Here is a 50,737-nt window from a genome sequence, read left to right as displayed (position 1 = left end):
CTCCGGGGGTGATCGGGACGGTGGCGGTGGCGGTGGCCGGCGCGAGAGTGCCGCGGACGGGGGTTCCGGTGACGGTGACGGCGTTCGAAACGGCCCCGGCGTCGACGTCGGACTGCAGGAGCGTGTAGGCGGCGGTGGCGGTCGCCGCCGCGCCGGGCGCGAGGACGCCGGGCCGAGCGGGGTCGGGCCACGAGACGGTCAGCGGGCTGAGACCCGAGAGCGCGTCGTCGAACGCGATCTCGCTCACGGTGACGTCGCCGGTGTTGACGACCGAGAAGCGGAACTCCACGGTGTCGCCCGCCCGGCCCGTCGCGCCGGGGGCCAGCGAGCCGCGCTTCGTCGCCGCGAGCGTCGGCGTCGCATCGGCGAGCGGCGTCGTCGCCGCGGCGTCGGCGGAGGCCACGTCGACCGCTCCGGGAGCGGTCCCGAACGCGCGGGCGATGTTGACGACCTCGCCCGCGTCGACATCTCTCTGCGTCACGGTGTACCGCGCCGACGCCGTGACCTCGTCGCCCGGCGCGAGCACGCCGGTCTCGCCGCTCGGCCACGCGCCGAACACGATGCCCGACAATCCCTCGAGCTCGTCGGTGATGCCTGCGCCGGTGATCGTCGTGTTCCCGGTGTTGCGCACCGCGAACGTGTACGCGATCGAGTCTCCCAGCGCACCCGAGCCCGAGAGCGCGTCGTCCTTGGTCAGCGCGAGCGCGGGTGCACCCTCCTCGGTGGCGAGAGCGACGGAATCGGATGCCGTGACCGGCGTGCCGGCGGGGCTGAGGCCCGAGACCGTGGCGGTGTTCGCGACACCACCGGCGTCGACGTCGGCCTGCGTGACCGTGTACGTGGCAGCGGCGGTGACCGTCTCCGAGGGCCGGAGCACGCCGGTCGCTCCCGGCCACGCGCCGACGGTGATCTGCGAGAGACCGGGCAGCGGGTCGCTGAGGGCGATCGCGTCGATCGTGGTCGTGCCGCCGTTCGTCACCGTGAACGTAAACGTGACGACATCTCCCACCGCGAGGTCGGAGTCGCGCGATGCGGTCTTGTCGAGAGTGAGGCCTGCCGTCGACGAGATCGGCACGGTGGCGGGCGCCGTCGCGGTCACCACGGCGCCGGAGGGCGCGGTGCCGCGGCCCGTCACGACGCTGACGATGGACCCCGCGTCGACGTCGGCCTGGGTGAGCACGGTCGTGGCGGTGGCCGTCACAGAGCCGCCCGGTGCGAGCACCCCGACCGGCCCTGTCCACTGGTACGCAGGCGCGCTCGTCCCTGCCAGGGCGTCGCTCAGAGCGGCGCCGGTCAGGGTGACGTTGCCGGTGTTCTGCAGAGTGTACGTCCACGTGACGGTCGATCCCGCCGCGGAGCCTGGCGGCAGCGATCCGCTGTCTGTGACCGCGACCGACGGCGCGGCGGCCTCGACGGGCACGACGCTCTGCGGAGATGTGGTGGTCACCGGCCCGCTCGGCGCGGTGCCGGAGGCCGTCGCGGTGTTGACCACGCGTCCCGCGTCGATGTGCTGCTGCGTGATCGGGAGCGTCGCGGTGGCCGTCGCGCTCTGGCCGGGGTCGAGCACTCCGGCGGTACCCGGCCAGGTGACGGCGATCGTCGACAGACCTGCCAGAGGATCCGTGATCGCGACTCCGGTCACCGTGACGTTGCCCGTGTTGCTGACCGTGAACGCGTAGGTGATCTCGTCGCCGAGGCCGGCCTCGCCGGGGAGGGTGCTCCCCGCCTTCGTCAGGCGCAACTCGGCGCGCTGAGCGCCGGTGGCGACGTCGACCGAATCGGCGGCCGAGACCTCGTCGCCCGAGGGTGGCGCGCCGGAGGCGGTCACGGTGTTCGACACCGAACCGGCGTTCACGTCGGCCTGTGTGATCTCGTACGTCGCGACCGCAGTCGCCTGGGCGCCGGGTGCCAGGACGCCGGGGTTCGCGGTATCCGGCCAGCTGATCGTGGGGTCCAGCCCCGGGATGCTCTCGGCGAGCTCGACGTCGGTGAGCGTGACGTTGCCCGTGTTGACGACGACGAAGTCGAAGCGGATGTCGTCACCGGCCTCGCCGTCATCGACGCCGTCTCCGAGCACCGTGCCGGTCTTCTCCACGGAGATCGACGGTGCGGCGGCGAGCGGGATCGTGACGTCGTCGGACTCCGAGACGGTGGCTCCGCCGGGCGCCGAGGCGGTGCCGGTGACCACGTTGGCCACGTTTCCGGCATCCACGTCCCCCTGCGTCAGCGCGTAGGTCGCCGTCGCGGTGACGACCTGGTTGGGGGCGAGAGTACCCGGCTCACCGGGCCAGGCGTAGACGAGCGGGGACACGGCGGGCTCGAGGTCGGTCAGATCGACCCCCGTGAGCGTGACGTTGCCGGTGTTGCGCAGCGAGAACGAGTACGCCACGGCGTCGCCGGCCCGCGGGGTGGCTCCGCCTCGCAGCGTTCCGGTCTTGACGACCTCGATGTCAGGGGTCTGCGCAGCGGTCGGCGTCACGACGACGTCCGACGGATCGCTCACGGCTGGTCCGGTCGGCGGTGTGCCGGTCGACGTCGCCGTGTTCGTCACAGATCCCGTATCGAGATCGGTCTGCGTGATGCGGTGGGTGGTCGTGGCCGTAACGGACTCGCCGGGCTGGAGCGTTCCGCTGGCGCCCGGCCACGGGCCGTAGGCGAGCGGGCTCAGCCCGGGAGCGGGGTCGGAGATCGTCACCCCGGTCAGCGTGACGTTCCCGGAGTTCGTGGCACGGATCGTGTACGTGATGAGGTCGCCGAGTTGGCCGGCGCCGCTCACGCCGGCGGTCTTCGTCGTGAGGATGCCGGGTGCGGACGCCGTGGTCGGCAGCACCACCGTCTGCGAGGTCGCCGACACGGCCGCCCCGGTCGGCGGGCGCCCCGAGACGGTCGCGGTGTCCGAGATCGATCCGGCGTTCACGTCGCTCTGGCGCACCTGGTAGGTCGCGGTGGCCGTGACCGTCTGATTCGGCGCGAGCGTGCCTGGAGTGCCCGACGCCCAGGCACCGTACGAGATCGTCGACAGTCCGCTGTGCGGATCCGCGACCGCGACACCCGTGAGCGTCACGTTTCCCGCGTTGCGCACGGTGTAGGTGTAGGTGATCGTATCGCCGACGGCTCCCGAGCCGGAGGTGTACGCGCCGTCCTTCTGCAGGGTGAGAGCGGGGGCCGAGGTGAGCGGCACGGTGCCCGATCCGGTCGCGCTGGTCGCAGATCCCCTGGTCGGCGTCCCGGTCGCGGTGGCTGCGTTCGACACCGCCCCCGCGTCGACGTCGGTCTGGCGCACCGTCGAGGTCGCGGTCGCCGTGACCGCGTCGCCGGGGGCGAGCACTCCGGACGTGCCGGACGGCCATGCACCGTAGATAAGGTCGCTGATGCCCGGGAGCGAGTCCGTCGCGCTCACATCGGAGAGCGTGACGTTGCCGACGTTGCGGATCGACACCGTCCAGGTGATCGTCTCGCCCGCCACCCCTGTCGCGCCGGCCGGAAGCGCGCCCGACTTCACGACCTGGAGGCGCGGGTCGCCCGCCGCGGTCGGCGTCGTCACGGTCGCGGATGCCGCCGACACCGCGACGCCGCTCGGCGACTGGGCGCTTCCGGTCGCGACGTTGACGACGGATCCGGCGTCGACGTCGGCCTGGGTGATCGTGTGGCTTGCGCGGGCGATCACCTGTGCCCCGGGCGCGAGGGTGCCGGCATCGCCGGGCCAGGTGTACGTGAAGGGAGTGAGCCCGACCAGCGGATCGCTGACCACCACGCTGCGCAGCGTGACATTGCCCGAGTTCGTGACGCGGACGGTGTAGTCGATGACATCGCCCACGGCGCCGGTGCCGGACACGGTCGCCGACTTGGTCGTGGTGAGCGCGGGTCCCGCGGCCACGGTGGCGATCGTGACGGTCGGCGAGTCCGCGCCGACGGCCGCGCCGCTCGGCGGAGCGCCTGTGACGCGAGCGGTGTTGCGCACGGTGCCCGCGTCCACGTCGCTCTGGGTGACGACGTAGGTCGCCGTCCCCACGACCTGCTCGCCCGGTGCGAGAGTCCCTGCGGTGCCCGGCCAACTCAGAGCGATCGGGCTGAGACCCGCGTGCGGATCGGTGACGGCCACGCCTGTGAGCGTGACGTTGCCGGCGTTCCGCGCGGTGAAGGTGTAGGTGATGACGCTGCCGACCGCACCGGTGCCCTGTGTGTAGGCGCCGGTCTTGCCGAGGGTGAGGAGCGGACCTGCGGTGATCGGCAGCGTGGCCGCTGCGGTGGCCTGCACCGCGGCTCCGGTCGGCGGCGTGGCGCTCCCCGTCGCCGTGTTCGCGACGGACCCCGCGTCGACGTCCGACTGCGTGAGCGCCCTGGTCGCGCTCGCCGTCACACTCTGGCCGGGCTGCAGGGTGCCGACCGCTCCCGGCCACCCCGAGTACGTGATGGTCGACAGGTCCGGCAGGGGGTCGGACACGCCGACGCCGGTGAGCGTGACGTTCCCGGCGTTCCGCACCGTGAAGCTGTACGTGACGACGTCGCCCGCGCGTCCGGTGGCACCCGGCGCGAGACTGGCCGTCTTGTCGAGCGTGAGCCGCGGCGCCGCGGTCGCGGTGGGAGTCACGAGCTCGTTCGACGCGCTGTCGACGGCGACGCCGCCCGGAGCCGTCCCGGATGCGGCAGCGCGGTTGCGCACCGATCCCGCGTTCACGTCGCTCTGGGTGATGACGTAGGTGGCTCGAGCGGTGGCGGCCTGGCCGGGAGCGAGCACGCCGGTCGCACCGGGCCAGGTGATCGCGAGCGCCGACAGACCGGGCAGCGGGTCGCTGACCGTCACGCCCGTGAGCGTCTGGTTTCCGGTGTTCTCGGCACGGATCGTGTAGGTCACGACGTCGCCGACGCGGTTGCCTCCGGCGGTCGTGGCGCTCTTGCTGACGGTCAGTCCCGGTGCGGCGGCGGTCGTGGGCACGACGGCCTCCGTCGAGGTCGCGCCGACGACGGCGCCCGTGGGCGGGCGGCCGCTGACGGTCGCCGTGTTGCGCACCGATCCCGCGTCGACGTCGGTCTGGCGGATCGTGTAGGTCGCGGTCCCCGTCGCGGTCTGCCCGGGCGCGAGGGTGCTCACAGTCCCCGGCCACGTGATGACGGGAGTGCTCAGGCCGGCGAGGGAGTCGGTGAGGGTGATGCCGCTGAGCGTGACGTTGCCCGAGTTGCGGATCGTGAACGAGAAGGTCGCGGTGCTGCCGACGCCGCCGTCACCGGCCGTGATCGAGCCCGTCTTCAGCACGGAGATCGACGGCACCGCGGCGAGCCGCACCGTCGAGGGAGCGGTGCCGCTGACTGCCGCGCCGCGCGGAGGGACACCCGTGGCTGTGGCCGTGTTCGCGACGGCGCCCGCATCGACGTCGGTCTGCGTGACGGTGTAGGTCGCGGTGCCCGACACGCTCTGCCCCGGCTGCAGCGTTCCGGAGACACCGGTCCACCCCGTGAGTGCGATGGGCGTCGCACCGATCAGCGGGTCGACGAGCGAGACCCCGGTCAGCGTCACGTTCCCGGCGTTGCGCACGGTGAACGCGTAGCTGATCGTGTCGCCCGCCGCACCTGTGCCGCCCAGAGTGCCGACCTTGGTCACCGCGAGCGCCGGCGCTATCGCCGCCGTCGGCGTCGTGACCGTGCCCGATCCGGCGCTCACCGTCGTCCCGCCGCCCGAACCGGTCGCGGTGGCTGTGTTGACGATCGACCCCGCGTTCACGTCGGTCTGGGTCACGGTGTAGGGCGCTGTGGCGACGACAGTCTGCCCGGGGGCGAGAGTGCCAGCGGCTCCCGGCCACTGGTACTCCAGCGCACCGAGGCCCGCGAGCGGGTCCGCGATGACGACGCCCGTGAGCGTGACGTTTCCCGTGTTCGTCGCTCGGAAGGTGTAGGTGACGACGTTGCCTACGCCGCCGCCGCCTCCCGCGGCGGTCTTCGCGATGGAAATCGCGGGTGCAGCGGCGATCGTTGCGACCGAGACCTCGCCCGAGGATGCCGTGATCGCGGGGCCCGTCGGCGGAGTTCCGGCGACCGTCGCCGTGTTACGGGCTGCGCCGGCGTCGACGTCGGACTGACGGACCGCGTACGTCGCGGTCGCGGTGACGGTCTGGTTCGGCTGCAGAGTGCCCGCGGCGCCCGGCCACGTGTACGAGATGCTCGAGAGCCCGGGGTGCGGATCGGTGATCGCGACACCCGTGAGAGTCACATTGCCCGTGTTGCGGGCTGTGAACGTGTAGGTGATCGTGCTGCCGACCGAGCCGTTGCCCGCCGTCACGGCCCCTGACTTCGAGATGACGATGCCGGGGGCCGACGCGAGAGAGACCGTCGCCGGTGCCGTGCTCGTGACCGCGGTGCCGCTCGGCGGCGTGCCGGAGCCGGTCGCCGTGTTGCTCACGGCGCCGGAGTTCACGTCCGTCTGCGAGATCGTCGACGTGGCGGTCGCGGTGACCGTCTGACCCGGCTGGAGCACGCCGGCGGTGCCGCTCGGCCAGGTGCCGTATGACGGCGCGGAGATTCCCGGAAGGGAGTCGGCGACCGAGACGCCCGTCAGCGTGACGTTGCCGGAGTTGCGGAGCGTGATCGACCAGACGATCGTGTCGCCTGCGCGACCGGAGGATCCGCTCTGCAGGGCCCCGGACTTCGTCGTCACGATCGCCGCGGACGCCGCCACGGTGTTCGTCGTGACCGTCCCCGAGGTGCTCGTCACCGGCGTCGTGCCGTAGGCGGCGGTCGACGAGGCGACGTTGCGCACCGAGCCCGCGTTCACGTCCGTCTGTCGGATCGTGTAGGTCGCGACGGCGGTGACGGTCTGGCCGGGAGCGAGGGTGCCCGCCGTGGCCGGCCACGTGTAGGTGAAGGCTGACAGGCCGGGCAGGGTGTCCGAGACGGTCACACCGGTGAGTGTGACGTTGCCGGTGTTGGTCGTGCGCACCGTGTAGGTGACGACGTCGCCGACGGCGGCGGTGCCCGAGACGGTCGCCGACTTCGTGGTCGTGCTCGCCGGTGCCGCCGCCGCAGTCGTCACGCGGGTCGTCGGAGACGAACTGGTGACCGCCGCGCCCCCTGGCGTCCTGGCTGACGCGGTCGCGGTGTTGGTCACCGCGCCGGCGTCGACGTCGGCCTGCCTCAGCGTGTACGTCGCGCGCCCCTGCACCGTCTGACCGGGGGCGAGCGTGCCCGCCGTGCCCGGCCAGGTGTAGGTGATGGCCGAGAGACCCGGCAGCGGGTCCGCTATGGCCACCTGCGTCAGTGTGACGTTGCCGTTGTTCGTGGCGGAGAACGAGTAGGTGACGGTACTGCCGACCCCGCCTGTCCCCGAGGTGACGGTCCCCGACTTGAGCACGGTCAAGGCTCCGGTCGGCGTCACCGGCAGGGTGAACGCCCTGGTCTGCGTGAGGCGGGCGCCGCTGGGCGGCAGCGCGGTCGCGGTCGCGGTGTTGGCGACCGATCCCGCGTCGACATCCGACTGCTTGAGCGTGTAGGTGGCCGTCGCCGTGACCGCCTGCCCCGGTGCGAGCGTGCCCGCCGTGCCCGGCCACGTGTAGGCGAGTGCCGACAGCCCGGCCAGCGGGTCGGAGATCGCGGCCTCGGTGAGCGTCACGTTCCCGCTGTTCGCGAGACGGAAGGTGTAGGTGACGACGTCGCCGGCGCGGCCGGTGCTGCCCGGCGCGAGAGCGCCGGTCTTCGTGAAGGTGACGGCGGGAGCGGATGCCGCGGTCGACACGACCGACTGACTGCTCGGCACCGTCAGCGTGGCTCCGGCAGGGGTGCGGGCGGTGCCTGTGGCAGTGTTTCGCACGGCGCCCGCGTCGACGTCGGCCTGCGTGATCGTGTACGTCGCGGTGGCGGTGACCGCCTGACCGGGGGCGAGGGTGCCGGCGGTTCCCGGCCAGCTGTACGCGAGAGCGGAGAGACCGGCGAGCGGGTCGGTGATGGCGACGGACGTCAGCGTCGTGTTGCCGGTGTTGCGGGCGGTGAAGCTGTAGGTGATCGTGCTGCCGACGCCGCCGGTGCCCTGGGTGACGGAGCCCGACTTCGTCGTCGCGAGTCCCGGTGCCGAGGCGACGGTGGGGACGGTGGTCTGGGGAGACGATCCGGACACCGTGGTGCCGTTCGGCGTCCGCGCGGAGGCGGTGGCGGTGTTGCGGACGCTTCCGGCGTCCACATCCGCCTGGGTGATGGTGTAGAAGGCGGTGGCGGTGGCGGTCTGACCGACGGGGAGGCTACCGGCGGTCGCGGTGGGCCAGGTGATGACCGGTGGCGAGAGCCCGGGCAGCGGATCGACCAGAGAGGCGTTCGCGAGGGTGACGTTGCCGGTGTTGCGGATCGTGAACGAGTAGTTGATGCGGTCGCCCACACGCCCCGTCGATCCGCTGGCGAGCGCACCCGTCTTCGTCACGGTCACGGCGCCCGCGGCAGCGATGGGGGTCACCCGGTTCGCCGAGCCGGAGGGTCGCACTCCCCCGTCGTCATCTGCGGCGCTCACCGTCGCGGTGTTCGCCACCGATCCGGCATCCACGTCCGTCTGCTTCAGCGTGTACGTCGCCGTCGCCGTGACGGACTGTCCCGGGGTGAGTACTCCCGTCGTACCGGGCCACGCCCCGAACGTGATCGCGGAGAGCCCGACGAGCGGATCGGTGATGACGATGTCCCGCAGTGTCGACTGACCGGTGTTCGTGACGGTGAAGGTGTAGACGACGACGTCACCCGCGCGGCCCGTGCCGCCCGCCGCGAGAGCGCTCGTCTTGGTCAGGCTGATCGCGCTCAGCAGCACCGTCGTGCTGTCGCTGTCCTGGGCGAGGAAGTCGCCGACCACCGTTCTCGCGGTGGCCTCCGCCGTCGACACGTATCCCGTCGACGACGGCGCGGTCGCGGTGCACGTGTACGTCGTCGACTGCAGCGGAGCGAGCGTCAGGGTGCCGAGGTTCCTGGCGCAGCCCGCCTGATCGTCGGTCACGACGATGTTCCGCAGGGTTCCCGCACCGGTGTTCGTGATGCGGATCGTGAACGTCGCGAGCTCGCCGGCCGTGCGCGACTGCGTGTCGAGGGTGCCGTCGTAGGTCTTCACCAGCTGCAGACCGGCGGTCGGCACCGAGAGCATCGCGTTGCGCAGCAGGTACGAGTCGCCGGACGTGCCGAGCCGCAGGTTCACGGTCGAGTCGCCCGCCACGACATTGGTGAGGGGTGCGGTCGCGACGTCGACGCTCTGGTTGGTGAACGCGGTTCCGGCGGTTCCCGTGTATCTCACCGAGCCGATCGCCCGCGAGATGCCGATGTTGCCGGTGGCCCCCGCCGCGTTGGGGATCTCCGTGTAGGTCGTCGATCCGCCGCGCGAGTATGAGGCCGCATCCCCGGTGATGTTCCGGTCGCCCTCGAAGAGGGTGAACCCGGCTCGCGTGCCGGCGGCGACCGCGGTGAAGCCGTTGAACGCGACGGTCAGGTCGGCGTCGTTGGCGCCCTGACGCACGTGGCCCTCGTAGTAGATGATGTTGTGCGGCACCGAGGCGGGGTTGTCGGGGATGAAGGTCCCGTAGTCGTAGACGACGTTGATCGACCAGCCCGCGTAGCACCCGGCACCGGTCGGGGTCCAGATGTTGCCCGCCGAGACGGTGATCTCCGAACCGGTGGTGACCGAGGCGAAGGCCGAGGTCACATCGGCGCTGGCCGAGTAGTAGAGCGCGGTCGCCTGCGATGCGGGGTCCTGCAGCATGCTCTGCGGTGCCACCTCGATGATGCCGGCACTGCCGACCTTGAGCTGCACCGCCCTGGTCGTGTACCCCGTCGCGCTTCCCGCGGGCATGGTCGCAACGCCGCGCGCCGCGGAGTACTGCGAGCAGAGGCGGCGGGTGTCGCCGGTGTACACACCGGTGTTGGCGCTCCACGTGAGGAAGGCCTTCACGACGGTCGCACCGGCGGGGACAGTGATCGTCGCACTGCTGGAGTTCGACGTGAAGCCGGTGACCGAGTTGTTCTGGGTCATGACGAAGTTGTCGTTGACGTTCTGCGCGTTGGTGCTCGACGCCGCGTGCAGATCGGCGCAGGTCCCGTTCGTCGTGGCCGTCGTCGCCGAGCAGGCGAGCACTCCGTTGCCCGCCATGATGAAGTCGCCGTTGACGTTGGCCTGGTAGTTGGGGGCGGTGCCCGAGTTGGTCCCCCACTGGACGACGGCGGCTTCCGCGGTCTGGGCGGTGCCGAGGGTGAGTCCTGCCGCGATGACCGCGATCGCGGTGGTCATCGCGACGATCGAGCGTCGCAGACGACGCCGACCACTCCCCCTGACCACGACGACGACCCCCCTCAGAGTCCGCCGACCACCCTCCCGTGGACCGACGTGGGAGACACGTTAGGCGAATTCTCAGATGGTGACAATGGGGCACCTGTGACCCATGTGACGTGTGAACGCTCCCATACGCCGCGCGAACGGGAGTTTTCTCCTTTTGTCGATTCCCTCCGGACTGAATGTCGAAGACGCCTCGACCTTTGGTCCATCTCGCAGAAGAATCGTCCACGTTCGACATTTGTCTGACACCTGTCAGATAAACTTGAAGAGTGGATGCACGAGCACGACGCACGAGAGACGGCCTCCGCGCGGCAGTCCTCGCGCTCGGCGAGCGGATGCCGATCGGCGACGTCACGGTCGCCGCCGTCTGCGCCGAGGCCGGTGTGACGAGGGACACGTTCTACCGTCACTCCGAGAGCGCGGTCGCACTGCTCGCCGATGCGCTCGCCGCCGAGATCGCCGAGGCGATGGAGGTGCTCCCACGCACCGACGAGATCGGCGACGGCGAGCGAGCGCTCCTCGAGCACGTGCAGCGGCGTGCCCGCGTGTATCGCGGCGCGATGCATCCGCTCCTCGCCGCGCCCGTGCGCGACAACCTCGACCGCTCGATCCGCGCCGGACTGCTGCTGTGGGTCGAGCTCCACCCCGAGATCGTCCCCGACGTCTTCGCGGCAGACGCGACGGCGCTGTCGATAGCCGTGGCCTACGCCGCCTCCGGCACGGTCGGGGCGATCGAGGAGTGGCTGCGATCGGGAGACGACGACATCGACCGTGCCGTGAGGCTCATCCTCGCGGCGTCACCGGAGTGGTGGCTGCGCTGACGGCCACCGGAATGGAGAGAAGGATGAAGGCCGCACTGTTCCACGCCAAGGAGGACCTCCGAGTCGAGGACGTCCCGGAGCCCACCCCCGGTCCGGGCCAGGTGAAGCTCCGCAACGCGTTCGCGGGGATCTGCGGGTCCGACCTGCACGTGTACTACACGCCCGAGGCAGCCGGGCTGGACTTCGATCACCCGCATCCCGTCACCGGCTCGACCCTCCCCCAGATCCTCGGCCACGAGTTCTCCGGCACCGTCGTCGAGCTCGGCCAGGGCGTGACCGAGGTGGCGGTCGGAGATCGTGTGGCCGTCTGGCCGATCTACTACTGCGGCGAATGCGCCGCTTGCCGTCGCGGCATGTTCAACGCCTGCCAGAAGATCGGCTTCCACGGCCTCAGCTCCCACGGCGGCGGCATGGCGGAGTTCACGACCGTCGACGCCTCGAAGCTGCATGTGCTCCCCGAGAACGTCGACCTGCGAATGGGCGCTCTCGTCGAGCCGATGTCCGTGGCGTGGCACGCCGTGTCGCGCAGCGGTGTCGCGGAGGGCGGCAGCGCGTTGATCGCCGGCGCGGGTCCCATCGGCATCGGCGTCTGGTTCGCGCTCAAGGCGCAAGGCGTGCAGAAGGTGCTGGTCTCCGAGCCGAGCGCCGAGCGCCGCGCGATCATCTCCGCACTCGGCGCGACCGTCGTCGACCCCGTGAACGAGGATCTGGCTCAGGCGGTGGCAGAGCTCACCGACGGCGATGGCGTGGACGTGGCGTTCGATGCGGCGGGTGCCGGCCCCGCCGTGACCTCGTCCCTCGTGAGTCTCGTGCCGGGCGGACGCGTCGTGGTGGTCGCGATCCACGAGCGCTCGATGGAGTTCCTGCCGACGCAGCTCGTGATGGCCGAGACCGAGATCGCTGGCGCGCTCGCGTACCTGCCTGAGGATTTCGACGCCGTGATCGAGGCGATGTCCCATGGCGTGTACGACACGACCGGCTGGGTGCAGGAGGTTCCGCTCGAGGGCGTCGTCGACGCCATCCACGCGCTCCGGGGCGGCGCTGGCGCGAAGATCCTCGTCCGAGCGGACTGAACGGATGACGCGCTGATGCTCTGATGCGCGCGAGAAGGGCCGGACTGATCGTCCGGCTCTTCTCGTATACGCGGCGACTCAGGCGTCCACGGATGCCGCGCTGCGCACCCGGAACCAGAGCGTGAGCTCCGCCAGAGCGCGACGAGCGGTGTCCTCGTCGGAGTCGGCGTCGAGGTCCGCGAACGAGTCGCGATACCCATCCGGCGCCGCGTCCCCGCCTTCTCGCAGTGCGCGATAGCCCATGGTCCAGTCAGGGAAGCGCCGCTGCGACACGCGTTCCTCGAGGAGCACGCGCATGTCGTGGTGACGGGGATCCCGTCGGATCCGCTCGGCCAGCCCCCGTACGGTGTCGGCGACGCCCTCCAGCACCTGGATGAAACGGCCGCCGCGGTAGAGCAGCATGCCCGTGACATCCGCCGCCGCGTTGTTGCGACGACACTCCGTCAGCAGCTGCACGAGCGCGGTCTCACGGAACGGTTGCGACGCGCTGCTGGTGTAGACGAGCGACAGCACGTCGGTGCCCTGTCCTGTCACGAAACCGTCCCCTGCAGATCGTCGCCGGCGAGCATGCCGTCGAGGTCGAGTCGTTCCGCGCGCGCAGCCACGGCTGCGGTCGCCTCAGCGAGAGTGGCGAAGTCTCCGAGCTGCTCGGACCGTGCGTCGAAGGCGCGGAACTCGCCGCTCGCCTGCCGATCCACGTAACCGAGGAAGTCTCCGCCACGGCTGCCCACATGGAAGCCTTCTTCGACGCACGCCCAGAGGACGTCCGAGGATGACGCGGTCATCCGTTCACCAATCCCAATCGTTGTTCGGGTACGACAGCGGCTCGTACTCGGCCGGCGAACGCTGGTCCGTCTCCACGGAGACCACCACACGGGACGTCGAATGGATGAGCACGCTCACCAGATCGTCACCATCGGAGAGATCGACGAAAGCGGGAGGCGACGCTGCCGCCGCTTCGATCTGCGACATCACGTGGACGAGATCGCGCTCGCCGCTGAGGACGAAGTCCCGGCCGTCGATCTCGACGTGCGTCAGCTTCATGTGCGCTACCTCCCCATCGTTGCTCAGCCACCGTACGACGGGAACGGCGGTTGGCGAGAGGGGCTTGCAGGATGCCGAAGCGCGGGGTAGAGCTATGACGCTTCGGCGACTTCGAGACCGCCCTGGAGCGGCGTCTCGGCCGGCTCGGGCACCAGGCGCAGCCCACCGGGGCTGTTCGCGGTGACGGCGAGGGCGTCGATCCACGCGCGGTTGATCGAGGGCTGTCTGCTGCCGAAGTACTTGAAGGCGAGCGCGCTCCCGGCATGCACCCACACGGTGATGCGGCCTCCGCCCAGACTCGACTCGTTCGCCCAGCTGAAGGCGAACGGCTCGCCGCGACGGAGCTTCGCGGTCATGACCAGCTGCAGGTGGGTGAGTGCCCGGTCTTCGATGTCGACCTTCTCGTCACCCTCGTAAATGAGACGTCCCACGATGTTGCGATCCTCGTCTGCCACGGGAACCTGTTTGACGAGGCGCGATCGAGGTGATCACTCGGTGGTGAGGACAAGCATCGCACATGTTCGACCGAGTTCAGCTATCGCCGCGGCGCCCCCTGAGGAACGGTCGGAGGCCCTCGGCGAGTTGAAGATCTGTTCACTCTGGAGCGGCACCCTCATGGCCGCGGCGCGTCCGGATCGCTACTCCGACGCGACTCCGTCCTCACGAGAGGCGGGAGCGTCGGGCGGTCTCCGAATCACGATTCGCGGGGACCCGACGAGCGGACCCCGCTGAACTGCCCGATTGCCGCAGCGGGGTCGGCCCGTCCCCATGCAGACATGATCCCACCGCGTGGTCGAGTTCGCACCATCGGCAGGGCAAGAAAAAACCCCCGGCGAACCGGGGGTTTGTCTGTGCGCGATACTGGGATCGAACCAGTGACCTCTTCCGTGTCAGGGAAGCGCGCTACCGCTGCGCCAATCGCGCCCGTGTGGGCTATTCAGTTTCTGAGAGGTGGCGACGGGATTCGAACCCGTGTAAACGGCTTTGCAGGCCGGTGCCTAGCCGCTCGGCCACGCCACCGTGTGGATTGACCCCACGTGCTGAAGGCCCTCCGAAGAAGGCCCTTGCACTTGAGCGGATGACGAGACTCGAACTCGCGACCCCAACCTTGGCAAGGTTGTGCGCTACCAACTGCGCTACATCCGCGTTGTTCCCGGTTGTTGTCCCGGGCACTTATGAAACATTAGCCGATGATCGGCCGGTGTCAAAACCGGTGTCGATTCTCGCGCGTGTCCCCCGGGGTGGTCATCGGGCGCCGTGTCCGTCGGGTAGTATCGGTTGACGTACCCCTCGGGTATGGGCGATTGGCGCAGTTGGTAGCGCGCTTCCTTCACACGGAAGAGGTCATCGGTTCGAGTCCGGTATCGCCCACCACACAGAAGCCCCGCGGCCCCGGCTGCGGGGCTTCTTCCGTTCTCGGCCGGCATGCGCGGCGTTCTCACGGAGGCGGCGCTCGGCATCCTTCTGCCTCGTCTCCTCGAAGAGACTTCGCATTGTCCTCCCGCATCCCGAATCTGTGAAGGCCCTCAGTCGATGGACGAGCGGCTGCTGACGATTGCGCGATCCGACCGCGGGTGGATCCTGACCGTTCCACCCCTGACAGCAAGGAGCGGAAATGGGTGTGAAGACAGCGGTCTCCGTGGCCGTCGCTGGCGTCGCCGCGGGCCTCGTCGCGCGAGAACTCGTCCGAGAGAAGCGGGGTACCGCCGGCGACGGCCGTCATCCGGAGGGGTGGAAGGCGGTGACCGTCCTCGGCGACGCGGAGTCGTTCGGCAGCGGCGGCTACCCGGAGCCGCTGCAGCGACTGCGGGACGCCCTCGAGATCAGAACCGATCCGGCGCCCGCCGACAAGGGCTTCGAAGTGCACGCACGCGTGCGTGACGATGCGGACGTGACCGACGTCTTCGGCGACGAGGATCCGGAGCAGTCGCTGCGGGCCGCCCTCCGCGACACGAAGCAGCTGGTCGAGACGGGCGAGGTCCTCCGCGGCACTCCCCGACCGCACGGCCACCGACCCGTGACGCTCTTCGGCGCCGCGGTCGACGAAGCGGAAGCCGAAGCCACGGGCGGGGGTGTGCTGTGAGGGCTCTCTGTTGGACAGGCGTGAACAAGCTCGAAGTCGAGAGCGTCGACGATCCGAGCATCCGCAACGATCAGGACATCATCGTCCGGGTGATCCTCACGACCTCGTGCGGCTCCGACCTCCACCTCCTCGGCGGCTACGTGCCGACCATGCGCGCGGGTGACGTCCTGGGCCACGAGTTCATCGGCGAAGTCGTCGAGACGGGCTCTGCCGTGACCAAGCACAGGATCGGCGATCGGGTGGTCGTCTGCTCCTTCATCAGCTGCGGGAAGTGCTGGTACTGCCGCCACGAGCTGTACTCGCTCTGCGACAACGGCAACCCGAACTCCGGGATCCCCGAGATGCTCTGGGGCCAGGCGCCGGGCGGCTGCTATGGATACTCGCACGCGCTCGGAGGCTGGGCGGGCAGTCACGCGGAGTACATCCGCGTCCCCTACGCCGATCAGGGCGCGTTTCCCGTGCCCGAGGAGGTGAGCGACGAAAGGGCCCTGTTCGCCTCCGACGCCGCCCCCACCGGCTGGATGGGGGCCGACCTGGGCGGAGTGAGCCCCGGCGACACCGTCGCCGTGTGGGGCGCGGGAGGCGTCGGGCAGATGGCTGCACGCGCATCCCTGCTCCTCGGCGCCGAGCGGGTGATCGTCATCGATCGTTTCCAGGAGCGACTGACCCAGGTCGAGCAGGTGATCGGGGCCGAGACGATGAATTACGAGACCAGCGAAGTCACCGCCGAGCTGCGTGAGCTCACCGGCGGTCGCGGACCCGACGTGTGCATCGAGGCCGTCGGGATGGAGGCGCACAGCGACCGCATCGACTTCGCCTACGACCAGGTCAAGCAGCAGCTGCGGCTGCAGACCGATCGGCCCACCGCCGTGCGAGAGGCGATCTTCGCGGCCCGCAAGGGCGGCAGCGTGTTCGTCCTCGGCGTCTTCGGCGGAGTCGTCGACAAGTTCCCCCTCGGCCCGCTGATGAACAAGGGGCTCACGCTCCGCTCGGCGCAGCAGCACGGCCACCGGTACATCCCGATGCTGCTCGAGCGGATGGCGAAGGACGAGCTGACGACCGAGCACCTCGCAACGCACGTGATGCCGCTCGAGGACGCACCCCGGGGTTACGACATGTTCAAGGACAAGACGGACGGATGCGTTCGCGCCGTCTTCCGGCCAGGGGCCGGCGAGCCCGCAGCGACCGCCGGAGAGAGGTGATGCCGCGCCGCACCGATCTCGCGTGAACTCTCCGAAGTCCTCCCCTACCGAAAGGAACAGAGAAATGAGAGCAGTCGTCTACGAAGGCCCGCGCTCCGTCACCGTCACCGATGTGCCGGACGCCCGGATCGAACGCCCCACGGACGTCCTCGTCCGCATCACCACGACGAACATCTGCGGGTCTGATCTGCACATGTACGAAGGCAGGACGAGCTTCGAGACCGGGAGGTGGTTCGGTCATGAGAACCTCGGCGAGGTCATCGAGATCGGCGATGCCGTCGACAAGGTGAAGGTGGGTGATTACGTCGCGCTCCCGTTCAACGTCGCCTGTGGTCACTGCAAGAACTGCGAGCGGGGCTTCACGAACTACTGTCTGACGGCCCAGCCGGTGCCGGAATGGGCGGGTGCCGCGTACGGATTCGCGGACATGGGTCCCTGGGCCGGCGGCCAGGCGGAGCTGTTGCGCGTCCCGTGGGGCGATTTCAACTGTCTGCGGCTCGGCGAAGACGCTCAGGAGAAGCAGAACGACTACGTCATGCTCGCCGACATCTTCCCGACCGGCTACCACGCCACCGAGCTCGCGAACGTGCGACCGGGCGACCAGACCGTCGTCTACGGCGCCGGTCCGGTCGGCTTCATGGCCGCGTACTCCGCCATCCTGAAGGGTGCAGGCAAGGTCATGGTCGTCGACAGGCACCCCGACCGGCTGCGCATGATCGAGGAGATCGGAGCGATTCCGATCGACGACTCGGCGGTCGATCCCGTCGAAGCCGTCCTGGACATGACTATGGGGCTGGGCGCGGACAACGGCTGCGAGTGCGTCGGCTATCAGGCGCACGATCCCGCCGGAGACGAGGATCCGACGTTGACGCTGAACCGCCTGGTCAAGTCGGTGCGGTTCACGGGCGAGATCGGCGTGGTCGGAGTCTTCGTCCCCCAGGATCCCGGTGCCGAGGACGAGTTGGCGAAGCAGGGCAAGATCGCCTTCGACTTCGGCGAGTTCTGGTTCCGCGGGCAGAAGCTCGGCAGCGGGCAGTGCCCGGTGAAGCGGTACAACCGTCCTTTGCGCGACCTCATCGCCGCCGGCACAGCGACGCCCTCCCGCATCGTCAGCCATGAACTCTCCCTCGAAGACGCTCCCGGCGCGTACGAGCACTTCGACAACCGTGACGACGGATGGACGAAGGTCGTGCTCCACCCCGAACTCGCAGCGAAGGAGTCCTGAGATGGCCGGCGCACTCGATGGCCGACGCGTGGCGATCCTCGCCGCCGACGGAGTGGAGAGAGTCGAGCTCGATCAGCCGAGGCAGGCACTCGACGACGCGGGCGCGACCACGATCCTCCTGTCGATCGGGACGGGCACGATCGCCGCGCGCGACAACGATCTGCAGGATGCCGGCGAGTTCACCGTCGACCGTGCGGTGGGCGACGTGACACCGGACGAGTTCGACGCGCTCCTTCTCCCGGGCGGGACCGTGAATCCCGACAAGCTGAGGATGGATGGCGCGGCCGTGGCGTTCGTGCGTGATTTCGTGGACTCGGGGAAGCCCGTGGCATCGATCTGCCACGGACCGTGGACCCTGCTCGAGGCCGATCGCGTGCGAGGTCGCCGACTCACCTCCTGGCCGAGCGTGCGGACCGACCTGCGCAACGCGGGCGCGGAGGTCGTGGACGAGGAGGTCGTCACCGACGGCACCCTCACCACGAGCCGTTCCCCCGACGATCTCCCCGCGTTCTGCGAGCGGATCGTGCAGGAGTTCGCCGGGGCGGCTCACCGCGAGTGACCACGGGAGGCGCGGCCCCGAGGCGATGAGGTCGAGGTCGTCGACGTCCTTCGGGGATCGATGTCCGCAGCTGCCGGTAGCGTGCAGCAGATGAGCGGTCATCGACTCCCCGACCCGTGCCCGCTGTGCGGCCGAGGCGACGCCGTCCGCGTCGCCGGCGATCTCGCCTGTGCCTGGTGCGGGTGGCGGTTCGGCGACGCTCCCGACGCCGATCTGCCCCGGCCCGTCGTCGAGGTCGTGTACTACCTGCGCTACGACCGGCGCGTGAAGATCGGCACGAGCGGGCGGCCTCGTCAGCGCCTCGCCGCGATCCGCCACCATGAGCTGCTCGCGTTCGAGCCCGGCGGGCGTGACGTCGAGCAGGCCAGGCACCGGGAGTTCGCGGCGATCCGCGAGGGCGGCGAGTGGTTCACGTTCACGGCGGAGCTCGAGCGACATGTCGCCGCCCTCCGCACGACCCGCGACCCCTGGCAGCTGTACGCGCGATGGGTGTCCGCGGCCATGCAGAGATGAGGGCCCACAGGAACGGACCGATCGTTCCTGTGGGCCCTCGGTCTGTGGGGTCAGGCGCGGGCGGCCTTGACCTTCGCGGGCTGCGGCTGCGAGAACAGCACCACGACGATGACGGCGACGCCGACGACGACGTGCGGGAGCCACACGTTCGGGGCCTGGTTCGCGAAGCCGAAGATCCAGGGCGACAGGGCCAGGAACAGGCTGGCGACGATGTCGAACACGAGGTGGACGGGCATCGGGATGAAGCCGAAGGGGCCCCACTCGTACTTCGTGAACAGGCTGTAGACGATCAGGCCGACGCCGAGCACGATCGGGATGATGACTGCGGGGCCGCCCAGGCTCGCGAAGCCGAACAGCCACGGTGCCGCGATGAGCGCCACGCCGACGACGTAGTCGAGGATTCCGTGGACCTTGGTGGGGATGAAACGCATGATTCCTCCTTGGTGGCGCCGCTTCCTGCGGCTCACTGATGGTTCGCCGCCCGCCGCGAAACGGATTGGGGAAAGATTCCTCGTACCCTGATCGGATGACGTCGACCCGCTCCGCCACCCGCACGATCGCCATGCTGCGCCTCTCGGTCGGCGCGGGTGCGATCGCGCTCCTCGGCTGGACCTACGTGATCGGCATCCCCCGCAGCGGAGCCAATCCCTTCGACTACTTCGGATACTTCACGAACCTCACGACGCTGATCACGTCGACGATCCTCGTCACCGTCGCCCTGACCGTCAACCGGGGGCGTACCGCACCCGTGTGGCTCTCGACAGCCCGCGGTGCCGCCGTCGCGTGCATGATCGTCGTCGGTCTCGTCTACAACCTCCTCGTGCCCGGCACAGGGTCCGCGCCCCCGTGGGTGAGCATGATCCTGCACACGGTCCTCCCGATTCTGCTCGTACTGGATTGGACGCTGATCGACGATCGGCCGAGTCTGCCGTGGCGGCGGCTGTGGCTCGTGCTCCCCTACCCCCTGCTGTGGCTCGCCGTGGTGCTGGTGCGAGGCGTCACGGACGGCTGGGTCCCCTACGGCTTCCTGCTCCCGGAGCGTGGGCTGCCCTCGCTCCTCGCGCACGTCACGGGGCTTCTCGCCACGCTTCTGTGCGCGGGCGCCGTGGTGTGGCTGCTCAGTCGCGTGCGGCTGTCAGGTCCGCGACTCCCCGATTCGGGGCTGTCAGGTCCGAAGAGCGCTCGGCGCCGTCGGCGAAGCGCGCAGGGTCACCCTGCCGCCCACCCGTAGCGACGGGACAGCGCTGCCGCCACTCGGCCGTAGCGCGTCCGGTCGAGCACGGCGGCCTCGCGGCGCAGACCCGTCTCGTGCACGCTGTAGAGCTGCTCGATGTCGACCCATGACTCGCGTCGCTGGGAGTCCCACTCCCCCGAGCCGATCGAGAGGTAGTCCCGGTCCCCGTCGTGCGGACGGCTCGTCATCCGCACCGCGTAGACCCGATCCGCTGACTGCCGTCCGATCACGAGCAGCGGACGATCCTTGCCTCGTCCGTCGTCCTCCTCGTAGGGCACCCACGTCCAGATGATCTCACCGGCGTCCGGCGCGCCGTCGCGATCGGGGGCGTAGCCGATCCGCAGATCGTCGACGCGGTCGGCGTCGATCCGCACCGTCGCGGCGCCGACGGCATCCGCCCTTCGCCCGGCGCCGCTGGCGCCCTCCGTCTCGGCCGACCTGCGGACACGCGCGACAGGGCCTCTCGGACGAGTCGTCGTCCGAGAGGCCCTGTTCGATCCGAATGCGCTGGTGAGGATCTGCGAGAGTGCTTTCAGGATGCAGTTGCCGTTGCCCACACGGTCACCCTATGGCAGCTCACGCGTCTGCGAGCGCGTAGCCCTCCTCACCGTGGACGACCTGGTCGACGCCGGCGATCTCGTCCTCGTTGGTGACGCGGAACCCGATCGTCTTCTGGATCGCGAACCCGATGATGAACGCGACGATGAAGGAGTAGATCAGCACGCCGGCCGCCGCGATGACCTGCACGGCCAGCTGGCGGGCGTCGCCGCCGACGAAGAGGCCGGTGTCGGTCGCGAAGAAGCCGAGGTAGATGGTTCCGATGAGGCCGCCGACGAGGTGGATGCCGACCACGTCGAGCGAGTCGTCGAAGCCGAGGCGGAACTTGAGCTCGATGGCCAGGGCACAGACGACACCGGCGACGGCTCCGAGCAGCAGGGCCCAGCCCGGTGTCAGGTTGGCGCACGCCGGGGTGATCGCGACGAGACCGGCGACGGCTCCCGAGGCTGCTCCGACGGAAGTGGGCTTGCCGTCCTTGATCTTCTCGACCAGGATCCAACCGAGGATGGCAGCTGCCGTGGCGCCGAGGGTGTTGAGGCCGATGAGACCGACACCGCCCATGTCCTCCGCGAGCCACTCGGCTCCGGCGTTGAAGCCGAACCAGCCGAACCACAGCAGCGCGGCGCCGAGCAGCGTGAGCGGCACGTTGTGCGGCTTGAGGATGCCCTTCTGGAAGCCGATGCGCTTGCCGAGGACCAGAGCGAGCGCGAGCGCCGCGGCGCCGGCGTTGATGTGGACGGCCGTGCCACCCGCGTAGTCGATGACGCCGATGCCGCTGTCCTCGCCGAACAGGGTCGTGCCGAGGTTCATGATCCAGCCGCCGCCCCAGACCCATGCCGCGACCGGGAAGTAGCCGACGGTGGCGAACACGCCGGCGAAGATCAACCAGCTGCCGAACTTCGCGCGGTCGGCGATGGCGCCGGAGATGAGGGCGACCGTGATGATCGCGAAGGTCGCACCGTAGGCGACACCGAGCAGGGCGACGTTGGAGCCCTCCCCCGAGGCGAGGCTCGAGAGACCGAAGTCGGCGAAGGGGTTGCCCGCGAACGCCATCGGGCTCTCGACGGCGCTCATCGAGAATCCGAAGAGGATCCAGAGCACGGCGACCAGGCCGATCGAGCCGAAGCTCATCATCATCATGCTGACGACGCTCTTCGCCTTGACCAGCCCGCCGTAGAAGAACGCGACGCCGGGCGTCATGAGCAGGACGAGGGCGGTCGCGGTGATCGCCCAGGAGATGTTGCCGGGAGAGTCCATGGTGAAACCTCACATTCGGGAAACTGAGAGCTTCAGTGTGACGAGGCTCGATTTCGGGGATGCGTGAGGTTTGTTGCGGCGACGTTACAGACGACGCCGCTGTGTGAACATCGCGTTACGCTGCGCTGCGATCCGCGTGGGTGAGTGCATTGAGACGGCTGATGGCGCGCAGGTACTTCTTGCGGTAGCCGCCACTGAGCATCTCGTCGGAGAACACCGTGTCGAGGCTCGCGCCCGTGGCGACGATCGGGATCTGCGCGTCGTACACCCGATCGACGAACGCGACGAACCGCAGCGCTTCCGACTGATCCGTCAGCACGCGGACGTCACGGAGACCGACGAGGTCGAGGCCCGTGATGAGGCGGAGGTAGCGAGACGGGTGAACGCGGGCGAGATGCCGGATGACGTCGTCGAAGGCATCGTCGGATGCCGTGCCGACACCCGCGCCCTCGTCGATCGCCCGCGCGTAATCGTCCGGTCCGCTGACGACCGCGTGGCCGTCGAGCGCGCGCTGCCGGAAGTCGACGCCGTCGATGCGGATGGTCTGGAAGCTGTCCGACATCGCGTGGATCTCGCGCAGGAAGTCCTGGGCGGCGAACCGGCCTTCGCCCAGCGCATTCGGCGGCGTGTTCGACGTCGCCGCGAGTCGGGTTCCCGTCGGGACGAGCTCTCCGAGGAGCCGGGTCATGACCATGGTGTCGCCCGGGTCGTCGAGCTCGAACTCGTCGATGCACAGCAGATCGGCGCCCTTGAGCAGGTCGACGGTGGTCTTGTAGCCGAGCGCCCCGACGAGCGCGGTGTACTCGATGAACGACCCGAAGTACTTCCGACGAGCGGGCATCGCGTGGTAGATCGACGCGAGCAGATGGGTCTTTCCGACGCCGAAGCCACCGTCGAGATACACGCCCGGCTTCATCTCGGGTTCCTTCTTCGCCCGGCTGAACAGCCCACCGCGCTTGACCGGTCCTCCGCCTCGACCGGCGAAGCGGATCAGCATCTCCTTCGCCTGCTCCTGCGACGGGTACTCGGGGTCGGCGCGGTAGCTGTCGAAGGTCGCGCCGTCGAACTGCGGCGGAGGCACGAGACTCGCGAGCATCTCGGGACCGGTGACGGTCGGCTCGCGGTCGATGAGGTGCACGAGGCCCGTGCGGGTGGGCGTGTCGGTCATCACGGTCCTGGATCTGGTGCTCACCTGTGTCGAAGTCTTACGAATCGGGTCCGGAGTGCACGGCGTGGATCTATCGTCGAAGTGTCGGCTCCACATTACGCCGTCACCACCCGCCCCATCGCCGCTCACCGACTGAGGAGATCCCTGTGGCCATCGAGTTCGACACGTCATCGTCCAAGTTCGCCGAGTACGCCGAGCCCGGCCGCCTCGTGACCACCGAGTGGCTCGCCGAGCACCTCGGCACCCCCGGTCTGGTCGTCGTCGAGTCCGACGAGGACGTGCTGCTGTACGAGACCGGCCACATCCCCGGAGCGGTGAAGGTCGACTGGCACACCGAGCTCAACGACCCCGTCGTGCGCGACTACGTCGACGGCGAAGGATTCGCCGCCCTGCTGAGCCGCAAGGGCATCTCGCGCAACGACACGGTCGTCATCTACGGCGACAAGAACAACTGGTGGGCCGCCTACGCCCTCTGGGTCTTCTCGCTCTTCGGTCACGAGGACGTCCGCCTGCTCGACGGCGGACGCGATCGCTGGATCGCCGAGAGTCGTGAGATCACGCGCGAGACCCCGACCGTCGCGCCGACGGAGTACCCGGTCGTCGAGCGCGATGACTCCCGTATCCGCGCCTACAAGGAGGACGTCCTGGCGCACATCGGCAAGCCGCTGATCGACGTCCGCTCCCCCGAGGAGTACAGCGGAGAGCGCACGACGGCGCCTGCCTACCCCGAGGAGGGCACGCTGCGCGCAGGGCACATTCCGACCGCACAGAGCGTGCCGTGGGCGAAGGCCGTGGCGGAGGACGGCGGCTTCAAGTCCCGCGCCGAGCTCGACGCGATCTACCGCGACGGCGCCGGCCTGGCCGACGGCGACGAGGTCGTGGCCTACTGCCGCATCGGCGAGCGGTCCAGCCACACCTGGTTCGTGCTGAAGCACCTGCTCGGGTTCGACGACGTCCGCAACTACGACGGATCGTGGACGGAGTGGGGCAGCGCGGTGCGCGTGCCGATCGTCACCGGCTCGGAGCCCGGCACCGCGTGACGTGTGAGAATGACAGGGATGAGCACGAGCGAAGTTCCTGACGTCCTCGCCGAGATCCGCGACGGGTTCCTCGAAACCCCCGAGGCCGATCGACTGCTGCTCCTGCTGGAGTACGCGGACGAACTGCCCGAGGTCTCGGAGGAGGTCGCGAACCACCCTGAGATGTGCGAGCGCGTCGCGGAGTGCCAGTCCCCCGTCTACATCTACGTCGAGGTGCACGACGACGTGGTGACGATGCACGCCACGGCTCCGCCCGAGGCTCCGACCACGCGCGGCTTCGCCAGCATCCTCGTCCAGGGGATCACCGGGCTGAGCGCGGACGAGGTTCTCGCCATTCCCGACGACTACCCGCAGTCGATCGGGCTCACGAAGGCGGTGTCACCGCTCCGGATCGGAGGGATGACCGGCATGCTGATGCGCGCGAAGAAGCAGGTCAGGCAGAAGCGCTGAATCCCCGGGCGCGCGTCCACTCGGTGATCGCGTCGCTCCAGCCCGCCTGGTCGTAGTTCCAGAGCTTCGTGTGCCTGGCGCCGGAGAACGGCGGCATGGTCACCAGGTCGGGGCGTGCCTCCTGCAGCGCATGCGACGCATCGGCGGGGACGAACCCGTCGTCATCGCTGTGCAGGATGAGGATCGGGACCGCGAGCTCCTCCGCGCGCGCGACCATGTCGAGCCTGTCGAAGGGGATGGCATCCTCTGCGCCGCTGAGTCGGGCTGTCAGGGGCACCGACAGTGCGCCCATCGCCAGATCCGGAAGCGGCGCACGCAGCCCGATCTCCCTCGCCTGGAAGCGGAGCACCGTGCGCCAGTCGACCACCGGCGACTCGAGGATGAGGCCGGCGATGCGATCGCGGTTGCCCGAGTTCACCGCGGTCTGCAGGGCGACGGCACCACCCATCGACCAGCCCATCAGAATCACCCGCTCGGCGCCGTTGCGCATCGCATACGACACGGCCGCATCCACGTCGCGCCATTCCGCTGCGCCGAGGGCGTAGGCCCCGGTGCGGCTGCGAGGCGCCTCTCCGTCGTTGCGGTAGGAGACCACGAGGTTCGGGAATCCCTCGGCATGCAGCACGGGCACGGCCCGCAGGCACTCCGCTCGGGTGACGCCGCGACCGTGCACCTGGATCACCCACGTCGACGACTCACCCGGGAAGAACCACGCAGGGCACGGCCCGGCCGGTGATCCGACGAGCACGTTCTCCCAGCGCAGGTGCAGTTCGCTCGGCGTCGAGTAGTACCAGCCGCTGAAGCCCGCCTGGCGATCGAGGCGCGCCCCGGGCTCGATCTTCGTCAGCAGCTTTCGGCGCACGGTGGTGGCGTCGGCGCTCAGCACGGCGCCGACCTTGACATACCCCTCGGTACCGGAGGTGAACAGGCCGTATCGACCGGGCAGCTCGGTGTCGGGCGTGCGCACGAGCTCGATCGTCTGCGCGCCGGTGTCCACCGCGACGATCTCGGCATCGGCCGGGCGCTTCCCCGGCATGACGACGCGTCGTGCGACACTCAGCACGAGCAGCGCCGAGGCCGCTCCCAGAGCGACCAGTGCAGGGACAAGGAGCGCAACGGCGTGCCTGAGACTCTTCATCGCCTCCTGACTCTAGCCTGTCACCGTGACCGCACACCCCGATGCCGGGACGATCTTCGACGCCGCCGTGGCCGAGCTGCGCGAGACGCCATTCCGTGGCGACATCACCGTCCGCGAGATCGCCACGCCCCAGGGCCTCGCGCCGTACGCCATCGCGCTCGCCGCGGACGTCCGCCCCGGCGATGACGGCGAATCGATCTACGGCACGGGGCGGTTCATCCTGCTCCATGATCCCGAGGCGCCGGGGGCCTGGGGCGGATCCTGGCGGATCGTGATCTTCGCGCAGGCACCCCTCGAGACCGAGATCGGCACCGATCCGCTGCTCGCCGATGTGACGTGGTCGTGGCTGGTCGATGCGCTCGACTCGCGTGGAGCCGTGTCCCACTCCGCATCCGGAACGTCGACGAAGACCCTCTCGAAGGGGTTCGGCGGCCTCGCCGAGGAGGGCGACGGGGCGCAGATAGAATTGAGAGCGTCCTGGACACCCGAGGGTCCGTTCCGACCGCACGTCGAAGCATGGGCCGAACTGGTCGGGATGCTGGCGGGTCTTCCGCCTGGTTCCGAGGGCATCGCCGTGATCGGCGCTCGAAAGGCAGCACGTGACTGAATACTCCGTGATCTCCGATGTCTCAGAGTTCCACGCGGCCTGCGCCGCGCTCGCGGCGGGCGAGGGGCCCGTCGCCGTCGACGTGGAGCGGGCCTCAGGCTTCCGCTACTCCCAGCGCGCGTACCTCGTGCAGGTCTTCCGTCGCGACGCGGGGGTCTTCCTGTTCGACCCGCCGGCGCTCGGCGACTTCGCCCCGCTGCAGGCGGCGATCGGCGACGTCGAGTGGGTGTTCCACGCTGCGAGTCAGGACCTTCCGTCCCTTCGGGAGCTGCACCTCGAACCTCCGTCGATCTTCGACACGGAGCTCGCGGCCCGCCTGCTCGGCCACGATCGGGTCGGACTGGCCGCCGTCGTGGAGAGCACGCTCGGCATCACTCTCAAGAAGGAGCACTCCGCCGCCGACTGGTCGACCAGGCCGCTGCCCGCCGCATGGCTCGAGTACGCCGCGCTCGACGTGCTGCACCTCATCGATGTCCGCGAGGAGCTCCAGCGTCAGCTCGACGATCAGGGCAAGACGACGTTCGCCGACGAAGAGTTCGCCGCGACTCTGACGCGCCGCCCGAAGCCACCGCGCGAGGACCCCTGGCGTCGTCTGAGCGGACTGCACCAGGTGCGTGGCGCACGTAATCTCGCCGTCGCGAAGTCGCTCTGGTCGGCTCGCGAGGCCTACGCGCAAGAACAGGACGTCTCCCCCGGTCGACTGGTGCCCGACCGCTCCCTCATCGCGGCGGTGCTGGCGAATCCGCAGAGCAAGCAGGCGCTCGCCGGGATCAAGGACTTCCAGGGGCGCGCGAGCCGCACCCAGCTGGACCGCTGGTGGCAGGCCATCGTCGACGGGCGTGCGACGGAGGAGCTGCCGCGCGAGCGCGTGCCGAGCGACGCCCTGCCGCCGCCCCGCGCGTGGGCGGATCGCAACCCCGAGGCGGACGCCCGTCTCAAAGCGGCCCGTCCCGTCGTGGAGGCCGTGGCGGAGGAGCTCTCGATGCCCACCGAGAACCTGCTCACCCCCGACTATCTCCGCCGCATCTCCTGGGACCTGCCCGGGACGACGACGGATGCGGTCGCCGCAGCGCTCGAGAAGCTCGGCGCCCGCCCGTGGCAGATTGAACAGACTGCACAGAAGATCGCTGCGGCCTTTGTAGAGGCGGCTCAATCGCCCGACGGGGCGTCCGCTCCCGCTTCGTAGGTTCGACCCAACCGATTCCTCCCGGTTTCCGGCGGTTCCTAGACTGAGGCCACCGCACAAAACTTGGAGGCAGAGTGGCCGAGATCTCGGACGTCTTCTTCGTCGATGGAGTGCGCACCCCCTTCGGGCGCGCCGGCGAAAAGGGCATGTACTGGAACACCCGCGCAGATGACCTCGCCGTGAAGGCGACGATCGGTTTGATGGAGCGCAACGCCGCCGTCCCTGCCGACCGGATCGACGATGTCGCGATCGCCGCGACGAGTCAGACCGGCGACCAGGGCCTCACCCTCGGTCGTTCGGTCGCGATCCTCGCCGGTCTCCCGCAGACCGTGCCAGGCCTCGCCGTCGAGCGCATGTGCGCCGGCGCCATGACGAGCGTCACGACGATGGGCGCGTCGATCGGCGTCGGCATGTACGACCTCGCGCTCGCGGGCGGCGTCGAGCACATGGGCCACCACCCGATCGGCGGCAACGCCGACCCGAACCCGCGCTTCGTCGCAGAGAAGATGGTCGACCCCGGCGCGCTCAACATGGGTGTCACGGCGGAGCGCATCTTCGACCGCTTCCCGCACCTGACCAAGGAGCGCTCCGACCGCTTCGGCATGCTGAGCCAGCACAAGGTGCAGGCCGCCTACGACGCCGGCAAGATCCAGCCCGACCTCGTGCCGGTCGCGATCAAGGATGCCGACGGCGCGTGGGGCCTCGCCACCGAGGACGAGGGCCGTCGCCCGCAGACCACGATGGAGGACCTCGCGGGCCTGAAGACGCCGTTCCGTCCGCACGGCCGCGTCACGGCGGGAACATCGTCGCCTCTCACCGACGGCGCGACGATGTCGCTGCTCGCAGGCGGCGGCGCCGTCAAGGAGCTCGGCCTCGCCCCGAAGATGCGCATGGTGTCGTTCGCGTTCGCCGGCGTGCAGCCCGAGATCATGGGCATCGGCCCGATCCCCTCGACCGAGAAGGCGCTGAAGAAGGCCGGCCTGCAGATCTCCGACATCGGTCTGTTCGAGCTCAACGAGGCGTTCGCGATCCAGGTCATCTCCCTGCTCGACCACTTCGGCATCGCCGACGACGACCCGCGCGTGAACCAGTGGGGCGGCGCGATCGCGCTCGGCCACCCGCTCGCGGCATCCGGAGTCCGCCTGATGATCCAGCTCGCGGCGCAGTTCGCCGAGCGCCCCGACGTGCGCTACGGCCTGACCGCCATGTGCGTCGGGCTGGGCCAGGGCGGCTCGGTCATCTGGGAGAACCCGCACTACGACGGCAAGAAGAGGAAGTAATCACCGATGGCCACTTCGGTTTCCGACCAGTACGCGAAGATCGACTTCTCCCCCATCCAGGCGCTCACCGAGGGCGAGGTGATCACCCGGTCGCCGGTTCGCGACATCCGCCTCCCGTCGGGCAAGGTGCTGGCGCTCATCACGCTCGACAACGGCCGCGACCACACGCGACCCAACACCCTCGGCCCCGCGACGCTGACGCAGCTCGGCGAGACGCTCGACGGTCTCGCGGCGCGTGCCGCGGCAGGTGAGATCCAGGCCGTGGGCGTCACGGGCAAGCAGTACATCCTGGCTGCGGGCGCCGACCTGTCCGACATCAGCAGGGTCGGCTCGCGCGACAACGCCCGCCTGATCGCGCAGCTCGGCCACAAGGTGCTCGGCAAGCTCGGCGAGCTGGGCGTGCCGTCGTTCGCGTTCGTGAACGGCCTCGCCCTCGGCGGCGGGCTCGAGATCGCGTTGAACTCGACCTACCGCACGGTGGACGCGTCGGCTGCCGCGATCGCGTTGCCAGAGGTGTTCCTCGGCATCATCCCGGGCTGGGGCGGCGCCTACCTGCTGCCGAACCTCATCGGCATCGAGAACGCCCTCGAGGTGGTCATCTCGAATCCGCTCAAGCAGAACCGCATGCTCAAGCCGCAGCAGGCGTTCGATCTCGGCATCGTCGACGCGATCTTCCCCGCGGCGAACTACCTCGAGAACTCGCTCGTCTGGGCCGACGCCGTGCTCGGCGGCAAGAAGGTCGAGCGCAAGAACGAGCCGGGCAAGATCGAGCGGCTCACCAAGTGGCCGATCGCGATCAAGATGGCCCGCGGCATGCTCGAATCCAAGATCGGCACGGTCCCGAAGTCGCCGTACGCAGCACTCGAGCTGCTCGACAAGGCGAAGAGCGGCACGAAGGCGGAGGGCTTCGCGCGGGAGGACGAGGCCCTCGCCGAACTCGTGACCGGCGATCAGTTCGCGGCATCCATGTACGCGTTCGACCTGGTGCAGAAGCGTGCGAAGCGTCCCGTCGGGGCGCCGGACAAGGCCCTCGCGAAGAAGGTGACGAAGGTCGGCATCATCGGCGCCGGGCTCATGGCCAGCCAGTTCGCCCTGCTCTTCGTGCGCAAGCTGCAGGTGCCCGTCCTCATCACCGACCTCGACCAGGCGCGCGTCGACAAGGGCGTCGCCTACATCCACGAGGAGATCGGCAAGCTCGAGGCGAAGGGGCGTCTCGACTCCGACACGGCCAACAAGCTGCGCGGGCTCGTCACCGGCACCACCGACAAGAGCCTGTACGCGGACTGCGACTTCGTCATCGAGGCGGTGTTCGAGGAGGTCGGCGTCAAGCAGCAGGTGTTCGGCGAGATCGAGAAGATCATCGCCGAGGATGCGATCCTCGCGACCAACACCTCGTCGCTGTCGGTGGAGGAGATCGGTGCGAAGCTCGCACACCCGGAGCGTCTGGTTGGCTTCCACTTCTTCAACCCGGTCGCGGTGATGCCGCTGATCGAGATCGTGAAGACGCCCACGACCTCGGAGGCAGCGCTCTCGACCGCCTTCGTCGTCGCGAAGAACCTCGGCAAGAACGCGGTGCTGACCGCCGATGCTCCCGGGTTCGTCGTCAACCGCCTCCTGGCCAAGGTCATGGGCGAAGCGGCCAAGGCCGTCTACGAGGGCACGCCGCTCACCGACGTCGAGAAGGCTTTCGCGCCGCTGGGACTCCCGATGGGGCCGTTCCAGCTCATCGACCTGGTCGGTTGGAAGGTCGCCGCGCACGTGCAGGACACGATGGCGCACGCGTTCCCCGATCGCTTCTACGCGAACGACAACTTCCACGCTCTCGCCGAACTGGACACGGTCGTCGAGAAGGACAAGGGCGGCCGCGTGACCGGCTGGACCAAGCAGGCCGAGAAGATCCTCAAGCCGGCGGTGGGCTCGAGCCCCGCGTCGGCCGCGACGATCCTCCAGCGTGTGCAGGACGGACTGGCGAGCGAGATCAAGCTCATGCTGGACGAGGGCGTGGTGCCCGAGGTCGAGGACATCGACCTGTGCCTCATCCTCGGTGCCGGCTGGCCGTTCATCGACGGCGGAGCGTCTCCGTATCTCGACCGGGAGGGAGCCTCGGAGCGCGCCTTCGGAGGATCGTTCCACTCGCCGCAGATCCGCGGCATCGAGAGCCGCTGAGCCAGCAGCGAACGCCCCACCCGACGGACGACGTCGGGTGGGGCTTTTCGTGTCGGCCGCGAACCGTCGGGCGAACGCAGCGGGACCGAGCGCGTCTCACGTCGCGGATCGCTGCGCCGGCCGCTCGTCCACCTCTCCGACGCGTGGCCAGTAGGAGAGGGCTCGCTCCGCGAGCGCGGTGATCGTGAGCGAGGGGTTCACCCCGGGATTCGCCGGGACGGCGGATCCGTCGACGACGTGCAGGTCGGGGTGCCCCCACACGCGATGGAACTCGTCGATCACGCCGGAGGCCGGCGACTCCGAGATGACGGCACCCCCGAGGAAGTGCGCGGTCAACGGGATGCCGAACACCTCCGGCCAGGATCCGCGGGCCTCGGTCACGACGCCGCCCTCCTGCTGGACCCGCCGCGCGATGGCCTCGGCCGCGCGGTGCGCCTGCGGCAGGTGACTCGGGTTGGGCTCGCCGTGACCCTGCGCGCTGGTGAGCACGGATCGCCCGAAGCGGCGCCGCAGCGACAGAGTGAGCGAGTTGTCCGCCGTCTGCATCACGAGGGCGATGATCCCGCGCTCGCTCCATCGGCGCAGCGACGCGAGCCGGACCTGGCGCACCGGCGCGCGCAGCGCACGTCGAACGAGCAGAGCGAGCCGTCGCCCGAGCGACGCGTCGCCGGGGACCATGATCGAGGCGAGGGCTCCCATGAGATTCGACCCCGGGCCGTAGCGGACGTTCTCGACGTGCGTGCGCTCGTCGACGTGGAACGACGTCGTGATCGCGATGCCGCGCGCCAGCTCCAGGTTGTCGGGCACGCGCGTCGCGACGGCACCGTCCAGAGCCTCGGAGTTCGTGCGGGTCAGCCGGCCGACGGCATCCGAGACCCACGGCAGAGCCCCGCTGGCCTTCATCCGGTGGAGGAGCTGCTGGGTGCCCCAGGTCCCGGCCGCGAGAACGACCTGCCGGGCACGGATCGTCCGTCGCCCGCGCGCGATCCACGGTCCGCTGCGCTGCGTCGTGACGGCGAAGCCTCCGCCCGCGAGAGCGCGGACCTCGGTCACCGTCCGCAGCGGCTCGATGACTGCACCACGACGCTCGGCGAGGTGGAGATAGTTCTTCATCAGGGTGTTCTTCGCGCCCACGCGGCATCCGACCATGCAGTTGCCGCAGAGCGTGCACCCGGTGCGGTCGGGGCCTTCACCGCCGAAGTACGGGTCGGCGACCCGCTCCCCCGGCTTCCCGAACCAGACGCCGACCGGGGCGCGACGGAACGTGTCGGCGACCCCGAGATCGTCCGCCGCGCCCGCCATGATCCGCTCGACGGGGCCGGTGTGCGGGTACCGGTCGACCACCCCGAGCATCCGCTTCGCCGTGGCGTAGTGCGGCGCGAGTTCGGACTCCCAGTCGCGCAGATCCCGCCACTGCTGGTCGGTGAAGAACGCAGCCCCGGGCTGGTACAGGGTGTTGGCGTAGTTCAACGAACCGCCGCCCACTCCGGCTCCGGCGAGGATCATGACGTGCGGCAGTCGATGGATGCGCTGCACGCCGAAGCATCCCAGCCACGGTGCCCAGAGGTACCGGCGCACGTCCCAGTTGGTCTTCGCGAAGTCGTCGTCCTCGAACCGCCGCCCCGCCTCGTACACGCGGACCCGGTACCCCTTCTCGGCGAGACGGAGCGCCGCGACGGACCCGCCGAAGCCCGACCCGACGATCACCACGTCCTCGTCGAAAGCGGATGCCGTGGTCATCGCTCGTCTCCCTGGTCGCCGTCTCTGTCCGGCACGATGAGCGTCAGTGCCCGCGGGCGCACGGTGATCGTGCATTCGTCCTCGCCGAGTCGCTCGCCGTCGGCGTAGACGACGAGACCGGGGGCGCGGACGACGACCGATCGCACGCGGCGCTGCCTGACCTCGGTGCGTCGGAGGTGCGTCCCGCGCAGGAGGGACGGGAAGAGCCGGAGCAGTCGCAGACGGCCGAGCGGTGCGACCTCGATGAGGTCGAGCATCGCGTCCGTCGGGTCGGCACCGAGGCACACGGGCATCCCGCCGCCGTAGCTCGGTGTGTTGCCGACCGCCACGAGCGTGCCGGGACGCTCCTCCGTCGCACCGCCGTCGACAGCGACCGAGAACGCCAGCGGACGCAGACGAGCGAGCTCGATCACGAGTGCGAGGTAGTAGCGGAGGGCGCCGTGCGGCCACCGCAGCCGATTGGTGCGCTCGCTGACCTTCGCGTCGAAACCCAGGGCGGCGACCGTGAGGAATGCGGCAGAGCGATCCCCGGAGTGCACCTCCCCCACGTCGATCGTGCGCGGGATGCCGTCGAATGCGAGATCGACCGCCGCGATCGGATCCTGGCGCGGCAGGTCGAGCGCCCGCGCGAGGTCGTTGCCCGTGCCGGCCGGCACGAGCACGACGGGGACGCCGGCGGCGATCACGTCGTCGATGATGCCCGAGAGCGTCCCGTCCCCGCCGACGACGACGAGCGCATCGGGCCGCGCTGCAAGGGCGGTCCGAGCGAGCTCCCTCGTCTCGGCGGCTGTCGTCCCCGAGTACGCGCGGATCCCTGCGCCGCGCTCGCGCAGTCGGCTGACCGCGGCATCCGTGATTCCACGGCCCCTTCCCTTGCCTGCGAACGGGTTGCTCAGCACGGCGACGTGGCTCGCCATGTCAGTCTTCCCGCTCGGCGGGGATCAGCGCCCCGGGGTTGAGGACCCCGGCGGGATCGAGCTCGCGCTTGATCGCTCGGAGGATGCGCACACCCGTCGTGCCGATCTCGCTCTCGAGCCACGGCGCGTGGTCCCGGCCGACGGCGTGGTGGTGACTGATCGTTCCCCCGGTCGCGACGATCACGTCGTTCACCGTCGCCTTGACTCGCGACCAGACGCCGAGCGGATCGGCGCGGATACCGGCGAGAACCGTGAAGTACAGCGAAGCGCCGGTCGGGTACACGTGCGACACGTGGCACATGACGTACGACCGCGCACCGGACTCGGCGAACCCGTCGCGCAGTGCGCTCTCGACGGCGGTCTTGAGTGCCGGGAGGTTCGACCAGGTGGTCGCCGTCTCGAGCGTCTCGCAGAACACACCCGCGTCGAGGAGCGAGTCGCGCAGATACGGCCCGTCGAAGCGCCCCGACAGCCACTCCTCGGAGGCGCCCTCGCCCGTCGCCGTCCCGCCGACCGCACGCAACAGTCCGCTCACCTTCGCCCGACGCTCGGCGATCCCCTCGCCCTCGTACACGGTGACGGCGCTCGCCCCCTTCGCGAGCGCCTTCCCGATCCGACCGACCTGGGCGAGGCTCACCGCGGTCTCGGCTTCGTCGGACAGGCGGATGACCGTGGCGCCTCCGCCAGCCTGCGCGACCCGGCGCAACCCCTCCGCGCCGCTGGCGAAGTCGGGGAAGGTCCACGACTCGAACACGCGCTCGCGCGGGATCGGATGCACGCGCACGCGAACCTCGGTGATCACGCCGAAGGCCCCCTCCGACCCGAGGAACACGCGGATCAGGTCAGGCCCGGCCGCGGAGCCCGGCGACCTGCCGAGCGCGACATCACCCGTCGGCGTCGCGACGCGGATGCCGGTGACCATGGTGTCGAAGCGCCCGTTGCCCGCGGAGTTCTGGCCTGAGGACCGGGCCGCCGCGAACCCGCCGATCGTCGCGTAGCGGAAGCTCTGCGGATAGTGGCCGAGCTCGTACCCGTGGACGGCGAGCTGGGCCTCGGCATCCGGCCCGGTCGTGCCCGCTGCGATGACGGCTTCTCCGCTCACCTCGTCGAGGTGCAAGACCCCGGAGAGGCGACGCAGGTCCAGACTGACGACAGCGCGGTGCGCGCCGCGCTCCGGTTCCAGGGCGCCGACGACGCTCGTGCCGCCGCCGAACGGGATCACGGCGATGTCGCGGTCGACGGCCACCTGAAGGCACGCGACGACCTCTTCGTGGGTGCGAGGGCGCACCACACCGTCCGGCGCGGGTTGGCGGCGTTGCCGGAGGCGCAGGAGATCGGGGGTCGAGCGCCCGGCGGAGTGCCGCACTCGTGAATCATGCTCGGTCGAGACGTGGTCTGCACCGACGACCGCCGCGAAAGCTTCGACATCGGCGGGCTCCAGGGCGGAGGGCGCGAGTTCGACGTCGTCGAGGGAGACAGCGGTCTCGGGTCTGCGAATGCGTCCGAGCAACAGCGGGAGGAGTGTGCGGACGGCGAGTGGCAGGTCCCTGGCCTTCGCCGGGTCTCCCCAGCCGTTCCAGCGCATCTCTGCGACCGCGGCTGCTCTGCCGTTCCCGTGACTCATGCGTTACAGTGTGACACATCATGGAAGAACGTCAAGCAACGACCGTGCTCCCCGAGGGGGGCCTGCCGCAGTGGGACGCGACGCAGACGCGGATCCTCGACGCCGCCGACGATCTGATCGTGCGGCGCGGCGTGCACGGCGTGACCATCGCCGAGCTCGCGCGCCGCGCGGGGCACAGCCGCCCCACGATCTACCGCAACTGGACCGATGCCGACGATGTGGTGCGGTCCGCGCTTCTCCGGCGGGTCGCCGCCATCGTCGCGGAGTTCCCCGAGCCGTCGCACTCGCGCGGAGAACTGGTCGACGACGTCCTCCGTTTCTCGGCGCTGTTCCGCAGCGACGCCGTCTACGGTCGTCTGCTCGACGAAGAGCCGGAGGCGTTCACCAGATACACCCTGCAGCGGGTCGGGTCGAGCCAGCGGCTCATCCTCTCGTGGCTGGCCGGCGCGATCTCGACCGCCCAGGAGCACGGCGACGTGCGCCGCGACGCCCCGAAAGAGATGGCGGTGATGCTCATGCTCGTCGCCCAGTCCGCCGTCCTGTCGCACGGCACCGTGTCGGACCTCGTCTCGGAGAGCGCCTGGGAGCGCGAGCTGCGCGCCGCCCTCGACGGGCTGCTGCGCGCATGAGCACCGCCTCCCCCGACCTCAACGCCGCGAGTCGGGCTGCGGATCTCGACCGCTCCGCCTCCGAGATCGTCGACGTGCTCGTGGTCGGAGGAGGCATCACCGGTGTGGGCGCCGCCCTCGACGCCGCGTCCCGAGGACTCTCGGTCACCCTGATCGAGGCACACGACCTCGCCCACGGCACGAGCCGGTTCAGCTCGAAGCTCGTGCACGGCGGGCTCCGCTACCTCGCGACGGGCGATGTCGCCACCGCGCGTGAGAGCGCCGTCGAGCGGCACCTGCTCATGACGACCATCGCACCGCACCTGATCCGCCCGCTCGGTCAGCTGCTTCCCTTCGTGCCCGGGGTGAGCCTCCGACAGCGCACGACCGGGGCGATCGGCATGGCACTCGGCGACCTCTTGCGGATGCGCGCCGGCACGTCGAGACGCACGCTGCCCGCGCCGCGCCCCGTCTCCGCGGCGAACGCTCAGCGGCTCGCGCCGGGCCTCGTGACGCGAGGGCTCCGCGGCGGCATGCTCTCCTTCGACGGTCAACTCGTCGACGACGCCCGACTCGTCGCCACCGTGGCCCGGACAGCCGCCGCGTACGGCGCTCGGATCCTCACCCGCGTGCGCGCCCGCTCGCTGCGCGCTGACGGCGCGGCCGCGGAGGACGCACTGACCGGCATGCGGTTCGACCTGCGTGCTCAGAGCGTGATCAACGCGACCGGTGCCTGGGCGGGCACCCTCGACGAAAGCATCACGATCCGGCCGAGCCGCGGCACGCACGTCGTGCTGGATGCCGCGGACCTGGGCGATCCGTCGGTCGCTCTCACGATCCCGCACGAGGGCTCGATCAGCCGCTTCGTCTTCGCCCTGCCGCAGCTCGACGGGCGCGTGATCGTGGGCCTCACCGACGAGGACGCGCCGGGGCCGGTGCCGGACGTCGCGGTGCCGACCGAGGCAGAGATCGCGTTCCTGCTCGACAACCTCAATCGCGTGCTCGAGCGCCCCCTCGGCCGCGATCACGTGCGGGGGGCTTTCGCCGGGCTGCGCCCCCTGGTCGACACCGGCGCCGCCTCGACGGCGGACATCTCCCGACGGCACCTCGTGACTGCTTCCGAGGGCGGCTTCGTCGACGTGCTCGGCGGCAAGCTCACGACCTATCGCCGCATGGCGGAGGATGGGGTCGACCTCGCGGTGTCGCTCCGAGGACTGGCGGCCGGAGCGAGCCGCACCGCCGGTCTCCGGCTGGTCGATCGACGCGTGCCGACGGCATCCGCTCCGCTCGTCGCCGGCATTCCCCTCAGCCGGGAGGACGTCGTGTTCGCCGTACGGTCGGAGGGCGCGATGACGGCATCCGATGTGCTCGACCGACGCACGCGCGTGGGCCTCGTCGATGCCGACCGGGCGCGGTGCGAGCCCGCCGTCGAGACCGTGGTCGCCGAGACGCTCGCCGAGCTGGTCTGAGCGCAGCGCCGGCAGGAGCAGTGGCCGGGGTGGGTCGGGTCGACGAACACCCGTCGAACAGCACGTGAAATGCGCGACGTCCGAGCGTCAGACCCGCTCCCGATGCGCTCCGACCGTGCACAGTGGTCCCATGGACATGATCCTGTCGATGCTCGGCGGCAAGGGGATGTCGGGGCTCTTCAAGACCGGCACCGCGATCCTCACCATCCTGCTCGTGGTCCCTGCCCTGCTGAAGATCTTCGTGGTGACGGTCGATGAGGGGTGGGCGGCGATCCGCACCCGCAACGGCAAGCCGATCATCCGCAACCGACCGGCGCGTCGTCCCGCGAACCGCGGCGGCGCGGTCGGGGAGGTCGTGGTCTTGAACCCCGGCACGCACGGCGCGTTCCCGCTCTTCTACTGGTACAAGCTGATCGACGTCCGGTGTCGCGCGACCGACCTTCCCGCGCGGGAGATGACCGGCGCGAGTGGTCACCAGCATCGCGTGCACGCCTCGTTCGAGTGGCGTCCGATACCCAACGGACGAGACCTGCGGGTGTTCGAGCTCGACGTCGTGAACGTGACCGAACGCGCCTCGAACATCGTCGGCGCGTCGCTGCGAGATGTGATCCGCGGCCTCGACGGCGCCGACCTCCCGCACAACGACGAGATCAACACGCGGGTGATCGCGGCCAGCGCGGAAGAGGTGCGTCGGGCGTGCGGCGTCGAACTGGTGCGGGTCATGGTCACCGGCGACGCGCTCACCGACGGCTACCTGCTCTCGACGGCGCTGCGCGATTCGGAGCGGGGCGCTGAGGCCGTCGCAGCCCTGCATGCGCTGAACTGAGTCGTGCCCCTCGTACGCTGATCAGTTGCGTTCGTGCAGGGGGAACTCGACGGCTCCGGCATCGCCCGACTGGCGCGCCACGGGGATGCGGGTACCGAGCACCTGCGCGACGACGTCCTGAGCGATCTTCGATGCCGTGAGCCCCGCGTCCGCGAGGATCTGGTCACGCGAGGCATGGTCGATGAACTCGTCGGGAAGACCGAGCTCGTCGACCGCCGTGTCGATGCCCGCCTCACGCAGAACCTGCCGCACGCGGGTGCCGACGCCGCCCACGCGGATGCCGTCCTCCAGAGTGATCACGAGACGGTGCCGCGCGGCGAGCTCGACGATCGAGGGCTGGACCGGGATGGCCCAGCGCGGGTCGATGACGGTCGCGCCGATCCCCTGCGCACGCAGCCTCTCGGCGACATCGACCGCCAGCGATGCGAACGGGCCGATGCCGACGACCAGCACGTCTTCCGACTCGCCGCGGGCGAGCACGTCTACCCCGTCCTCGAGACGTTCGATCGCGGGGAGGTCCGGGGCGACGTCGCCCTTCGGGAAGCGGATGACGGTCGGGGCGTCGTCCACGAGCACGGCCTCGTCCAGTGCCTCCTGAAGGCGGACCGCGTCACGCGGGGCCGCGATGCGGATGTGCGGCACGATCTGCAGCATCGCGAGATCCCACATGCCGTGATGACTGGGACCGTCCGGTCCGGTGACGCCCGCGCGGTCGAGCACGAAGGTCACGCCGGCGCGGTGCAACGCTACGTCCATGAGCACCTGGTCGAATGCGCGATTGAGGAACGTCGCGTAGAGCGCGACCACGGGGTGCAGGCCGCCGAACGCGAGCCCGGCCGCCGAGGCGACCGCATGTTGCTCGGCTATGCCGACGTCGTACACCCGGTCGGGGAACCGCTCAGCGAACGGAGCGAGACCGGTCGGACGCAGCATGGCCGCGGTCATGGCGATCACGTCGGAGCGGCGCTCGCCCACCGAGACGAGGGCGTCCGAGAACACGTCCGTCCACCCGCGACCGCCGGAAGCCAGAGTCTCGCCCGTGGCCGGGTCGATGCGTCCGACGGCGTGGAACTGGTCGGCCTCGTCGTCACGGGCCGGCTGATAACCGCGACCCTTCTCGGTGATCGCGTGCACGATGACGGGCGCGCCATAGGACTTCGCGAGTTCGAGGGTCTCGATGAGCGCAGGCAGATCGTGGCCGTCGACCGGACCGAGGTACTTGATGTCGAGGTTGGAGTAGAGCGCCTCGTTGTTCGTGAAGCGCGAAAGGAAGCCGTGCGTGCCGCCTCGCAGGCCCCGGAAGACCGCACGGCCCACCGGACCGAAGGCCCGGAACAGACGGTCGGAGCGCTGGTGCAGGTCCTTGTACGCAGCTGCCGTGCGCACGCGGTTCAGATACCGCGACATGCCGCCGATCGTCGGTGCGTACGACCGACCGTTGTCGTTCACCACGATGACCAGGTTGCGGTCGTTGTCGTCGGAGATGTTGTTGAGCGCCTCCCACGTCATGCCGCCCGTCAGCGCGCCGTCGCCGACGACCGCGACCACGTGGCGGTCGGCCCGACCCGTCGCGGTGAGAGCGCGCGAGATGCCGTCGGCCCAGCTCAGCGAGCTCGACGCGTGTGACGACTCGACGACGTCGTGCGGGCTCTCGCCGCGCTGCGGGTAGCCGGCCAGACCGCCGCGAAGGCGCAACGAGGAGAAGTCCTGTCGCCCGGTCAGCAGCTTGTGCACGTACGACTGGTGGCCGGTGTCGAAGATGAACGGGTCGTCCGGCGAGGAGAAGACGCGATGCAGGGCGATCGTGAGTTCCACGACGCCGAGGTTGGGACCGAGGTGGCCCCCGGTCTGAGACACGTTCTCGACGAGGAACTCGCGGATCTCGCCGGCGAGCTCGACGAGCTGGTCCTCGGACAGCGAGTCGAGGTCACGGGGTCCTGAGATGCTCCGGAGAATGGGCATCTGCACCTCCTCACAGGCACCGTCGGGGCAGCCGATTCCGGTTCGGATGCAGGTTCGATCCTACCCCGCCGTGCCAGGGAAGGCCTGGAGCGCAGAAGCCCCTTGACACACGCGGAGGGGCCCGGTTCCGAAGAACCGGGCCCCTCCGTCGGCGATCAGACCAGAGAACGCAGCACGTACTGCAGGATGCCGCCGTTGCGGTAGTAGTCGGCCTCACCGGGGGTGTCGATGCGGACGACCGCGTCGAACTCGACGACCTGCTTGCCCTCGGGCGAGTGCTCGCTCGGCGTCGCCGTGACCTTGACGGTCTTCGGCGTGACGCCGTTGTTGAGCTCCTCGAGTCCGGTGATCGAGACGATCTCCGTCCCGTCGAGGCCGAGCGACTCCCAGCTCTCACCGGCCGGGAACTGCAGCGGGACGACGCCCATGCCGATGAGGTTCGAGCGGTGGATGCGCTCGAAGCTCTCGGTGATGACGGCCTTGACGCCGAGGAGGCTCGTGCCCTTGGCCGCCCAGTCGCGCGACGAACCGGAGCCGTACTCCTTGCCGCCGAAGATCACGAGCGGCGTGCCCTGAGCCTGGTAGTTCATGCTCGCGTCGTAGATGTACGACTGCGGGCCGCCCGGCTGCGTGAAGTCGCGGGTGTAGCCACCCTCCACGACCTGACCGTCGTTGACGGCCGACACCATGAGGTTCTTCAGACGGATGTTCGCGAACGTACCGCGGATCATGACCTCGTGGTTGCCGCGGCGCGAGCCGAAGGAGTTGAAGTCCTTGCGGTCGACGCCGTGCTCGGTGAGGTACTGGGCGGCGGGCGTGCCGGGCTTGATGTTTCCCGCGGGCGAGATGTGGTCGGTCGTGACCGAGTCGCCGAGCGTGGCCATGACGCGCGCACCCTCGATGTCCTTCACCGGGGTGAGCTCCATCTTCATGCCGTCGAAGTACGGAGCCTTGCGGACGTACGTCGAGTTCTCGTCCCACTGGAAGGTGTCGTCCTCGGGGGTGGGCAGGCTGCGCCAGCGCTCGTCGCCGTCGAAGACGGTCGCGTACTGCTTGATGAACTGCTCGCGCGAGATCGACGAGTCGACGATCTCCTGCACCTCGTCGGGCGTGGGCCAGATGTCCTTGAGGAACACGTCCTGACCGTCGGAGCCCTTGCCGAGCGCGTCCTTCTCGAAGTCGAAGTGCATCGAGCCGGCGAGGGCGTACGCGATCACCAGCGGCGGGCTGGCGAGGTAGTTCATCTTCACGTCGGGGCTGATGCGGCCCTCGAAGTTGCGGTTGCCCGAGAGCACGGCGGTCACGGCGAGGTCGTGTGAGTTGATCGCCTCGGACACCTCTTCGATCAGCGGACCGGAGTTTCCGATGCAGATCGTGCAGCCGTAGCCGACCGTGTAGAAGCCGAGACCCTCGAGGTCCTTGTCGAGGCCGGACTTCTCGTAGTAGTCGGTGACGACCTTGGAACCGGGACCGAGCGTCGTCTTGACCCACGGCTTCTGCTTCAGGCCCTTCTCGAGCGCCTTGCGGGCGACGAGACCGGCCGCGATCATGACCGACGGGTTCGACGTGTTGGTGCACGACGTGATCGCGGCGAGCGTGACGGCGCCGTTGTCGAGGATGTACTTCTCGCCCGACGGCGTGGTGACGGGAACCGGGTTCGACGCGTTGACCGGGGCGCCGCTGTTGATGTGCACGGGGCGCGTGGTGCGCGGCTCTTCCTCGCCGGGGACGTTGCCCGGATCGGATGCCGGGAACGAGTGCTTCGACTCGAGGTCGACGACGTCGTCCGACGTCGAGGCCGTGGCGTAGTTCAGGATGTCCTGCTCGAACTGCGACTTCGCGTCGGAGAGCAGGATGCGGTCCTGCGGGCGCTTCGGCCCGGCGATCGACGGCACGACGGTGCCGAGGTCGAGCTCGAGGTACTCGCTGAAGACGGGCTCCTTCGAGGCGTCGTGCCAGAGCGTCTGCTCCTTGGCGTACGCCTCGACGAGTGCGACGGCCTCTTCGCTGCGGCCCGTGAGGCGCAGGTAATCGAGGGTCACGTCGTCGATCGGGAACATCGCAGCGGTCGACCCGAACTCGGGGCTCATGTTGCCGATGGTCGCGCGGTTGGCGAGCGGCACCGAGGCGACGCCCTCGCCGTAGAACTCGACGAACTTGCCGACGACGCCGTGCTTGCGCAGCATGTCGGTGATCGTGAGCACGACGTCGGTCGCGGTCACACCGGCGGGGATGTCGCCGGACAGCTTGAAGCCGACGACGCGCGGGATCAGCATCGACACGGGCTGGCCGAGCATCGCGGCCTCGGCCTCGATGCCGCCGACGCCCCAGCCGAGCACGCCGAGGCCGTTGACCATGGTCGTGTGCGAGTCGGTGCCGACGCAGGTGTCGGGGTAGGCGCGCAGCACGCCGTCGACCGTGCGGTCGTAGATGACCTTCGCCAGGTGCTCGATGTTCACCTGGTGCACGATGCCCGTGCCGGGCGGGACGACCTTGAAGTCGCTGAAGGCAGTCTGGCCCCAGCGGAGGAACTGGTACCGCTCGCCGTTGCGCTCGTACTCGATCTCGACGTTGCGCTCGAGCGCGTTCTCCGAGCCGAAGAGGTCGGCGATGACGGAGTGGTCGATCACCATCTCGGCGGGCGAGAGCGGGTTGATCTTGTTGGCGTCGCCGCCGAGCGCCGTGACGGCCTCGCGCATGGTGGCGAGGTCGACGATGCAGGGCACACCGGTGAAGTCCTGCATGACCACGCGCGCCGGCGTGAACTGGATCTCGGTGTTGGGCTCGGCCGCGGCATCCCACGATCCGAGAGCCTCGATCTGCGCCTTCGTGACGTTCGCGCCGTCCTCGGTGCGGAGCAGGTTCTCGAGGAGGACCTTGAGGCTGAAGGGGAGCTTGTCGAAACCGGGCACCGTGTCGATGCGGAAGATCTCGTAGTCGGTGCTGCCGACCGTCAGGGTGCTCTTGGCACCGAAGCTGTTCACCGTGGACACGAATCCGTCTCCTTCTATTCGGATGGGAGCGACAGGCGCCTCCATCTTGCTCGCCAGCGAGCCCCTGCGGCTAGCAAGGCAGACCTAACCAGTCTGCTCCGCTCAGCCCATGGGCGGAAGCCTGCAATTTATCTTGATGTCAAGATAAATCTATCACGACTGAGGCGGTTGCTCGGCCTGCGGCGCGCGCGGGTAGAGCGCCCGAACGACGAGCCAGGTGACCGCGATGAGCGGTGCGAACAGCGGGAGTCCCATGATGAGCTTGAGGGTGCCGAGCACCGCCACCTCGTTCGCGAGGTAGAGCGGCAGCTGTACGGCGAGACGCGCGAAGAAGAGCGCGGCCCAGGCGACTCCCAGCCAGAGGAAGGCGCGACGCTTGCGGCGGTCTTTCCGCCAGGCGGTGCCCTCGCCCATGAGGAATCCGACCGCGAGGCCGATGAGCGACCAGCCGATCAACGCCGACACGAGCATGGCCGTGCCGTACACGGCGTTCGTGATGAGGCCGGGGACGAAGTTGTCGGCGCCGCGTCCGGTGAACAGGGCGAGTCCGGCGGCCGCAGCCGCGGCGACCAGGCCTCCGATCGCGGCGGAGGGCGGCGACTTCTGCAGCAGCCGGACGACCGTGAACACGGCGGCGAGTCCGACCGAGACGCCGAGCGACAGGATCAGCGGCTCGGGGCGGATGGTGAAGAGGATGACGAACGCGAGGCTCGGCAGGACCGACTCCAGGATGCCGCGCACTCCCCCGATGGCGGACCAGACGACCTGATGGGTCGGCCCCGACGTCGAGGGATCGAGGCCCGCGCGGCGTGCCGCACCGCCGAGCGCCGCGCCGAGGACCTCCGACGCGCTCTGCTCACGCTCGGGCTCGGGCGCCGGCGGGGTCAGCGGAGTGCTCACGCCGAGCCCGGAGTCGCCGGCATCTTCAGCGGGATGAGGTCACGCGGCGGCATCGGAGCGCCTCCGCGCACGACCACGATCGACCGGAACAGGTCTTCGACCTTCGCTGCAGCATCGAGATCGGATGCCGCGGCTCCGCCGATCACGCCGCGCAGGAACCATCGCGGGCCGTCGATGCCGATGAAGCGCGCGAGCCGCAGCTCCGAGCCCTCGCTGGCGGGGGCTGGAACCTCGGCGAGCAGCTCCTTCCCCAGGGGACCCTCGCGCTCCTCGACACGTCCGCCCTGCGCTCGCACCTGGTCGCGGAGCTGCACGCGGGTCTCGTCCCAGAGACCGCCGGATCGCGGCGCCGCGAACGGCTGCACCTGCAGCGACGACTCGGCGTAGTCGAGACCGACCGCGACGATGCGCTTGGACTGCTCCTCGACCTCGAGACGCAGGTTGAGGCCCTCGCGCGGCAGGATCTTGATGCCGCCGAGATCGATGTACGGGCGGACCGGGTTGGCCTCGGAATCGTCGAACGGCCCGTCGGTCGCGCGGTTCGCGGGTGCCGACTTCGAGGGTGTCGCGTTGGTGTCAGTCATGGACCTGTCCTGCCGGGGTCGAGTGGGTTCCTGTCTGGTAGCCGGTCGAGCCGAAGCCGCCTTCGCCGCGAACGCTCTCGGGCAGCTCTTCGACCGGGATGAACGTGGCTCGGGTCACGGGCATGACGATCAGCTGCGCGATGCGGTCGCCGACGGCCACATCGTACGCGCTGTGGATGTCGGTGTTGATCAGACTCACCTTGATCTCGCCGCGGTAGCCCGCATCGACGGTGCCGGGAGAGTTGACGATCGAGATGCCGTGCTTGGCTGCGAGGCCGCTGCGCGGCACGACGAAGGCGGCGTATCCCTCCGGCAGCGCGATGCGCACGCCGGTCGCCACGAGAGCGCGCTCCCCCGGGTCGAGGTGCACGGCCTCGGCGGCGACCAGATCCGCCCCCGCGTCGCCGGGGTGGGCGTAGCCGGGCACGACAGACGCGATAATGGGGACATCAACGGAATCAGTCACCCCACGAGGCTAATGCAGAACACCGCTCCCGACGCACGAGTCCGCTACCGCGAGCGGCTGTCGCCGAGCCTGTGGCTCCTGGTGACGATCGCTCTCGCCGGACCAATGGTCGCGCTCATCTTCATCCCCGCCGGATCGACGCTCGCGCTCGTGATCGGCGCCGCCGTCTCGGCGCTGCTGGTCGCCGGAGCCATCACGCTCACGCCGGTCGTCTCGGTGCAGGGCGACGAGCTCCGCGCGGGCCGCGCGCACATCGAGGTGCACCACCTCGGCCGGCCCGTCGCGCTCACCGGAGAAGAGGCGCGCCAGGCCCGAGGCCCTGGTCTCCCCGCGCGCGGCTGGCACCTGGTCCGCGGAGGCATCGACGGCGTCGTCGTGGTGCCGAACGTCGACCCTGACGATCCGGTCACGGCCTGGACCATCTCGACCCGCACCCCCGACCGTCTCGCCGCCGCGATCGAGGCCGCGCGCTCCTGACCCGGCGGCGCGATCGGCCCCGAAACGACAACGCGCCCCTGACCGAAGTCGGGGGCGCGCACGTCTCGCTCGGATGCGCTCAGGCAGCGCACTCCTTGCAGATGGGGCCGTCGGGCCCCTCGTGGTCGAGCTGGGAGCGGTGCTTCACGAGGAAGCAGCTCATGCAGGTGAACTCGTCCTGCTGCGCGGGCAGCACGACGACATCGAGCTCGAGGTCGGACAGATCGGCACCGGGGAGGTCGAAGCTGGACGGGTTGTCCGCGTCCTCGTCTCCCGTGGAGCCGGAGTTCTTGTCCGGCACACGCTCCTTGAGGGCTTCGATCGACTCGGAGTCGTCTTCACTCTTGCGGGGAGCGTCGTAGTCGGTTGCCATATGGAGAATCTCCACTTTCATGCGAGTGGGTGGTGCGCCGTCGGGGTAATCGGCGGCCATAGTTTGCACGACCGTGGGTGAATAAGCAAATGCCCGCGGGTGCGACAGAGCAAACTCACGGCACGCCCGGTGTATTCCCCGGTCGGAGCGCCGCTGCGTGACACCATGAACGCACAGCCACAAGAGGGGCATTCGCATGGAAAACGTCACCATCGTCGGCACCGAAGCAGGGGTCCTGGTACTCGCCACAGAGTCGGGCGAGCGGTTCGCGCTGCCCATCGACGACGTGCTGCACCGGGAGATTCGCCGGGCGACGCGGCAGAGCGAGCCGGCGACGCAGCGCCTCGCGGCGAGTCCTCGCGACATCCAGGCGCAGATCCGCGCGGGCCTGACGGCGCCCGAGGTCGCCGAGCTCCTCGGCATCGACGTCGAGGACGTCGAGCGCTTCGAGGGTCCCGTCCTCGCCGAGCGCGAGCACGTGATCGGTCAGGCGCTGGCCGTGCCCGTCCTCATCGGCAGCGACGTCGAACCGGACGCGCAGCCCACCTTCGGCACGGCGATCCGCGCGAAGCTCGCCGACGTCGAGGCGTCGGCCGAGCGTTGGGCGAGCTGGAAGGAGGATCGCACCTGGATCATCAAGCTCGAGTTCACCGCGAACGACGTCGACCATGACGCCCGCTGGTCGTTCGATCCCCGTCGCAGCGCCCTCGCGCCGCTGAACGCCGACGCCACGCAGCTCTCGCGCCAGGGATCGCTCCCCGAGGGCCTCATCCCCCGCCTCCGCGCCGTGGAGTCCGAGCGCACGACCTCGCCGTACAAGGACGACAGCCGGTTCGACTCCGGCGCCTTCGGCCCGCGGCTCGTCCCGACTCCGGTTGCCGACGCCGAGAACGGCGAGGTGTCGCAGCCCGAACGGTCGTCGTCGGCCGTCCAGGATGCCGCGACCAAGCGCGCGCCGGAGTCGACGAGCACGAGCCCCGAGACCGCCGACCTCCTCGAGGCTCTCCGTCGCCGCCGCGGTCAGCGCGAAGCCGCGCCGTTGCTCGAGGAGACCGAGGAAGACGAGACGGACTCGAATCCGATCGCCCTCTTCGACGCCTTCGAGACGACGGAGCCCGAGCAGGAGGAGCCGGAGCCCGAGCCCTCCCCGGAGCCGGCGAACGACGGCGGCAGCCGGCGTCGACGTCGCAACGCCATGCCGTCCTGGGATGAGATCGTCTTCGGAGCCCGCACCGACGAGTGACGGCCTGGCCTCAGCGGGCGAAGGCTCCGAGACGCAGCAGCGGAACCTGACGCTCCTCCGGGGTCAGAGCGCCGTGCTGGCCGACCATCCCGCGGTTCCGCTGGTCCGCAGCGGTGCCGTCGTATACCGCGACGTTGCCTCGGGAGACGATCAGGACGTCGCCGATGCGGGACACCGCGGCATCCGTCACCGTCGGGCCGAAGAGCCCGGCCCGGATCGCGTCCTCGCGCGTCCCCACCTCCGCGAACCCCTCGAGGTCGCTGCGCCACCGCGCCGTCACCGCAGCGGCATCCGCATCCGGTTCGAGATAGGCGTGCAGCATCCGCGGCTCCCCACCCAGATGCCGCACTCCGGAGAGGTGCTCGGCCTCCAGCACGACCTGCCGGTGGGCCGGCACGTCGACCATGCCGTGGTCCGCAGTGACGATCACGCCGACGCCCGACGGCACTCGCACGGAGAGCGCGGCGTCGAGCTCCTCCAACGCGGCTATCCAATGCGGCGAGTCGATGCCGTGCCGGTGTCCGGCCTTGTCGACCTCCGGCAGGTAGCAGTACACGAAGGAGCCGGGATGCCGTTCGGCGAGGTCGTACGCGGTGCGCACGCGATCCGCGGGATCCTCGGCCGAGACGAACTCGGCGCCGCGCAGGGTGGCACGGGTGAAACCGCTGCGCGCGTAGGCGGCCACGCCGACCGCGAACGCCGGGCGCCCCTCGGCGGACGCACGCTCGAACACGGTCGGGGTCGGCTGCCACATGAGCGGGTCAATGCCCTCGCTCTCCCACCCGGACAGCTGATTGACGAGCAGGTCCCGCTCTCGGTCCAGCACCCGGTATCCGACGAGGCCGTGCTGCCCCGGCCAGGCCTCCGTGAGCAGGCTGGTCAGCGCGGCGGCGGTGGTCGAGGGGAACACGGTGTGCGCGATGTCCTTCTTCGCCATCCCGGCCGTGAGTGATCGGGCGTGCCCGGCGTGGGCGCGCAGGGTGATGGCGCCCAGACCGTCGATGAGCACGAGGACGACGGACTGCGCGCGCGGCAACGTGTCGGATTCGCCGCGGAGAGCGGCGAACAGGTCGCCCGCCACCCCGACGACGCTCCGGGCTGCGAGCGACTCGGGCGGTAGCATGAGGGACATCCGAGCCAGTCTGACACAGGCTCCGCCACGCCCTCAGCCCGCATCACCCAGGATGGCCATGCCGAAGACCCCGCCGCCCGAGCTCGCTCCGGAGAGAATCCAGGACATCGATCTCGAGAGTGAGATGCAGGGGTCGTTCCTCGAGTACGCGTACTCCGTGATCTACTCGCGCGCTCTGCCCGACGCCCGCGACGGCCTCAAGCCCGTGCAGCGGCGCATCCTCTTCCAGATGGCGGAGATGGGCCTTCGTCCCGATCGCGGACACGTCAAGAGCGCGCGCGTCGTCGGCGAGGTGATGGGAAAGCTGCACCCGCACGGCGACTCCGCGATCTACGACGCACTCGTGCGCCTGGCGCAGGACTGGGCGCTCCGCGTCCCGCTGGTCGACGGACACGGCAACTTCGGCTCGCTCGACGACGGCCCCGCCGCCGCTCGCTACACCGAAGCCAGGCTGGCCGCTCCGGCGACCGCGCTCACGCAGGATCTCGACGAGGACGTCGTCGACTTCATCCCGAACTACGACGGTCAGTTCCAGCAGCCGGCGGTGCTGCCCGCTGCTTTCCCGAACCTCCTCGTCAACGGCGCCAGCGGCATCGCGGTCGGAATGGCCACGAACATGGCGCCGCACAACCTCATCGAGGTGGTGGCGGCAGCGACCCATCTGCTCGAGCATCCCGATGCCACGACCGAGGAGCTCATGGAGTTCGTCCCCGGTCCCGACTTCCCGTCGGGCGGGATCCTCATGGGCCTGGACGGCGTGAAAGACGCGTATGCGAACGGGCGCGGAGCGCTCAAGGTGCGCGGCAAGGTGTCGGTGGAGTCCCTCGGGCCGCGGCGCACCGGGATCATCGTGTCGGAGCTGCCCTACATGGTCGGCCCCGAGCGCCTCATCGAGAAGATCCGCGACGCCGTGCAGTCGAAGAAGCTGCAGGGCATCAGCGACGTCACCGATCTCACCGACCGCAACCACGGTCTCCGCGTCGCTATCGGCATCAAGACCGGCTTCGACCCGAACGCCGTGCTCGAACAGCTCTACCGGCTCACCCCCCTCGAGGACTCGTTCAGCATCAACAACGTCGCGCTCGTCGACGGACAGCCGCGCACGCTCGGCCTCAAGGAGATGCTCAGCGTCTACGTGAGTCACCGCATCGAGGTCATCACGCGCCGCAGCCGCTATCGGCTCGCTCGCCGCGAAGAGCGTCTGCACCTCGTCGAGGGACTGCTCATCGCGATCCTCGACATCGACGAGGTCATTCAGGTCATCCGCTCGTCCGACGACTCCGAGCAGGCGCGCACGCGACTGCGCACGGTCTTCGACCTCAGCGAGCCGCAGGCCGAGTACATCCTCGAGCTGCGTCTGCGCCGCCTGACCAAGTTCTCGCGCATCGAGCTCGAGAGCGAGCGCGACGCGCTGCAGGCGGAGATCGCCTCCCTCCGTGAACTGCTCGGCAGCGACGTCCTCCTGCGTGCGGCGGTGGCGAAGGAGTTGGATGCCGTGGCCGACGCCTACGGCACGCCGCGCCGGACCCTGCTCATGAACGCCGCGCCGCCGAAGCCGCGGGCGACGAAGGGCGCCGTCGATCTGCAGATCGCCGACGCGCCGACCGTGCTCGTCCTGTCGACGACGGGTCGCGCCGTTCGGGTCGACATCGCGGAAGGTCAGCAGCTCACCGCGCCTGCCCGTCGCAGCAAGCACGACGCGATCCTCGCGACCGTCGACACCACCGTGCGCGGCGAGATCGGCGCGCTCACGACCGAAGGCCGCGTCCTGCGCTTCTCCCCCGTCGACCTCCCGTCGGTCCCCTCGTCATCGGTGCAGCTCGCCGCCGGTACGCCGCTGCGCGACTACCTCGGTATCACCACGCGCGGTGAGCGCATCCTCGGATTCGTGCGGTTCGACAGCGACACCCCGATCGCGATCGGCACGGCCCAGGGAACGGTCAAGCGCATCGTCCCGTCCGCCCTTCCCGTCCGTCCGGACATCGAGGTCATCGGAATGAAACCGGGTGACACGATCGTCGGGGCCGCCGAGGCCTCCGACGACGCCGAGCTCGTGTTCGTGACCACCGACGCGCAGCTGCTGCGCTTCTCCGCCTCGACCGTGCGCCCGCAGGGTGCTCCTGCGGGCGGCATGGCCGGAGTGAAACTCGGCTCGGGAGCCTCGGTGCTGTTCTTCGGCGCGGTCTCGCCCGGGACGGATGCCGTCGTCGCGACCGTCTCCGGCACCGAGAGCGCTCTGCCCGGCACTGACCCGGGGCGTGTGAAGGTCTCGGCCTTCGCCGAGTACCCGGCCAAGGGTCGCGCGACCGGCGGTGTCCGGGCGCACGCCTTCCTGAAGGGCGAGGATCGTCTGACCGTCGCCTGGGTGGGTCCGGCGCCGGCGCAGGCGGTCGACCCGACAGGTGCGGTCCGCAAGCTGCCCGAGGCGCGCGCCCGGCGTGACGCGTCGGGTCAGCCCGTGGAGGGCGTCATCGGCAGCATCGGGCGCACTCTGGTCTGACGGGGGGGGGGGGGGGGGGGGGGGGGGGGGGGGGGGGGGG

39 protein-coding genes, 4 tRNA genes and 1 pseudogene are annotated in these 50,737 nt (G+C 69.7%); 21 read left to right on the top strand and 23 right to left on the bottom strand.

The genetic code is table 11. From position 1 onward, the window contains the following. Positions 1-10,234, bottom strand: a pseudogene (locus tag RAC81_RS16580) (hypothetical protein); the annotation flags it as partial. A gap of 314 nt (positions 10,235-10,548) precedes the next feature. On the opposite strand from RAC81_RS16580, the gene RAC81_RS16575 reads away from it, so the two are divergent. Together RAC81_RS16575 and RAC81_RS16570 are read left to right on the top strand one after the other, a co-directional pair. Beyond that, the gene (locus RAC81_RS16575) at positions 10,549-11,100 is read left to right on the top strand and encodes a hypothetical protein (protein WP_375083378.1); all 552 of its coding nucleotides are present in this window, start codon (positions 10,549-10,551) and stop codon (positions 11,098-11,100) included. A 23-nt stretch (positions 11,101-11,123) separates the two neighbouring features. Then, on the top strand, positions 11,124-12,173 hold the full coding sequence (locus RAC81_RS16570) for a 2,3-butanediol dehydrogenase (RefSeq protein WP_375083377.1): 1,050 nt from the start codon (positions 11,124-11,126) through the stop codon (positions 12,171-12,173). A gap of 78 nt (positions 12,174-12,251) precedes the next feature. Here the strand turns inward: RAC81_RS16570 and RAC81_RS16565 are convergent, their stop codons facing one another. The 7 genes from RAC81_RS16565 to RAC81_RS16535 form a co-directional block, all read right to left on the bottom strand. After that, positions 12,252-12,707 carry a BLUF domain-containing protein gene (locus RAC81_RS16565; RefSeq protein WP_375083376.1) on the bottom strand — a complete coding sequence of 152 codons (456 nt, stop codon included), beginning with the start codon at positions 12,705-12,707 and terminating at the stop codon, positions 12,252-12,254. Then, complete coding sequence (locus RAC81_RS16560; RefSeq protein ID WP_375083375.1) at positions 12,704-12,958, bottom strand: hypothetical protein; 255 nt, start codon at positions 12,956-12,958, stop codon at positions 12,704-12,706. The genes RAC81_RS16565 and RAC81_RS16560 overlap by 4 nt, the downstream gene beginning before the upstream one ends. Before the next feature lie 4 nt (positions 12,959-12,962). Further along, positions 12,963-13,217: a hypothetical protein gene (locus RAC81_RS16555; protein ID WP_341934373.1), complete on the bottom strand. Its 255-nt coding sequence runs from the start codon at positions 13,215-13,217 to the stop codon at positions 12,963-12,965. A gap of 92 nt (positions 13,218-13,309) precedes the next feature. After that, a complete protein-coding gene (locus RAC81_RS16550; protein ID WP_341934372.1) occupies positions 13,310-13,648 on the bottom strand; it encodes an ATP-dependent DNA ligase in 339 nt (112 codons plus the stop codon). 421 nt (positions 13,649-14,069) lie between these two features. Beyond that, positions 14,070-14,141: transfer RNA gene (locus RAC81_RS16545), tRNA-Val, on the bottom strand. 25 nt (positions 14,142-14,166) lie between these two features. Next, positions 14,167-14,237, bottom strand: a tRNA-Cys gene (locus RAC81_RS16540). Positions 14,238-14,290: 53 nt separating this feature from the next. After that, positions 14,291-14,363: transfer RNA gene (locus RAC81_RS16535), tRNA-Gly, on the bottom strand. Between the two features lie 152 nt (positions 14,364-14,515). Here RAC81_RS16535 and RAC81_RS16530 point away from each other — a divergent pair. The 6 genes from RAC81_RS16530 to RAC81_RS16505 all read left to right on the top strand — a co-directional run bounded on the left by RAC81_RS16530 (position 14,516) and on the right by RAC81_RS16505 (position 18,799). Further along, positions 14,516-14,591 (top strand) — tRNA-Val (locus RAC81_RS16530). Positions 14,592-14,832: 241 nt separating this feature from the next. After that, complete coding sequence (locus RAC81_RS16525; RefSeq protein WP_375083374.1) at positions 14,833-15,300, top strand: hypothetical protein; 468 nt, start codon at positions 14,833-14,835, stop codon at positions 15,298-15,300. A 20-nt stretch (positions 15,301-15,320) separates the two neighbouring features. Beyond that, a complete protein-coding gene (locus RAC81_RS16520; RefSeq protein ID WP_375083373.1) occupies positions 15,321-16,502 on the top strand; it encodes a zinc-dependent alcohol dehydrogenase in 1,182 nt (393 codons plus the stop codon). A 64-nt stretch (positions 16,503-16,566) separates the two neighbouring features. Next, the gene (locus RAC81_RS16515) at positions 16,567-17,727 is read left to right on the top strand and encodes a glutathione-independent formaldehyde dehydrogenase (RefSeq protein ID WP_375083372.1); all 1,161 of its coding nucleotides are present in this window, start codon (positions 16,567-16,569) and stop codon (positions 17,725-17,727) included. 1 nt (position 17,728) lies between these two features. Next, on the top strand, positions 17,729-18,286 hold the full coding sequence (locus tag RAC81_RS16510) for a type 1 glutamine amidotransferase domain-containing protein (protein ID WP_375083371.1): 558 nt from the start codon (positions 17,729-17,731) through the stop codon (positions 18,284-18,286). A 90-nt stretch (positions 18,287-18,376) separates the two neighbouring features. Next, a complete protein-coding gene (locus tag RAC81_RS16505) occupies positions 18,377-18,799 on the top strand; it encodes a GIY-YIG nuclease family protein (RefSeq protein ID WP_375083370.1) in 423 nt (140 codons plus the stop codon). A gap of 50 nt (positions 18,800-18,849) precedes the next feature. Here RAC81_RS16505 and RAC81_RS16500 read toward each other — a convergent pair whose 3' ends face one another. Next, positions 18,850-19,230, bottom strand: coding sequence for an SPW repeat protein (locus RAC81_RS16500; RefSeq protein WP_341934369.1), 381 nt, complete (start codon positions 19,228-19,230; stop codon positions 18,850-18,852). Positions 19,231-19,325: 95 nt separating this feature from the next. Here RAC81_RS16500 and RAC81_RS16495 point away from each other — a divergent pair, with 95 nt between their 5' ends. Next, on the top strand, positions 19,326-20,030 hold the full coding sequence (locus RAC81_RS16495) for a Pr6Pr family membrane protein (protein ID WP_375083369.1): 705 nt from the start codon (positions 19,326-19,328) through the stop codon (positions 20,028-20,030). Here RAC81_RS16495 and RAC81_RS16490 read toward each other — a convergent pair. The 3 genes from RAC81_RS16490 to zapE all read right to left on the bottom strand — a co-directional run bounded on the left by RAC81_RS16490 (position 20,009) and on the right by zapE (position 23,016). Further along, positions 20,009-20,590: a type II toxin-antitoxin system PemK/MazF family toxin gene (locus tag RAC81_RS16490; RefSeq protein WP_375083368.1), complete on the bottom strand. Its 582-nt coding sequence runs from the start codon at positions 20,588-20,590 to the stop codon at positions 20,009-20,011. The genes RAC81_RS16495 and RAC81_RS16490 overlap by 22 nt on opposite strands. A 19-nt stretch (positions 20,591-20,609) precedes the next feature. Then, on the bottom strand, positions 20,610-21,848 hold the full coding sequence (locus RAC81_RS16485; RefSeq protein WP_375083367.1) for an ammonium transporter: 1,239 nt from the start codon (positions 21,846-21,848) through the stop codon (positions 20,610-20,612). 115 nt (positions 21,849-21,963) lie between these two features. After that, positions 21,964-23,016: a cell division protein ZapE gene (zapE, locus tag RAC81_RS16480; protein ID WP_375083379.1), complete on the bottom strand. Its 1,053-nt coding sequence runs from the start codon at positions 23,014-23,016 to the stop codon at positions 21,964-21,966. A 146-nt stretch (positions 23,017-23,162) separates the two neighbouring features. Between zapE and RAC81_RS16475 the strand changes: the two genes are divergently transcribed. Both RAC81_RS16475 and RAC81_RS16470 read left to right on the top strand, forming a co-directional pair. After that, positions 23,163-24,056 carry a sulfurtransferase gene (locus RAC81_RS16475; RefSeq protein ID WP_375083366.1) on the top strand — a complete coding sequence of 298 codons (894 nt, stop codon included), beginning with the start codon at positions 23,163-23,165 and terminating at the stop codon, positions 24,054-24,056. An 18-nt stretch (positions 24,057-24,074) separates the two neighbouring features. Continuing rightward, positions 24,075-24,506 (top strand): SufE family protein, encoded by a 432-nt coding sequence (locus RAC81_RS16470; RefSeq protein WP_341934365.1) that lies wholly within the window; start codon positions 24,075-24,077, stop codon positions 24,504-24,506. On the opposite strand, the gene RAC81_RS16465 is transcribed toward RAC81_RS16470, so the two are convergent. Next, positions 24,490-25,644, bottom strand: coding sequence for an alpha/beta hydrolase (locus RAC81_RS16465; protein WP_375083365.1), 1,155 nt, complete (start codon positions 25,642-25,644; stop codon positions 24,490-24,492). The two genes, RAC81_RS16470 and RAC81_RS16465, sit on opposite strands and share 17 nt — an antisense overlap. 25 nt (positions 25,645-25,669) lie before the next feature. Between RAC81_RS16465 and RAC81_RS16460 the strand changes: the two genes are divergently transcribed. From RAC81_RS16460 to RAC81_RS16445, 4 genes are all read left to right on the top strand, one after another. Continuing rightward, positions 25,670-26,251: a DUF3000 domain-containing protein gene (locus RAC81_RS16460; RefSeq protein ID WP_375083364.1), complete on the top strand. Its 582-nt coding sequence runs from the start codon at positions 25,670-25,672 to the stop codon at positions 26,249-26,251. Beyond that, positions 26,244-27,437 carry a ribonuclease D gene (locus tag RAC81_RS16455; RefSeq protein WP_375083363.1) on the top strand — a complete coding sequence of 398 codons (1,194 nt, stop codon included), beginning with the start codon at positions 26,244-26,246 and terminating at the stop codon, positions 27,435-27,437. Before RAC81_RS16460 ends, RAC81_RS16455 begins: the two co-directional genes overlap by 8 nt. Positions 27,438-27,511: 74 nt before the next feature. Next, on the top strand, positions 27,512-28,717 hold the full coding sequence (locus tag RAC81_RS16450; protein WP_375083362.1) for a thiolase family protein: 1,206 nt from the start codon (positions 27,512-27,514) through the stop codon (positions 28,715-28,717). 6 nt (positions 28,718-28,723) lie between these two features. Beyond that, positions 28,724-30,883 carry a 3-hydroxyacyl-CoA dehydrogenase NAD-binding domain-containing protein gene (locus tag RAC81_RS16445; protein WP_375083361.1) on the top strand — a complete coding sequence of 720 codons (2,160 nt, stop codon included), beginning with the start codon at positions 28,724-28,726 and terminating at the stop codon, positions 30,881-30,883. A gap of 96 nt (positions 30,884-30,979) precedes the next feature. Here RAC81_RS16445 and RAC81_RS16440 read toward each other — a convergent pair whose 3' ends face one another. The 3 genes from RAC81_RS16440 to RAC81_RS16430 are packed head-to-tail and all read right to left on the bottom strand — an operon-like array spanning position 30,980 to position 35,164. Next, a complete protein-coding gene (locus RAC81_RS16440; RefSeq protein WP_375083360.1) occupies positions 30,980-32,623 on the bottom strand; it encodes a GMC oxidoreductase in 1,644 nt (547 codons plus the stop codon). Further along, positions 32,620-33,540 (bottom strand): diacylglycerol kinase family protein, encoded by a 921-nt coding sequence (locus RAC81_RS16435; protein WP_375083359.1) that lies wholly within the window; start codon positions 33,538-33,540, stop codon positions 32,620-32,622. Before RAC81_RS16435 ends, RAC81_RS16440 begins: the two co-directional genes overlap by 4 nt. Before the next feature lies 1 nt (position 33,541). Next, positions 33,542-35,164 (bottom strand): FAD-binding oxidoreductase, encoded by a 1,623-nt coding sequence (locus tag RAC81_RS16430; RefSeq protein WP_375083358.1) that lies wholly within the window; start codon positions 35,162-35,164, stop codon positions 33,542-33,544. Positions 35,165-35,184: 20 nt separating this feature from the next. On the opposite strand from RAC81_RS16430, the gene RAC81_RS16425 reads away from it, so the two are divergent. From RAC81_RS16425 to RAC81_RS16415, 3 genes are all read left to right on the top strand, one after another. Beyond that, on the top strand, positions 35,185-35,793 hold the full coding sequence (locus RAC81_RS16425; protein ID WP_375083357.1) for a TetR/AcrR family transcriptional regulator: 609 nt from the start codon (positions 35,185-35,187) through the stop codon (positions 35,791-35,793). Beyond that, positions 35,790-37,241 (top strand): glycerol-3-phosphate dehydrogenase/oxidase, encoded by a 1,452-nt coding sequence (locus RAC81_RS16420; protein ID WP_375083356.1) that lies wholly within the window; start codon positions 35,790-35,792, stop codon positions 37,239-37,241. Before RAC81_RS16425 ends, RAC81_RS16420 begins: the two co-directional genes overlap by 4 nt. A gap of 130 nt (positions 37,242-37,371) precedes the next feature. Then, positions 37,372-38,067: an SPFH domain-containing protein gene (locus tag RAC81_RS16415; protein ID WP_375083355.1), complete on the top strand. Its 696-nt coding sequence runs from the start codon at positions 37,372-37,374 to the stop codon at positions 38,065-38,067. Positions 38,068-38,088: 21 nt separating this feature from the next. On the opposite strand, the gene dxs is transcribed toward RAC81_RS16415, so the two are convergent. The 5 genes from dxs to dut all read right to left on the bottom strand — a co-directional run bounded on the left by dxs (position 38,089) and on the right by dut (position 44,972). After that, positions 38,089-40,029, bottom strand: a complete 1,941-nt coding sequence (dxs, locus tag RAC81_RS16410) for a 1-deoxy-D-xylulose-5-phosphate synthase (RefSeq protein WP_375083354.1) — start codon at positions 40,027-40,029, stop codon at positions 38,089-38,091. Positions 40,030-40,184: 155 nt separating this feature from the next. Continuing rightward, positions 40,185-43,067 (bottom strand): aconitate hydratase, encoded by a 2,883-nt coding sequence (locus RAC81_RS16405; RefSeq protein WP_375083353.1) that lies wholly within the window; start codon positions 43,065-43,067, stop codon positions 40,185-40,187. A 108-nt stretch (positions 43,068-43,175) separates the two neighbouring features. After that, positions 43,176-43,922, bottom strand: coding sequence for a DUF3159 domain-containing protein (locus tag RAC81_RS16400; RefSeq protein ID WP_375083352.1), 747 nt, complete (start codon positions 43,920-43,922; stop codon positions 43,176-43,178). Next, a complete protein-coding gene (locus RAC81_RS16395; RefSeq protein ID WP_375083351.1) occupies positions 43,919-44,506 on the bottom strand; it encodes a DUF3710 domain-containing protein in 588 nt (195 codons plus the stop codon). The genes RAC81_RS16400 and RAC81_RS16395 overlap by 4 nt, the downstream gene beginning before the upstream one ends. After that, positions 44,499-44,972, bottom strand: coding sequence for a dUTP diphosphatase (dut, locus tag RAC81_RS16390; RefSeq protein ID WP_375083350.1), 474 nt, complete (start codon positions 44,970-44,972; stop codon positions 44,499-44,501). Before dut ends, RAC81_RS16395 begins: the two co-directional genes overlap by 8 nt. A gap of 12 nt (positions 44,973-44,984) precedes the next feature. On the opposite strand from dut, the gene RAC81_RS16385 reads away from it, so the two are divergent. Further along, positions 44,985-45,449: a DUF3093 family protein gene (locus tag RAC81_RS16385; protein ID WP_375083349.1), complete on the top strand. Its 465-nt coding sequence runs from the start codon at positions 44,985-44,987 to the stop codon at positions 45,447-45,449. Positions 45,450-45,528: 79 nt separating this feature from the next. Here RAC81_RS16385 and RAC81_RS16380 read toward each other — a convergent pair whose 3' ends face one another. Next, the gene (locus RAC81_RS16380) at positions 45,529-45,822 is read right to left on the bottom strand and encodes a DUF4193 domain-containing protein (protein WP_096715394.1); all 294 of its coding nucleotides are present in this window, start codon (positions 45,820-45,822) and stop codon (positions 45,529-45,531) included. A gap of 196 nt (positions 45,823-46,018) precedes the next feature. Between RAC81_RS16380 and sepH the strand changes: the two genes are divergently transcribed. Continuing rightward, positions 46,019-47,065, top strand: a complete 1,047-nt coding sequence (gene sepH / locus RAC81_RS16375) for a septation protein SepH (RefSeq protein WP_375083348.1) — start codon at positions 46,019-46,021, stop codon at positions 47,063-47,065. Positions 47,066-47,075: 10 nt separating this feature from the next. On the opposite strand, the gene RAC81_RS16370 is transcribed toward sepH, so the two are convergent. Continuing rightward, positions 47,076-48,197: an alkaline phosphatase family protein gene (locus RAC81_RS16370; protein WP_375083347.1), complete on the bottom strand. Its 1,122-nt coding sequence runs from the start codon at positions 48,195-48,197 to the stop codon at positions 47,076-47,078. 58 nt (positions 48,198-48,255) lie between these two features. Between RAC81_RS16370 and RAC81_RS16365 the strand changes: the two genes are divergently transcribed. After that, positions 48,256-50,697, top strand: coding sequence for a DNA topoisomerase (ATP-hydrolyzing) subunit A (locus RAC81_RS16365; protein WP_375083346.1), 2,442 nt, complete (start codon positions 48,256-48,258; stop codon positions 50,695-50,697). Positions 50,698-50,737: the final 40 nt, after the last annotated feature.

Source organism: Microbacterium sp. CR_7 (genome assembly GCF_041954755.1).
In the GTDB taxonomy this organism is placed as follows: Bacteria; Actinomycetota; Actinomycetes; order Actinomycetales; family Microbacteriaceae; genus Microbacterium.
Note: the sequence above shows the minus strand (reverse complement) of the source record. Positions and strands in the feature narration are given on the sequence as shown.

Bases quoted from the DNA above. Each gene is read 5' to 3' on its own strand.
- RAC81_RS16570 (WP_375083377.1), top strand. From the start codon at position 11,124: ATGAAGGCCGCACTGTTCCACGCCAAGGAGGACCTCCGAGTCGAGGAC.
- RAC81_RS16560 (WP_375083375.1), bottom strand. From the start codon at position 12,958: ATGACCGCGTCATCCTCGGACGTCCTCTGGGCGTGCGTCGAAGAAGGC.
- RAC81_RS16555 (WP_341934373.1), bottom strand. From the start codon at position 13,217: ATGAAGCTGACGCACGTCGAGATCGACGGCCGGGACTTCGTCCTCAGC.
- RAC81_RS16525 (WP_375083374.1), top strand. From the start codon at position 14,833: ATGGGTGTGAAGACAGCGGTCTCCGTGGCCGTCGCTGGCGTCGCCGCG.
- RAC81_RS16515 (WP_375083372.1), top strand. From the start codon at position 16,567: ATGAGAGCAGTCGTCTACGAAGGCCCGCGCTCCGTCACCGTCACCGAT.
- RAC81_RS16510 (WP_375083371.1), top strand. From the start codon at position 17,729: ATGGCCGGCGCACTCGATGGCCGACGCGTGGCGATCCTCGCCGCCGAC.
- RAC81_RS16505 (WP_375083370.1), top strand. From the start codon at position 18,377: ATGAGCGGTCATCGACTCCCCGACCCGTGCCCGCTGTGCGGCCGAGGC.
- RAC81_RS16500 (WP_341934369.1), bottom strand. From the start codon at position 19,230: ATGCGTTTCATCCCCACCAAGGTCCACGGAATCCTCGACTACGTCGTC.
- RAC81_RS16495 (WP_375083369.1), top strand. From the start codon at position 19,326: ATGACGTCGACCCGCTCCGCCACCCGCACGATCGCCATGCTGCGCCTC.
- RAC81_RS16485 (WP_375083367.1), bottom strand. From the start codon at position 21,848: ATGGACTCTCCCGGCAACATCTCCTGGGCGATCACCGCGACCGCCCTC.
- zapE (WP_375083379.1), bottom strand. From the start codon at position 23,016: ATGACCGACACGCCCACCCGCACGGGCCTCGTGCACCTCATCGACCGC.
- RAC81_RS16470 (WP_341934365.1), top strand. From the start codon at position 24,075: ATGAGCACGAGCGAAGTTCCTGACGTCCTCGCCGAGATCCGCGACGGG.
- RAC81_RS16465 (WP_375083365.1), bottom strand. From the start codon at position 25,644: ATGAAGAGTCTCAGGCACGCCGTTGCGCTCCTTGTCCCTGCACTGGTC.
- RAC81_RS16445 (WP_375083361.1), top strand. From the start codon at position 28,724: ATGGCCACTTCGGTTTCCGACCAGTACGCGAAGATCGACTTCTCCCCC.
- RAC81_RS16440 (WP_375083360.1), bottom strand. From the start codon at position 32,623: ATGACCACGGCATCCGCTTTCGACGAGGACGTGGTGATCGTCGGGTCG.
- RAC81_RS16435 (WP_375083359.1), bottom strand. From the start codon at position 33,540: ATGGCGAGCCACGTCGCCGTGCTGAGCAACCCGTTCGCAGGCAAGGGA.
- RAC81_RS16430 (WP_375083358.1), bottom strand. From the start codon at position 35,164: ATGAGTCACGGGAACGGCAGAGCAGCCGCGGTCGCAGAGATGCGCTGG.
- RAC81_RS16425 (WP_375083357.1), top strand. From the start codon at position 35,185: ATGGAAGAACGTCAAGCAACGACCGTGCTCCCCGAGGGGGGCCTGCCG.
- RAC81_RS16420 (WP_375083356.1), top strand. From the start codon at position 35,790: ATGAGCACCGCCTCCCCCGACCTCAACGCCGCGAGTCGGGCTGCGGAT.
- RAC81_RS16415 (WP_375083355.1), top strand. From the start codon at position 37,372: ATGGACATGATCCTGTCGATGCTCGGCGGCAAGGGGATGTCGGGGCTC.
- dxs (WP_375083354.1), bottom strand. From the start codon at position 40,029: ATGCCCATTCTCCGGAGCATCTCAGGACCCCGTGACCTCGACTCGCTG.
- RAC81_RS16405 (WP_375083353.1), bottom strand. From the start codon at position 43,067: ATGGAGGCGCCTGTCGCTCCCATCCGAATAGAAGGAGACGGATTCGTG.
- RAC81_RS16395 (WP_375083351.1), bottom strand. From the start codon at position 44,506: ATGACTGACACCAACGCGACACCCTCGAAGTCGGCACCCGCGAACCGC.
- RAC81_RS16385 (WP_375083349.1), top strand. From the start codon at position 44,985: ATGCAGAACACCGCTCCCGACGCACGAGTCCGCTACCGCGAGCGGCTG.
- RAC81_RS16380 (WP_096715394.1), bottom strand. From the start codon at position 45,822: ATGGCAACCGACTACGACGCTCCCCGCAAGAGTGAAGACGACTCCGAG.
- sepH (WP_375083348.1), top strand. From the start codon at position 46,019: ATGGAAAACGTCACCATCGTCGGCACCGAAGCAGGGGTCCTGGTACTC.
- RAC81_RS16370 (WP_375083347.1), bottom strand. From the start codon at position 48,197: ATGTCCCTCATGCTACCGCCCGAGTCGCTCGCAGCCCGGAGCGTCGTC.
- RAC81_RS16365 (WP_375083346.1), top strand. From the start codon at position 48,256: ATGCCGAAGACCCCGCCGCCCGAGCTCGCTCCGGAGAGAATCCAGGAC.